Origin of the sequence: Devosia sp. 1566 (assembly GCF_004005995.1) — a bacterium.
Classification (GTDB): domain Bacteria; phylum Pseudomonadota; class Alphaproteobacteria; order Rhizobiales; family Devosiaceae; genus Devosia.
Window position 1 is genome coordinate 1637017 of sequence record NZ_CP034767.1, and the last position, 57119, is coordinate 1694135.

The window sequence follows — 57119 nt, forward strand, 5'->3', positions numbered from 1 at the left end:
GGCGGCTGGAACTGTCTTCCATGGGCAAGCCGATCACCTGCGGCGGCGTTTATGTCCGCCCCGGCGACGGCGTGATCGCCGATGACGACGGCATTGTCGTGATCCCGCACGAAGACGGCGAGGAAGTCGCCAAGCGGGCCTGGAGAGTGCAGGACAAGGACCGCCGCATGCGCCGCGCCTTTTATGAAAAGCTGGGCATGCCCATGGACAAGACTGTGGCGCTGGAAGAGCGCCCCTGGTAGTCGGCGCGGCAGGGCAGCAGGCGACTTCTTGGTGCCTGCTGCCAGCCGGCCAAACCGTGCCGGTGCAGCTAAAGCCGCACCGGCCATGGACCGTGCGGGTATGAGGCAGGCGGGCATCGCAGCAAGAACTGCGACATGGGGCGAAGTTCGCCTCGGTGCCGGTCGTCCGGCGGAAGATAGAAGGTGAAGCAAGCTTCGCCCCATGCTCCATCGGAGACTCTTCGGTGAGGACCGTCCGTGGCTAGACCCGTGCCAAACGCCAGAAGCCCTGAAGCTTCATGGACCGGGGAATGAAATCGGTCCCGGATCATCCTCGTCCCGAAGGAGCTTGGGCGACCCCAAACTCATCCGATATTCCCGCACCGACCGTTCGTCGCGACCGCGCAGCTTGCCCGGGAACAAGGGGGATTGTGCCTGAGGTTTTCGGGGGCGGGGATAAGTTTGTGGGGGGTGGCGCCGCGGGGACTGGTGTTGGCCGCCCTCGTGGTTCGAGGCTACGCTACGCTACGCACCTCACCATGAGGGCTTCGGATAGATCTGGTCGGTTGCGGGACCTCGATGAGCCCTCATCCTGAGGTGCCGCGTAGCGGCCTCGAAGGGCGAGGGCGGCTATCCCAGCCAAGGTAGCCGGGGCGGGGTGCCGCCCCCGAGCGGGTTAGCCAGGATTGCTGACCGAATAAAGCCGGATTTCGTGTTGCTGGCCGGTGCGGTCGGTCCAGCGCATGGATTGGCCGGCGCGCAGGCCGATTAGGGCGGTGCCGAGGGGTGAGAAGATCGAGATGCGCTCGCGCCCTTCTTGGCGGGGATAGGAGAGCACACCGCTTTGCGGGGGCGCGCCGTTGAAGCTGACCACCACGCGCGAACCCATGCGCACCACATCGGGCGGGAGGCGCTTGTCGGCGACGAGCTTGGCGCGGCCGAGTTCGTAGAGCAGGTCGTCGGCCTGGTCGGGGCTGTGGCCGATGCCGCCCATGGCCAGAACCAGCAGATCGTGACGATCGGCTTCACCCACCATGATGGGGGGAAGATCGGATCCGAAAATACCCATGTCATCCTCCAGATGATTGAAGTGTGGTTGTGCCTCTTGGGTGATCAGGCGGCGCTCGGGCCGGGATCGTCGCCGCCGCCCAAGCCCGCAGGCACGAAGCGCGAGGACGGGCTGCGGGGGGCGAGCGGGGAGGGTGTGGCCTCGTTGCGAGCGACGACCTGCAAGGGTGGCGAAGAGCGCCGGCGCTCGGGCTGGAACAGTACGGCTTCGATCACCAGATTTTCCACCGAGCCGTCGCGGCGACGGGCCTGCACGGTTTGCCCCGCCTTTGCACCCAAGAGGGCTAGGCCGCGCGGCACGGTCAGCAGCACGGTGAGTCCATAGACTTCTTCGCTGGGCCCCGCGACGAGGGAGCGATCCTGGGTGGGCGCGGTGCCGACGCGAAAGCGCACCCGGCTATTGAGGGTGACCACATTGGCGGGGATATCGGCCGGGAACATGACCTGGGCGACGCTGAGCTTGTGGCGGATGATTTCGGCCGCACCCGCAAAGGGTTCGCCATATTCGTGCAACAGGCTTTGCAGCAGGGCAAAATCCTTGGCGGTCAAAATGATTTCGGGTTGGTCGGACGCGAGCTGGTCGGACATGGGAAACTCCAGAACAAGGGGGATTGGCAGCAAACGAGACCCCTGACCCGGAGGACGATGCCTAGCGGATCAGGGGAAAAGGTCTTGCTTGGGTTTGCCGGACCGCTGGGAAGGAAGGGCGCATCTAGGCCTCCGCAGGTTCATCGACGGGCTGGACCACGGACATGACGGTGAGCACATGCTTGCGTGCGTCGCGGGTTTCCCAGGTGATGGACTGACCGGTGCGCAAGCCGATAAGCGCCGCGCCCACGGGGGTCAGCACGGAAATGCGGCCCTGCGAGATATCGGCCTTGGCGGGGTAGACGAGGGTGACCTCGACCAACTCGTCCTGGTCGGTGCGATACTGAACCGTGGAGCCCATGCGCACGATGTCCTTGGGCAGCTTGGCGTCGGGCACGACGCGGGCCCGCTCCATCTCCTCGAGGAGACGTTCGGCCGCAGCGCTTAGCGAGCCGCCGCCTGAAGCGGCGAGGGCCAGCAGTTGACGATGTTCGGTTTGGGCCACCGTGAGAGCAGGCCGTAGATTGTGGGTGCGCATGACGCTTCTCCGCGTAAATAGCAGCAAGCAGCGCCAGATCTGAAAAGACCCTGCGCAGCAAGCTATAACAATGACTTGTGGAAAATCCCTATCCCTAAACCTTGCGACGAAGCGCCAGGCTTAGGGCAACTATCCTTCGACCGGAGTGGCCCGGCGAGCAAACGCGTGGAGGATGTTGAAACAAGGGTTCATGCACCCAAGGTAGGCGCAACAGAACTAAAGTCAAGCCAGTGTGGGACGCCGTGCCGCTCAGGAGGGCAGCGGCGCAGAGCGAAGGGAACTCATCCCTCGGTCGGGGTGTCGGTGCGTTCCACCACAATATCCTGGCCCCATTGCGGCGGAACGTCGCCGCTGCGTTCGGCGCGGTCGCGGTACAGCGCGGCGCGGGCCAGCAGCATCAGGGTAACGGGCGTCGTGATCGACACGAACACCAGGATCAGCACTTCATGCACGGCCGGGCGCTGGGCCGACACGGTGAAGTAGACTATCGAGGCGAGGAGAATCGCGATGCTGCCAAGGCTCGTGCCCAGGGTCGGCGCGTGGATGCGGGCGTAAAAGCTGTCAAAGCGAGCCAAGCCGATGCAGCCCAGGAGGGTGAAGGCGGCGCCCAGAATGGACAGGCCGCCAACCAGGACCGCGAGCCAAACAGGAATTTCGCTCATTCAATGACCTCGCCGCGCATGAGGAACTTGGCCAGGGCGACGGTGCCGACAAAGCTCAGGGCCCCGATCAGCAGAGCCACTTCGAAATAAATGTTGGAGCCAATGCGGATGCCGAACAGCACCAGCATGAGCATGGCGGCGACGTAAAAGGCATCGAGCGCAAGAATGCGGTCCTGCGCGCGGGGCCCGCGGATCATCCGGTAGGTGGCAAGGATCAAGGCGAGGCCGACCAGCAATTGCGACAGCAACAGGCACCAATGGAGAATGGCTGCGCTCATTGGAAAATCTCCAGCAGCAAACGCTCATAGCGGTTCTTGATGGTGTCGATCCAGGTCGCTTCATCAACGAGGTCAAGCACATGGATCAGCACGGTGGCATGCACGGCGTCATATTCGAGCCAGGCACTGCCAGGCGTCGCGGTGATGATGCAGGCGAGAATGGCAAGGCCCGAGCGGTCGCGCAGCGTCAGCGGCATGACGACGAAGCCAGCGGTTTGCTGGTGGTGCCGATCGCGCAGCACGATGCTGGCGACCGCAAGGTTGGAGCGCATCACATCAACCACCACATAGGCGGCGAGCCGGAAAATGCTGCCGAGCCTGCGGGCGCGGGGCTGTTGGGGCTCAAGCGCCGCAAAGGCACGGGCGGCCAGCACGGCGATGACGGCGCCAAGCAGGATTTGTCCGAGGCCAAGGGACTGCTGCAGAAGCAGCCACAGCACCAGAAGGCTGAGCGACAGGATGGGGTAAGGCAGCAGCTTTCTCATGGCACCACCTCCACCAGCTGACCGGGCGCGGGTGGCTCCAGCACTTCCTCGATTACGGGCGCGGGGGTGTAGAGCTGGTCGGCGATGGCCTGGGTGTAGCTAAGGGCAGGTCCCGCCAGGATGGTGGTCGCGACAGTGAGGCAGAGGAGCAGGAGCACCGGGGCGATCTCGATCACCCGGACCGGCGCTGGGCGTTCGGACATGGTGGCCCAGAAGGTGTTGATCCAGGTGCGGGTCAGCGCCACAAGCGCCGCAAAACCGGAAAAGATCAGCAAGGCGGTGAGCCACCAGGCGGAGGGTGGAATGGGCGCGGTTTGAGTAAGGCCATCGGGGTTGAAGATGGCGGAGATGATCGCGACCTTGGCCACAAAACCGGCCAGCGGCGGCAGGCCGGCGATCAGCAGGATACAAAGGCCAAAGCTGATGCTGAGTACGGCGAGGGTCGCGGGAATGGCGACGCCGATTTCGTCTTCTTCATCACCTTCCTCGTCATCGCCATAGGCTTCCATGGTGACGGCGAGCACATCAGCGCCTTCAATCCGCACCCGGTCGAGCAGTTCCACCAGCATGAAGAAGGCCGAGATGGCGAGGGTCGAGACGACGAGGTAAAAGAGCGCGCCACTGGTGGCGCCTGCATTGCCCATGCCCATGGTGGCGAGCAGGGTGCCCGAAGAGACAAGGACGCTGTAACCGGCGAGCCGGGACGTCGTCTGGGCGGCCAGCACGCCAATGGTCCCAAAGGCGAGAGTGGCAAGGCCGCCCACCAAGAGAACGGTGTTTCCGAAGCCAGCGGAAACCCCCGCTTCGGCCCCGAAGGCGAGGGTTGAGATCCGCAACACGGCGTAAACGCCGACCTTGGTCATGATGGCAAACACCGCCGCAACCGGTGCGGCGGCCGCTGCATAGGAGGTGGGCAGCCAAAAGCCCAGGGGCCACATGCCCGCCTTGATCAGGAAGGCGACGCCCAGAATGGCGGCGCCGGTTTCGAGCAGGCCCCGATCCATTTCGGCGATGTTGGCGACCTTGCTCGCGAGATCGGCCATGTTGAGCGTGCCGGTGACGCCATAGATCAGCGCCGCCCCGATCAGGAACAGGAAGGAGGCGGCCAGATTGACGGCGATATAGTGCAGCGAGGCCTTGACGCGCGCGGCGCCCTGGCCGTGCAGGGCCAGACCATAGGAGGCGGCCAGCATCACCTCGAAGAACACAAAGAGGTTGAAGACGTCGCCGGTGAGAAAGGCGCCGTTAACGCCCATCAAGAGGAACTGGAACAAGCTGTGGAAGCTGCTGCCCGCGGAGTGCCAGCGGGCAAGGGAATACACCAGCGCCGAGATGCCAAGGATCGCGGTCACCAGCACCATCATGGCCGAAAGGCGATCGGCTACAAGGACGATGCCAAAGGGGGCCGGCCAGTTGCCAAGCTCGTAAACGGCGAGCGCGCCGGTGGGTTGGGCATTGGCCTGCATCACGAGCAGGACCGAGCCCACCAGCAGCATGACTGTTGAGGCGAGGCTGACCAGCGCCCGCGCATTGCGCAGGCGATCATCGAACATCAGCAGCAGCGCACCGGTTGCCATGGGCAACAGGATGGGCAGGATGATCAGGTTATCGATAAAGCCGGTCACCGCCGCTCCCTCCCATCGACATGGTCGGTTCCGGTCAGGCCGCGCGCGGCCAGCAGCACCACAAGAAACAGCGCCGTCATGGCAAAGCCGATGACGATGGCCGTCAGCACCAGGGCCTGCGGCACGGGATCGGCATAAAGGCTGGGGTCGACCACGCCATCTTTGCCCAGAACGGGGGGGCCGTTCATCTTGAGGCGGCCCATGGCGAAGATGAAGAGGTTCACCGCATAGGACAGGAGCGACAGGCCGATGATGACCTGGAAGGTGCGCGGGCGCAGCATCAGGTAAACGCCGCAGCTGGCCAAGACGCCAATACTGATTGCAAGAACGAGTTCCATCAGCGAGCCTCCACCGGTGCATCGGCCGACACTTCCGCTTCGGGCACCGGCGGCACGGGGCGCCGCGCGGGCTTGGGCGAACGGATCGACTGGTGAGCCAGAGCAATCAGGATCAGCACGGTGGCGCCGATCACGAGGCTGAACACGCCAAGGTCAAATAACAGCGCGCTTGCCAGGGGCACCCGGCCGATCAGCGGCAGGTCGGCATATTGGAATGCCGTGGTCATGAAGGGATAGCCAAAGACGAAGGATGCCATGCCCACCAGTAGCGCCAGCAGCAGGCCGCTGCCGATCCAGCGGACGGGCAGGATACGAAGGCGGTCCTCCACCCAGCGCGTGCCACCGGCCATATATTGCAGAATGAAGCCGATCGACATGACGATACCGGCCGCAAAGCCGCCGCCGGGCTGATCATGGCCGCGCAAGAACAGGTGCAGGGCCAGAACGATGATGACGGGGAACATCCACTGCATGATCACGGCGGGGATCAGCAGGTATTCATTGACTGTGTCGCCCGGGCTGCGCTCGGGCGCCCGGTCATCGAAGGCATTCTGGATCAACTGTTGCTCGGGCTTGTCGATCGAGTCGGCCGCAGGGCGGAAGCGGCGCAGAATGGCAAAGACCGTGACGGCTACAATGCCCAGTACGGTGATTTCGCCCAGCGTATCAAAGGCGCGGAAATCCACCAGCATGACATTGACCACATTGGTGCCGCCGCCAAGCTTGTAGGCGTTTTCGAGGAAGAACTCGGAAATGCCGTTGGGGAGCTGGCGCGTCATCACCGCATAGGAAAGCAACCCCAGGCCGAGGCCTGCCACCAGCGACAGGGCGAGATCGCGATAGCGGCGGAAGCGGGCTCGGCGCAGGACCATCACGTCGCGCATGTCCTCGACCCGCTTGGGCAGCCAGCGCAGGCCGAGGAGGATCAGCACGGTGGTGACGATCTCGACGAGGAGCTGGGTGACGGCAAGGTCGGGCGCGGAGAACCAAACAAAGGTCATGCAGGTGACAAGGCCCGTGCCGCCCAGCAGAACCAGCGACACCAACCGGTGGAACTTGGCCTGCTGCGCGGCGGTGACGGCGCAAACGATGCCGATGAGCCAAAGCAGGGCGAACACCGGATCGAACCCATCGAGCCGCAGTTCGAGCCGTCCCAAACGGCCGGCAAGGATGACGGCTGCAGCTGCCGTAGCGGCGAAAAACAGCAGAAACAATTGCGGCTGCAGCCGACGCGTGCCGAACAAGTTTTCCAGCCGTCGCGCCCATTTGGAGGTGACGGTAAGCATGATGCGCTCGAAGATGCGCTTGCCCTTGAGCCGGCGCAGCAGCGGGGGACCTTCGATGCCCTTTTGCAGATAAGCGTGGAGCGCCCAATACAGCAGGGCGCCGCCGACCAGGGCGATCAGGCTCATGAACAGAGCAAAGTTCCAGCCATGCCAGACCGAGAGGCTGTAATAAGGGGTGTCGGGGCCGGTGACGGAAACCACGGCCGCCGCCAGATAGGGGCCGATAGTGATGCCGGGAACTACGCCCACGATAAGGCAAAGCAGAACGAGAATTTCGATGGGCCGGCGCATCAGGGCGGGGGGCTCGTGCGGCACTTTGGTCAAGCCCTGCGGCGGAGGACCAAAAAACACGCCAAGCACGAAGCGCAGCGAATAGGTGACGGCAAAGAGGCTGCCGAGTATGGCGGCAGCAGGCAGGGCAATGTTGACAAAGGGATTAGCGTCGCGCTGCGCCGTTTCGGCGAAGAACATCTCCTTGGACAAAAAGCCGTTGAGCAGCGGCACTCCGGCCATGGCGGCGCTGGCGACCATCGCAAGGGTGGCGGTAAAGGGCATGTAGCGGAACAAGCCGCTCAGCTTGCGGATGTCGCGCGTGCCGGTTTCATGGTCGATGATGCCGGCCGCCATGAACAGCGAAGCCTTGAAGGTCGCGTGGTTGGCGATGTGGAAGATCGCGGCCACGGTCGCGAGCGGGGTCGACATGCCCAAAAGGGCGGTGATCAGGCCGAGATGGCTAATGGTTGAATAAGCCAGCAGGCCCTTGAGATCGGTCTGGAAGATGGCGACGAAGGCCCCAAAGACCAAGGTGATCAGTCCGGCGGAGGTAACAATCCAGAACCATTGGTCGGTGCCGGCCAGGACTGGCCAAAAGCGGACAAGGAGGAACACGCCCGCCTTCACCATGGTCGCCGAATGCAGATAGGCCGAAACGGGGGTGGGGGCCGCCATGGCGTGGGGCAGCCAGAAATGGAACGGGAACTGGGCCGATTTGGTCAGCGCCCCCATCAGCACCAGCAGCAAGGTAGGCAGGTAAAGCGGGTGATTGCGAATCGTATCGCCCGAAGCCAGCACCACATCAAGGTCATAGCTGCCCACAATATGGCCGATCAGCAGCATGCCGACGAGCAGGCACAGGCCGCCCAGTCCGGTGACGGTGAGGGCCATGCGGGCGCCGTCGCGCGCCTGCCCGAGATGGAACCAGTACCCGATCAGCAGGAACGAAGTGATCGAAGTCAGCTCCCAGAACACTGCCATCTGGATGATGTTGCCCGAGAGCACCAGGCCCAGCATCGAGCCCATAAAGGCCAGAAAGAACGCGAAAAAGCGCGGCACCGCGTCATTGGGCGACATGTAATAGCGGGCATAAAGCACCACAAGGAACCCGACGCCGGTGACCAGAACCCCGAAGAGCCAGGAAAACCCATCCAGCCGCAGCACGAGATTGAGATTGAGTGCCGGCACCCAGCTGATCTCGTGGCGGATCACATCACCATCGCCGATCTGGGGAAACAGCCAGACCATGGCGGCAAAGCCCAGTGCCGCGACGGCACCCGCCAGCCACGCTTCCGCGTTCCGCGCATTTGAGGGCAACACCGCTGCGACAATAGCAGCCATGAAGGGCAAGAGCAGAACCGCGATCAGCAAAACAGACGGGGTCATTGTCCGGGCGGGCACCTTTGAGTAGTTTTGGGGGGAGGCTGGGATACCAGATGCTTGTTACTGGAGTGGCAGCTCAGCGCAACCCGAAACATTGTCGCGGAAGCGCTTGTCCTGCCCTGCAACTTGTTGGCACCCCGACCAATCCTTAGGCCCGGCCGCCCCGCTCCAACCCGAGATCATGACCCCGGTGGGGCGATTATCTCCCCCCAGCGGCAGGGATGGACCCCATCCGAAATACGGCCAGGAGCAGCGGGCGGCATTTTCGCTGTGGCGCCGTGTTCCCAGACACTTTCCCTCCGAAATGGTGATCAAGCAGTGGGCTGCGCTCGTGGCAGTGGCGCCAGTCCCCAAGGCAGAACGCCAGCTTTACCTTATGCGTTCACAATCACCGGGAGATTTATTGCCCATGGCCGGCGTAACCGGTACGGTTGGGCCGGGGGCATGCGGAGTATTGCATATGTACCGTGCCAAAATCGGGGCCTGCATTGCCGTAGCTGCATTGTCAGCAGCGCCGAGCTATGCCGGACCAATTACCGATGGCTCAAACGTCTTTATTTTCGGGGGACGCTTTCAGGACGAGTGGGTCTGGGAAACTGCCGCGTTCTGGCGGCCCCATTATGAAGACAACTATTTCGTGGGGGCAGGCTACCAGACCTTTGTTGCGGACCTGCCGGCCAATTTCCACTTTGGCCTCGAGCTTGGGTTGGGGATGCGGGTGGGGCAGGAAGCATCAGCCGAGATCTGGACCGGGGTGGTACTCAAGAACGATGGCGTGACCATCGGCGATGTCACTGTCTCGCCAGCGATCACCGGCGGCATCTCGATGGTGTCCGACACTATCGGCGTTGAAAAGGAGCGGGCTGGCTGGATCGACCGGAACGTACCGGTGCTCTTTTATATGGGCCCCGAAATTGCCGTGTCGCATGCCGACTTCCCGGACCTCGAAATGTTTGCCCGCATTCATCACCGCTCCGGAGGGTATGGAGTGATCGCCGAGATCGACGGGTCAAACGCGGCTACGCTGGGCCTGCGCTTCAAGCTTTAGCCTCTTGGCCGAGCGATGAATTGACCCGACGCGGTGCGAGTCGGGGGCAGCGCGGCTGATTCCGCGCAGATTCGGCGCGTTAGATGGCACGGCGACGGAAAAATCGGGCTTTCGTGACGGAAATGTCGATCCCGGATCGGCGGACCGGTTCTTTTTGTGTCCCACCGCCCGAGGTGAGCTGAGGCCATTGGCGGGAGGGTGCGGGCGTGTTGCGGCAAGCAATTTTGCCGACTGCAGCGCCTGGAAAGCAGCGCTACGGCTAGGGCTGTCTGATACGGTCCAAGAAAACGGCCGGCGGCTTGTTTGGCGCGGGCGTGTGCAAGCCAGCACTTTGTTTGGGCAGTTCATGCCGGCGCCGTCGCTCGCGCCAAGCCGCGGGAAGATTTGTTTTGAGACATCCGGGGCTGATCTGCGGCGCCTTTTGCAGAGGGGTGACAGAAGGCCGGCGAGGCTCGGGTAGCGCCAGCGCAAAGTTATCCACAGCGCTGCAGGCCAAGCGAAATTTCTCGCCGAAACGGTTTTGGCTGCTTGACTTGGCAGGGGGCGCTGGGTACATCCACCACACGTTGCGCAGACAGACAGTTTGCCGCTGCGGGAGTAGCTCAGTTGGTTAGAGCGCCGGCCTGTCACGCCGGAGGTCGCGGGTTCGAGCCCCGTCTCTCGCGCCACCCTTCTTCTTGATCTTGTCGAGAATTTGGAAGGGGGCGCGTTGTGCGGGCAGATGGCCCGATCCCCTTCATTACAGATATTCTCGGGCTTCTTCGACGCCTAGAATTTGTCTTTTTGGGGCTGTGGTGCCTGCCTAGGCGCTGCGTTGCCGGCGTCGCGGTGGCTTGGCGCGGGGCAGGGACATGCCGTGCGCGGCCTTGAAGTCGGCCTGGGTCTTGCGCGAAATGTCGGAGCGCACCAGTGACAGTTCTTCGGCGACCATCGGATAGTTGTCGGGCAGGTTCCACATCGAGCGGTAGTGCTCGGGGGTGAGGCTGTGGAGCGAGCGCAGATGGTGCTTGAGGCTGCGCAGCTTTTTTCCGCAGACCATGCAGATGATGAAGTCGCGCTTGATGGATTGATCGAACGGGACCGCGGGCTCGAGGCCAGAGATATTGCCACCCGGACCGCCGGCCGCAGCCACGATCTGGAGAATTTTGGCAAAGGCCGGCCCAACCTCCGCCAAAGCGGTGGGACTGCCAGCGAAATAGCCACTGGCAACGGTCGCGGCGGCTTGAAAGACCTGAGCTTTGGTGAGCGGTTCAGTCATGTTCATTCGGTGAGTTCACCGGCCCAGAATTGGCGTTTTTTCCGCGCTCACCCACTCCACAAAAGTCATTAGGTGATTAGCCAGCATAGCTGAGGCGAGGGAGCTTGGGTCCGGGGCGCTAGGCGGTGTTCTTGAGGTCGTCGCCGATCGTCACCCCAGGTGGCCAATCAGCAGCGGTACTGCTCGCAGAGCATCACCTCGGGCTTTGCCAGGCGTTCAATGGGTAGAAGTCCCTTTGATGCAGCCAGTGCGCTCCCCGAGATCGGCGAAGGGAACCTGCTCGCGTGCAGGCAGTTCCTCAGGCCTGATTTGGAGAGCGGCATGAAGAACAAGTTCGAGTTATTGGCGCGGTGGGGATATGCGGCGCGCGGGATTGTTTATGTCCTGCTCGGCGGCTTGGCGCTCGCCAGCGCGTTCTATGGCGCAGGCCAGCAAGCCAGTAACGAGAATGCTTTGGGGAACCTCCTGGGCGCGCCTTTTGGGCGAGTGCTGCTGAGCGCAGTGGCGGTGGGCCTGTTTGGCTATGTGGCGTGGCGGCTGGCGCAGGCCTTTCTCGATGCCGATCACCACGGCAGCGATGCCAAGGGTCTGGGCGCCAGGGCCGCCAGCCTGATCAGCGCGGCGGGTAACGCTACATTGGCGATCGCCGCAGCAAGCCTCGCCCTGGGAGCGGGTGGGCAGGGCGGCTCCAACGGCGAAGACAGCATGACCGCCTGGTTGATGGGACAACCTTTCGGCCGCTGGCTGGTCGGCGCGGTGGGGATCGCCATCATTGGTGGCGGCTTGTTCCAGATTTGGCGCGGTTACTCCAAGAAGTACCAAGACCGCCTTTCCATTCCGGCCGAACATGCCGGCAAAATCCATGCAGTGAGCCTGTTCGGCCTGGCAGCGCGGGGCGTCCTGTTTGCAGTGGTGGGCGTATTGTTCGTGTTTGCGGCGTTGGCGGTCGATCCGCAGCAAGCTGGGAGCACAACCGAAGCCCTCGATTATATCCGCCACCTGCCGTTCGGCCGCATTCTCTATGGTCTTGCTGCGCTGGGCCTCGTGGCGTTCGGGCTTTATGGTCTGGTGCAGGCCCGCTACCGGCGCATTGAAGCGCCCGATCTCCGCCAGGCGGCCGCGGCCTTGACCTAGCCCGGCAGCAATTTCACCTTGTGGTGAGCCCCGTGAACTCTGGCGTGGCTGGCTCCATATTGTTGGGCAATGCGGCCCAGCCGCCCGAGAGGATCATCCCGTGCCATCGAACCGTTCCGCTGCTGCCTTGCGTGCCTCTGGCTCAACCGGATTTTGGGCCACTCTCTTTATATTGCCCCTGCTAGCCCTGGCCTGGTTCTGCGCCCCGCTGATGGCGCAGGAAAAGGCCGTAGAGATTCCCCCACCCGCGGTCGACTTGACCCAAACCGGCAACACCGCCGTGGCAGTCTTTGCTGGCGGCTGCTTTTGGGGTGTGCAGGGGGTGTTCCAGCACCTGGAGGGCGTTACCAAGGCTGTATCGGGATATTCCGGTGGCGCGGCCGAAACCGCGACCTATGATCTGACCAGCAGTGGGACCACGGGGCACGCCGAAGCGGTTGAAGTGACCTATGACCCTTCCGTGGTGAGCTATGGCGATCTGCTCCAGGTGTATTTCTCGGTTGCCCATAATCCGACGCAGCTGAACTACCAGGGTCCCGATCACGGCACCCAGTATCGCTCGACCATCTTCGTGCAAAACCCTGAGCAGGAGCGAATCGCGGCTGCCTATATCAAGCAGCTTGGTGGTGCCGAACTGTTCGAAGGACCGATCGTCACGACGCTGGAGCCCTTGATGGCGTTCTACCCGGCCGAGCAATATCACCAGGACTTTCTGACGCTCAATCCAACCTGGCCCTACATTGCGGTGCATGACCTGCCCAAGATCACCGCGCTCAAGGCACTCTTTCCCGAGCGGTTCCGCGAGGAGCCCGTACTCGTGGGTACCCTATAAAGAGCACATTTGCCCGGCAGAGGAACTGCTGCGTGGCCGCCACGTTGGTTGGCCAGGCAAGGACGCACGCCATGGCCAGAACGGGAAAGCTGATTGTACCGGTGCTGCTGACCCTTCTCGGGGTGAGCGCAGCGCATGCGGCTGATCCGATCCTCGTGGAAACCAGCACCCCGGCCGCTTTGCCCCTATATGAAGAGGCTCCATTCGATTGGAGCGGCTTTTACGCCGGCATCTATGGTGGCGCGCGCGCCACCGGTTCGGACACGCAGGCCGTGCTTGGCATCCAGGCTGGCGTCAATCTCCAGTTCGACTTCTATCTCGTGGGGGCGGAAGTCTCTGTGCAGGGGCTTTCCGGGGATGTGGGCGAAACCAGCTACGGGCAGATCCTGGGCCGCGCCGGCCTGATCGTCGCCGATGACGCGCTGGTTTATGCCGCCGGAGGCTATGGGATCGACCTGGGCGCGCCCGAACAGGGAGAGGTGCTGCTGGGTGGAGGCCTCGAGTTCGCGGTAAGCGAGAGCGTAACGGTCGAGGCGCAGTATCTGCATGGGTTCCCGATCGCAGGAGAGGAATCAAGCGATCAGGTCACCCTCGGGGCGCGATTCCACTTCTGAGTGCCCCATTTGCTGGTGAGCGCGCGAATCTCCCTGCATTCTTCATAATTTGAGTCGCCAAGCTGCCTCGGTTGTGACACATTGCCGCCAGAATTCTTGCTGCCGCCTGCCCAATTGTATCAAACTGAGCCAAAAGCGCGGTATTCTGGCAACACCGACCCCCGAATGGTCGCTAGGTGTTAGCTGCGGTGCCATTTTTGCGTCACCATAGGGTTGCCTCGCGCATTGTAGTGAGGCATCTAAGCCGTCGACTACGGTTAACTCTATGGGAGTGCAAGATTATGTTTGTACGTTCGCTTACCCTCGGTGTCGCCGCTACGGCGCTCCTCGTTTCCGGCGCTTCGGCTGCCGACCTCATCATCCCAACCGCTCCAGAGCCAATCTATGAAGCTGCTGGCTTCAGCTGGGATGGCCTCTATGCTGGTATCGAAGCCGGCGGCATCTTTGCCGACGACGTCGACACGACCGGCCTGGTCGGTGGTATCGTTGGTGTGAACTTCACTGTTGCCGATCCGATCGTTGTCGGTATCGAGCTGCAGGCTGACTACCTGTTCCTGGACGGCGATGACGCCGGCCTGATCCTGGCTCTCGGCCGCGTTGGCGCCGTTGTGACCGACTCGGTCCTGGTCTACGCAGCTGGCGGCGTTGGCACCACTGTTGGTGGTGACGACGAAGAAGGCGTCTTCGCTCTCGGCGGTGGCGTTGAAGTTGCTCTGACCGACTCCGTGTCGCTGCGCGGTGAAGTTCTTGGTCTCGGCTCGCTCGACGACGACGACGATTCCAACGACGACTTCTTCAACGCTGCCAAGGCAACCGTTGGCGTGTTCTACCACTTCTAAGATCTGCAAGCGGGCAGGGCGGTCACGCCCTGCCAGCACAAACTTGCAAACCCAATTCGGCGAACCGCACCGCGGTTCGCCGTTTTGGTTTTAACAAGGTGTTAACACGATCTGCCACAGTGCGGCCTTAGTGCAACAGCTGCCAACAAGCGTTGCCCGGCCGGCCCGGAAGGCCACAATCGCCCTTGCGGCGAATCTGTACTTGCCCCACTACTCTCGTATTCTTCCTTGATATGGGGGCTTTAATGGCCATTCGTTCTCTTCTCCTTGGCGCTTCCATCGCCGTTGTTGCTTCGGTCGGCGCGCAGGCTGCCGATCTCATCATCCCAACCACCCCAGAGCCAATCTATGAAGCTGCCGGCTTCAGCTGGGATGGCCTCTATGCTGGTATCGAAGCCGGCGGCATCTTTGCCGACGACGTCGACACCACCGGCCTGGTCGGCGGTATCATCGGTGTGAACTTCACCGTTGCCGATCCGATCGTTGTCGGTATCGAGCTGCAGGCTGATTACCTGTTCCTGGACGGCGACGATGATGCCGGCCTGATCCTGGCCCTCGGTCGCGTTGGCGCTCTGCTGACCGACTCGGTCCTGATCTACGCAGCTGGTGGTCTCGGCTCCACCGTTGGTGGCGACGACGAACAGGGCGTCTATGCTCTCGGCGCTGGCGTTGAAGTTGCCCTGACCGACTCCGTGTCGCTCCGTGGTGAAGTTCTCGGCCTGGGCAACCTGGACGACGACGATGACATCGACGGCAACGACGACTTCTTCGCTGCTGGCAAGGCCACCGTTGGTGTGTTCTACCACTTCTAAGAATGCCGACTGTCTGATGACGGTCTAGTGTTGAGGCCCCGCATTGCGGGGCCTTTTCTTTTGCCTGCTCTGCACTAAATAAGCGGTCGAAACGTCGGCACGTCTGCTCGCCTATACATGATCTGTTAGATCAGATTTTCTTTCCCTTGAAACAACCGGGTGGAAGGTCTAAGCGGAGGCATCAATTTCGCCCCGCGTCGCTCGCCCCAATTGCTTGCGCTGCCGGCGCGTAAACCGACCGCCCGGTCGGGTCTAGAACACAGGCTGCCGCATGACTGAATTGCTCAGCAACTACCTGCCCATCGTGCTTTTTGTCGGTTTGGCTGGCTTGATCGCCATGTCACTGCTGATCGCGCCGTTCCTGATTGCAGTGAAGCGCCCCGATCCAGAAAAAGTATCGGCCTTTGAGGCGGGCTTTGATGCCTTTGACGACGCCCGCATGAAGTTCGATGTGCGATTCTATCTCGTCTCGATTCTCTTCATCATTTTCGATCTTGAAGTTGCGTTCCTGTTCCCCTGGGCCGTGGCTTTCCGGGATGTGGGTTGGTTCGGCTTCTGGTCGATGATGATCTTCCTGGGCGTTTTGACCGTCGGCTTCCTCTATGAATGGCGGAAAGGTGCACTTGAATGGGATTGAGTGAACAAAACAACGGCACGCTGGTGACGCCTCGTCCCAGTGGCCTGATCGACCCGCGCACCAACAAGCCGGCCGGCGCCGACGATCCGTTCTTCACGGATGTGACCGACGAGCTGGCCGACAAGGGCTTCCTGGTTTCCAGCGTTTCCCAGTTGATCAACTGGGCACGTACCGGCTCGCTGATGTGGATGCAGACGGGCCTGGCCTGCTGCGCCGTCGAGATGATGCAGATGTCAATGCCGCGCTATGACGTGGAGCGGTTCGGTACCGCACCGCGCGCGTCTCCACGCCAATCGGACGTGTTGATCGTGGCCGGCACGCTGACCAACAAGATGGCTCCGGCCCTGCGCAAGGTCTATGACCAGATGCCCGAGCCGCGCTACGTGATCTCCATGGGCTCCTGTGCCAATGGCGGCGGCTACTACCACTATTCCTATTCGGTGGTGCGTGGCTGCGATCGCATCTTGCCGGTCGACATCTATGTTCCTGGCTGCCCCCCAACCGCGGAGGCGCTTCTTTACGGCATTCTGCTGCTGCAAAAGAAGATCCGCCGCACCGGTACCATCGAGCGATAAGGTCTTTTGGGTATGGATGAGGCAATCCAGGTCGATCCACTCGCCGCCCTGGGCGAGCATGTAGCGCGCTCGCTTGGCAGCGCCGTGCTGGAGACCGCTATCGCTTTTGGCGAACTGACGGTTATGGTCGAGCGCGACTCGATTGTGGCGGTAGCTGAATTCTTGCGCACCGACCCGCAATGCCGGATGGTCAGCATCATCGACATTTGCGGCGCCGACTACCCCGAGCGTGAGGAACGCTTCGAGGTAGTGTACCACTTCCTCAGCCCCTATACGAATTTGCGCATCCGCGTGAAGCTGGCCGCCGACGACATCGTGCCGGTGCCCAGCATCACCGGCGTGTTCAAGGGCGCCGACTGGTTCGAGCGCGAGGCCTATGACCTTTACGGCGTGCTGTTCTCGGGGCATCCGGACCTGCGCCGGCTGCTGACTGACTACGGCTTTGACGGTCATCCCCTGCGCAAAGACTTCCCACTCACGGGCTTCATCGAAGTTCGGTATGACGAAGAGCGCAAGCGGGTGGTCTATGAGCCGGTCCGGCTGCACCAGGAATTCCGCTCATTCGATTACCTGTCGCCCTGGGAAGGCACCGATTACGTGCTGCCGGGCGACGAGAAGGCGAAGCAATGACTTTAGAAGCCGAAGTCCGCAATTTCACACTCAATTTCGGTCCCGTGCACCCTTCGGCGCACGGCGTGCTGCGCCTCATCCTTGAGCTTGATGGCGAAATCATCGAACGCGTGGACCCGCATGTCGGCCTCTTGCATCGCGGCACCGAAAAGCTGATCGAGCACAAGACCTATCTGCAGGCCGTGCCCTATTTCGATCGCCTCGATTATGTCGCGCCGATGAGTCAGGAGCACGCCTTCTGCCTTGCGGTGGAAAAGCTACTCGGCATCGAGGTGCCGCGCCGCGCGCAACTGATCCGCGTTCTGTTCTGTGAAATCAGCCGTCTGCTGTCGCACCTGATGAACGTGACCACCCAGGCCATGGACGTCGGCGCACTTACCCCGCCGCTTTGGGGCTTTGAGCAGCGCGAACAGCTGATGATGTTCTATGAGCGCGCGTCGGGCAGCCGCCTGCACGCCGCTTACTTCCGCCCCGGTGGCGTGCACCAGGACCTGCCGCAGGACCTGATCGACGATATCGAAGCGTTCGCCACCAAGACCTTCCCTTCAGCGCTCGAGGATATCGGCACGCTGCTGACGGACAGCCGTATCTTCAAGCAGCGCAATGTCGATATCGGTGTGGTGTCCCTCGAGGATGCCTGGAACTGGGGCTTCTCGGGGATCATGGTGCGCAGCGCCGGCGCTGCCTGGGACCTGCGCAAGAGCCAGCCCTATGAGTGCTACGAAGAGCTCGAGTTCGACATTCCGATCGGCAAGAATGGCGATTGCTATGATCGCTACCTGATCCGCATGGAAGAAATGCGCCAGTCGACCTCGCTGATGAAGCAGTGCATCGATCGCCTTAATGCCCCCGAAGGCAAGGGTCCGATCGCTGCGCTCGACGGCAAGGTGGTGCCGCCCAAGCGCAGTGAGATGAAGCGGTCGATGGAAGCGCTGATTCATCACTTCAAGCTTTATACCGAGGGCTTCAAGGTGCCCGCCGGCGAGGTCTATGCCGCCGTGGAAGCGCCCAAGGGCGAGTTCGGCGTCTATCTGGTCTCGGACGGCACCAACAAGCCGTATCGCTGCAAGGTCCGGGCTCCCGGCTTTGCCCATCTTCAAGCCATGGATTTCCTGTGTCGCGGCCACATGCTGGCGGACGTTTCGGCGATCCTGGGCTCACTAGACATCGTGTTCGGAGAGGTTGATCGCTGATGGTTGCGCGTCGCCTTGCAGACGAGTCGGTTCAACCGGCTTCTTTCGCGTTCAATTCGGAAAACGCCCGCTGGGCGGAACGCACCATTGGCCTTTATCCCGAAGGACGCCAGCAATCGGCAGTGATTCCGCTGCTGATGCGGGCACAGGATCAGGATGGCTGGGTCACCCGGGCCACGATCGAGACGATCGCGGATATGCTTGGCATGGCCTATATCCGGGTGCTGGAAGTTGCGACTTTTTATACGCAGTTCCAACTGGCACCTGTCGGCACCCGCGCCCATATTCAGGTTTGCGGCACGACGCCCTGCATGCTGCGCGGTTCGGAAGCGCTGATTGAGGTGTGCAAAAGCAAGATCCATCCTGAACAGCGCCATACCAATGCGGATGGCACCATGTCCTGGGAAGAGGTCGAGTGCCTGGGCGCCTGCGTCAATGCTCCCATGGTCGCCATCTTCCACGACACCTACGAAGACCTGAGCCCAGAGCGCTTCGAAGAGATCGTCGATGCCTTTGCGGCGGGGCAGGGCGCCAGCATCAAGACGGGCACCCAGATCGAGCGGCTAAATTCCGCGGCCGAAGGCGGACGCACGACGCTCAACGAGCCACCGACCGCGAAGCGCGAAAAGTTCGTGCCGCCAGCGCCTCCGGCCGACGCTGCCGCACCGGCAGGTGCCGCGCCTGCTGCACCCAAGCCGGCAGCGCCCCAGGCGCCGACCACTGCGGCCAAGCCGCGTGATGTCAACGAAGACTCTGCACCCGCCTTCAAGGGACCGGCGCCCCAGGGCAAGGTTTCACAGGCGCATGCCGAAGCCGAGCGCAAGGAATTCGACCGCGAAGCCAATGCCGATGGCGAGCCCAACAAGGCGATGCGACCCGATGCGACCGGCGCGGAAAGCGACGCCAGCAAGATCGACGGTGGCAAGGCTCCAGGCAAGGAAAGCCGCTCGGGCAGCAGCGATGGCGCCGCCGGCGGCGGTACGCAGCCAGATGCCCAAGAAGCAGAATCGACCTCCGGCAGCACGGTGGTCGACAGCAAGGAGTTGAGCGGGGCAGACGCGGCAGCCGTTGATGCTGCGGCCAAAAAGCCCGTTCGGCGCCGCAAGCCCAAAACCGAGGATTTGAAGCCGACCGTGGAACATGGCGGCGACATCTCCAACGACGACAAGTCGGAGTCATAATCGTGCTCGCTGACAAAGATCGCATTTTCACCAATCTCTATGGTCAGGGCGACTGGACACTGGCCGGTGCGCGCTCGCGCGGTGCCTGGGAAGGCACCCGCGAGTTCATCGATGCTGGCCGCGACTGGATCACCAACGAGGTCAAGGCTTCTGGCTTGCGCGGCCGCGGCGGGGCTGGGTTCCCGACGGCGCTGAAGTGGACCTTCATGCCCAAGGTGTCTGACGGGCGCCCACATTACCTGCTGGTCAATGCCGATGAATCCGAGCCCGGCACCTGCAAGGACCGCGATATTCTGCGCCATGATCCTCACCATCTGGTGGAGGGGTGCCTTCTGGCGGCCCGCGCCATGGATGCGCACCTGGCCTTTATCTATGTGCGCGGCGAATTCATCCGCGAGCGGCAGCACCTGGAGCAGGCCGTTCAGGAGGCCTATGACGCCAAGCTGATCGGCAAGAACAACATCCATGGCTGGGACCTGGACATCATCGTCCATCACGGCGCGGGCGCCTATATCTGCGGCGAAGAAACTGCGCTGATGGAATCGCTGGAAGGCAAGAAGGGCCAGCCCCGGCTCAAGCCGCCATTCCCCGCCGGCATGGGCGTTTACGGCAACCCGACCACGGTCAACAATGTCGAGTCCATCGCCGTTGTGCCCGAAATCCTGCGTCGTTCGGGCGCTTGGTTCGCTTCTATCGGCCGCGCCAACAATACCGGCACCAAGCTGATGTGCGTTTCGGGCCACGTCAACAAGCCCGCGACCTTCGAGGAAGCCCTTGGCTGCACCTTCGAAGAAATCATCGAAAAGCATTGCGGCGGCATTCGTGGCGGCTGGGACAATCTGCTCGCCGTGATCCCCGGCGGCTCGTCCGTGCCCTGCGTGCCCGGCGAAAAGATCCGCCACGCCATCTATGACTTCGATGGCCTGCGTGAAGTGGGCGGCTCGCTCGGCACTGCCGGCATCATCGTGATGGACAAGTCGACGGATATCATCAAGGCCATCTGGCGCCTTGCCGCTTTCTACAAGCACGAAAGCTGCGGCCAGTGCACGCCGTGCCGTGAAGGCACCGGCTGGATGATGCGCGTCATGGATCGCATGGTTGAAGGCCGCGCCCAGAAGCGCGAGATCGACATGCTGTTTGAAGTGACCAAGCAGATCGAGGGCCACACCATTTGCGCGCTGGGCGATGCCGCGGCTTGGCCGATCCAGGGCCTGATCCGCAACTTCCGGCACGTGATCGAAGAGCGGATCGACCAGTATACATATTCATCCACCTCTGACGGCGCCGTGCCGTCGATCGCGGCGGAGTAGGGCTCGATGGCAAATATCAAGGTTGACGGCCAGCTCGTCGAAGTTCCCGATCACTTCACCCTGATGCAGGCTGCCGAAGCGGCCGGCGCAGAAATTCCGCGCTTTTGTTACCATGAGCGCCTGTCGGTGGCCGGCAACTGCCGCATGTGCCTGGTCGAGGTGAAGGGCGGCCCCCCCAAGCCCCAGGCCTCTTGCGCCATGGCGGTCAAGGACCTGCGGCCCGGCCCCAATGGCGAGCCGCCCGAAATGTTCACCAACACGCCAATGGTCAAGAAGGCCCGCGAAGGCGTGATGGAATTCCTGCTGATCAACCATCCGCTCGACTGCCCGATCTGCGATCAGGGCGGTGAATGCGATCTGCAGGACCAGGCCATGGCCTATGGCGTGGACAAGAACCGCTTTGCCGAAAACAAGCGCGCGGTCGAGGACAAGTATCTTGGGCCGCTGGTCAAGACCTCGATGAACCGCTGCATCCATTGCACGCGCTGCGTCCGCTTCACCACCGAAGTGGCCGGCATTGCCGAGATGGGCTTGCTGGGTCGCGGTGAGGACGCCGAGATCACCTCCTATCTGGAAAAGGCGCTGTCGAGCGAGTTGCAGGGCAATGTGGTTGACCTGTGCCCGGTAGGCGCACTGACCTCCAAGCCCTATGCCTTCTCGTTCCGTCCCTGGGAATTGAGCAAGACCGAGAGCATCGATGTCATGGATGCGCTCGGTTCGGCCATCCGCGTCGATAGCCGTGGTCGCGAAGTGATGCGCATCCTGCCGCGCGTCAATGAGGCGATCAACGAGGAGTGGATTTCCGACAAGACCCGCTATGTGTGGGATGGGCTCAAGTCCCAGCGCCTTGACCGCCCCTATGTGCGGCGCAACCGCAAACTGGCTCCCACCACCTGGGAAGACGCGTTCGCGACCGTTGCCAAGGCCGTCAAGAAGCCGGGCGTGCGCATCGGCGCCATTGCCGGCGACCTTGCCGGCGTCGAGGAAATGTTTGCGCTCAAGACGCTGCTGGCCTCGCTGGGCTCGAGCAATATCGATGCGCGCCCGGTTGGCTCGGCCCTGAGCCCTGCCGGCGGTCGCGCCAGCTATGTGTTCAATCCCACCATTGCCGGGATCGAGCAGGCTGACGCTATTCTCCTCGTCGGCACCAATCCGCGCCGTGAAGCGGCTGTGCTCAATGCCCGCATCCGCAAGGTGTGGCGTGCCACCGGCCTGCCGATTGGCGTGATCGGGGAAGCCGCTGACCTGACCTATACCTACGAGCATCTCGGTTCGGGCAACAACACGCTGCTGGACCTGGCTGCGGGCCTCGGCTCCTTTGCCGATACCTGGAAGCAAGCCAAGCGGCCGCTCGTGATCGTGGGCGAAGGCGCTGCGACCACCGATGTTCTGGCTGCGGCCGCACAGCTCGCCACCGGCAATCCGGAACTGGCAGAAGGCTGGAACGGCTTTGCCGTGCTGCACAATGCGGCAGCTCGCGTCGGCGCTCTCGATGTCGGTTTCGTGCCCGCCAAGGGCGCTGCGGATACGGCGGCCATGCTAACGGGCGGCGTTGACGTGCTGTTCCTGCTGGGTGCCGACGAATACGACCTGTCCGGTCTTGGCGACACGTTGGTGGTGTATCTGGGAACCCATGGCGACAGTGGCGCTCACCGCGCCGACGTAATCCTGCCCGGCGCCGCCTATACCGAAAAGAGCGCCACCTATGTGAACACCGAAGGGCGGGTGCAGGTCACCAACCGCGCCGTGTTCCCCCCAGGTGAGGCCAAGGAAGACTGGGCCATCCTGCGGGCGCTTTCGGCAGTTGCCGGCGTGACCCTGCCGTTCAATTCGCTGCCGCAGCTGCGCGCCGCGCTTTATGCTGAATACCCGCATCTGGCCCGGATCGATGATGTTGCGCCCACCAAGCTCGCCGACATCACCAAGCTGGCCAAGGGCTCGACGCGCGGCAAGAAGCTCAGCTTTGCTTCTCCGGTCAGTGATTTTTATCTCAGCAACCCGATCGCGCGCGCCTCGGCAACCATGGGCGAATGCGCTGCCATGGCCGCCGGCCTGCGTCAGGCAGCGGAGTAGGGGAGCGCTATGGACTCTGTTATGGCCGTTCTTGACTACCTGCTTGGCGTGCCCTTCCTCGGAGGGACCCAGGTAGGCTTCGTGTATAAGGGGCTGCTGCTCCTCGTCACCCTGCTGATCTTCACCGCCTTCATCCTGCTCGCCGACCGCAAGATCTGGGCGGCCGTGCAGATCCGCCGTGGTCCCAACGTCGTGGGTCCGTTCGGCCTCCTGCAGAGCTTTGCCGACCTGCTCAAATTCGTGTTCAAGGAACCTATCCTGCCCGCCGGGTCGGACAAGCTCATGTTCCTGTTGGCGCCGCTGATCACGGCGACGCTGTCGCTGTCGGCCTGGGTGGTTATTCCGATCAGCCCCGGCTGGGCGATCGCGGACATCAATGTGGGCATTCTTTATGTGCTCGCGATCTCCTCGCTCGGCGTTTACGGCGTGATCATTGGCGGCTGGGCGTCGAACTCGAAATACCCGTTCCTGGGCGCGCTGCGTTCGGCGGCGCAGATGGTCAGCTACGAAGTCTCGATTGGGCTCGTGATCATCACCGTGCTGCTCTGCGTGGGCTCGCTGAACCTGACCGATATCGTGCAGGCGCAGTATGAGATGGGCCTGGCGCACATGATCGGGCTGCCTTGGCTGACCTTCCTCAACTGGTTCTGGCTGCCGCTGTTCCCGATGTTCATCGTGTTCATGATATCGGCCTTGGCTGAAACCAACCGCCCACCATTCGATTTGCCCGAAGCGGAGTCGGAACTGGTGGCCGGCTTCATGGTGGAATATTCCTCCACGCCTTACCTGTTGTTCATGCTGGGCGAGTATATCGCCATCATCCTGATGTGCGCGCTGATGACCATCATGTTCATGGGCGGCTGGACATCGCCGATCGACCTGCCGCCCTTCACCTGGATCCCGGGTGCGGTGTGGTTCGTGCTCAAGGTGTGTTTCTTCTTCTTCTTTTACGCCATGACCAAATCCATCGTGCCGCGCTATCGCTATGACCAGTTGATGCGGCTGGGCTGGAAGATCTTCCTGCCGCTCTCGTTGGTTTCGGTCATTGTTCTCGCATTCGTCCTGCAGCTGACTGGCTGGGGCTGGCATGGAGGGGTTGCTTGATGCACGCCCTGAGATTTGTAAATTCGCTGCTGCTCAAGGAGTTCGTAACGGGGTTCTTCCTCGCCATGCGCTACTTCTTCACGCCCAAGCCGACGGTGAACTACCCATTCGAAAAGAACCCCGTAAGCCCGCGCTTCCGTGGCGAGCATGCCCTGCGCCGCTACCCCAATGGGGAAGAGCGCTGCATTGCCTGCAAGCTGTGTGAAGCGGTGTGTCCTGCACAGGCCATCACCATCGAAGCTGGCCCCCGCCAGAATGACGGCACCCGGCGCACGGTGCGCTACGACATCGACATGGTGAAGTGCATCTATTGCGGCTTCTGCCAGGAAGCCTGCCCGGTGGATGCGATCGTTGAAGGCCCCAATTTCGAGTTCGCCACCGAAACGCGCGAGGAGCTCTACTTCTCCAAGGAGCGTCTGCTGGCCAATGGCGACCGCTGGGAGCGCGAAATCGCTCACAACATCGCCACCGACGCACCGTATCGCTGAAGGAAGACCGGATGAGCCTTCCCCTGTTCTTTTTCTATCTCTTCTCGGTCGTGGCGATCGCTTCGGCGTTCATGGTCGTGTCCTCGCGCAATCCCGTGCACGCGGTGCTGTTTTTGATCGTGGTGTTCGTCAACGCTGCAGGCCTCTTCATGCTGGCCGGCGCCGAGTTCCTCGCCTTGATCCTGATCGTGGTTTATGTCGGCGCTGTGGCGGTGCTGTTCCTGTTTGTCGTCATGATGCTGGACGTTGACTTCAAGGACCTGCGCCGCGGTTCGCTGCAATATGCACCGATCGGCGTCCTTGTGGGGATCGTATTGCTGCTCGAGCTCCTGCTCGTGGCCGGCAGCTCCTGGATCGCACCAGAAGCAGGTGGAATTGGCGCCTTGCCGATCGACGCGGGCGTTGAAAATACGCGCGCGTTAGGGCAGGTGCTTTATACGCGCTACGTGTTCCTGTTCCAGGGCGCGGCCGCGATTCTGCTGGTGGCAATGATCGGTGCGATTGTGCTGACGCTGCGCCACAAGCCCGGCATCAAGCGCCAGGATCCGTCGGTGCAGGTCAATCGGCAGCCGGCAGACACGCTGGAAGTCGTCAAAGTCAAAAGCGGTCAAGGGCTGTAGGAGTAATCATGGGCTTGGCAATCGGCCTCGGTCACTACCTGACCGTCGCGGCAATCCTGTTCACGCTGGGCGTGTTCGGCATTTTCCTCAACCGCCGCAACATCATCGTTATTCTGATGTCGATCGAGTTGATCCTCCTGGCGGTCAACCTCAACCTCGTGGCCTTCAGCGCGCATCTGGGCGACCTGCAGGGGCAGGTATTTGCGCTGCTGATCCTGACGGTGGCGGCTGCCGAGGCGGCCATTGGCCTCGCCATTCTCGTAATTTTCTACCGCAATCTCGGCTCGATTGCGGTTGAAGACGTCAACCAGATGAAGGGCTAAGCAGCACCGCTATGATCCAAGCGATTGTTTTCCTGCCCCTCGCGGGCGCCCTCATTGCCGGCCTGCTGGGCCGTATTATCGGCCATCGGCCGAGCGAATTCATCACCACCGGCTTGCTGATCATTGCCGCAGTGCTGAGCTGGATCGTCTTCCTGCCCATCGCCTTTGGCGGCGGGCTGGTTGGAGCCGAGATTGCCGAAGGCAGCCACGCCGCGGTGCTCAAGGTCGACCTGATGCGCTGGATTCAGGTCGGCAGCATGAACATGCACTGGACGCTGCGCGTCGACACGCTCACGGCTATCATGTTGGTGGTCGTCACCACCGTTTCCAGCCTCGTGCACGTTTATTCGATTGGTTACATGGCCGAGGATCCGCATCGCTCGCGCTTCTTCGCCTATCTGTCGCTCTTTACCTTCGCCATGCTGATGCTGGTGACCGCCGACAACTTCCTCCAGATGTTCTTCGGTTGGGAAGGCGTGGGCCTCGCCTCCTATCTGCTGATCGGCTTCTGGTACACCCGTCCATCGGCCAATGCTGCCGCCATGAAGGCTTTCATCGTCAACCGCGTAGGCGACTTTGGCTTCATGCTCGGCATCTTTGGCGCCTTCATGGTGCTCGGCCATCTCGACTTTGACAGCGCGTTCCATGCTGCCCCAGAGGCAGCCGAAGCGAGCATGCGGTTCCTGAACTGGGACCTGCATGCGATGACGGTGATCTGCCTGTTGTTGTTCATGGGTGCCATGGGCAAGTCGGCGCAGTTCCTGCTTCATACGTGGTTGCCGGACGCCATGGAGGGCCCAACGCCCGTTTCCGCGCTGATCCATGCCGCCACCATGGTGACGGCCGGCGTGTTCATGGTTGCACGGCTGTCGCCGCTATTCGAAACCTCGCCGACGGCGCTGACCTTCATCATCGTGATCGGCGCCATTACCGCCTTTTTTGCCGCGACGGTCGGTCTGGTGCAGAACGACATCAAGCGCGTGATCGCTTATTCCACCTGTTCGCAGCTGGGCTACATGTTCGTGGCGCTGGGGACGGGGGCTTATACGGCCGGCGTGTTCCACCTCTTCACGCACGCCTTCTTCAAGGCATTGCTGTTCCTGGGTGCGGGCGCCGTGATCCACGCCATGCATCACGAACAGGACATGCGCAACATGGGTGGCCTCGCCAAGAAGATCCCGATCACCTATGCCATGATGCTGATCGGCACCCTGGCGCTGACGGGTGTGGGTATTCCGGGCACCGAGTTCATCGGCTTTGCCGGGTTCTTCTCCAAGGACTCCATTATCGAGGCGGCTTACGCCTATGGCGGCAATGTGGGCTCGATGGCCTTCTGGCTGCTGGTGATCGCGGCCGTGTTCACGAGCTTTTACTCGTGGCGCCTCATCCACCTGACTTTCCACGGCTCGCCCCGCGATGCCCAGCATGCGCTGACGGCTCATCCCGAGCCAGAGCATAGCGACCCCGAAACCCATCATGAGCCGGCGGCCAGCGATGCGCATGCTGCCCATGACGATCATGCTCATGGTCATCACGGCAGCGCCTATGACAATGCCCATGAAGCACCCAATGTCATGCTGGTGCCGCTATATGTGCTCGCAGTTGGCGCAGTGTTCTCGGGTGCGGTGTTCTACGGCATGTTCTTCCATGACGTGGGCCATATCGAACACTTCTTCGCCGGATCGGTCGTTATTGAGCCTGAGATCATCGAGGCTGCGCACCATGTGCCATTGTGGGTGAAGTGGTCAGCCACTTTCGCGATGATCATTGGGTTTGTGACGGCCTGGTATATGTATATCCGCTCGCCTGAAACCCCACGCCGGCTCGCTGAGACCAATCCTGGCCTCTACAAGTTCCTGCTCAACAAGTGGTACTTCGACGAGCTCTACAACACGATCTTCGTGCGTCCTGCCTTGTGGATCGGCCGCGCGCTTTGGCATGGCTTTGATGACTGGTTGATCGATGCCAAGCTGACCGAAGGTGTTGGACGGCGGGTCAACAACGTCACCTCATGGGTCGTCAAGCTCCAGTCCGGCTATCTCTACCACTACGCCTTTGTGATGCTGATCGGCATTGCGGCGCTTTTGACCTGGGCCATTGCGGCCGGGGGACTGATCTGATGACCTTCGCCAACACTATCCTGACGATCCTGACTTTCCTGCCGCTTTTTGGCGCAGTGGCGATCCTCTTCATGCCCAGGACGGCGTTCGACGCGATCCGCTGGACCGCATTGGCGACCACGGTGGTGACCTTCGTGCTGTCGCTGTGGATGTGGTCGATGTTCGACCCGGCAAATCCCGGTTTCCAGTTCGTCGTCGACCGCCCTTGGATTGGCGATAATATCGGTTACCGCGTAGGCGTGGACGGCATCTCGGTGCTGTTTGTGGTGCTCTCGGCATTGTTGATGCCGTTCTGCATCCTGGCCAGCTGGGAGTCGATTTCCTTCCGCGTGAAGGAATATATGAGCATCTTCCTCGTGCTCGAGATGCTGATGATCGGCGTTTTCACCACGCTCGATCTGGCCATGTTCTATGTGTTCTTCGAAGGCACCTTGCTGCCGATGTTCCTGATCATCGGCATTTGGGGCGGCAAGCGCCGGATCCAGGCCAGCTACAAGTTCTTCTTTTACACCTTTGTCGGCTCGGTGCTGATGCTGCTGGCCATGATGGCCATGTATTGGAGTGCCGGCACAACCAATATCGCGCGCCTGTTGACCCATGATTTCCCCATCGAAATGCAGCCCTGGCTGTGGTGGGCGTTCTTCGCTTCGCTCGCGGTCAAGATGCCGATGTGGCCGTTTCACCGCTGGCTGCCCGAAGCGCACGTCGAAGCGCCGACCGCTGGCTCGGTGATCCTTGCGGCAATCCTGCTCAAGCTGGGTGGCTATGGCTTCCTGCGCTTCTCGCTGCCCATGTTCCCCGATGCTTCGGCACAGTTTGCCAATGTCATCTTCGTGCTGTCGGTGGCGGCGATCATCATCACTTCGCTGATCGCCCTCGTGCAGCAGGACATCAAGAAGCTGATCGCCTATTCGTCTGTGGCCCATATGGGCTTTGTGACGATGGGTATTTTTGCCGGCAACCAGTTCGGCATCCAGGGTGGCATCTTCCAGATGCTCTCGCACGGCGTGGTCTCGGGTGCCTTGTTCCTGTCGGTTGGCGTCATTTATGACCGGCTGCATACGCGCGACATTGCCGCTTATGGTGGGCTGGTTACGCCCATGCCGCGCTATGCCGTGGCGTTCATGGTCTTCACCATGGCCAATGTCGGTCTTCCCGGCACGTCCGGCTTTGTCGGCGAGTTCCTGACCATGATGGGTGCTTTCCAGGTCAATACCTGGGTGGCGTTCTTCGCGGCCTTCGGCATTATCCTGTCGGCTTGCTACGCGCTGTGGCTGTATCGACGTGTGATCTTTGGCGCGTTCACCAAGGAAACGCTGCGGGGTATGCTCGACCTCAACCTGCGCGAAAAACTGACGCTTTACCCATTGATCGCGCTGATCATCTTCTTCGGCTTCTATCCGGCACCCATTCTCGATACTACCGCGGCCGCGGTCGACAATCTGGTTGCCCACTATTCCGCCTCGATCGGCGCTGCTGCGCCGGCCGAAGTGGCTGTTGCCCACTAGGAGGGGAACCCCGTGAACTCAGACGTCATCGATTTCGCGAGCCTGGCTCCCGCTTATCCTGAGATGCTGATGGCAGTCGGCGTAATTGTGCTGCTGCTTGTCGGTGTCATCCTCAACAAAGAACGTTCTTCACTGGTCAGCATGCTGGGCGTGGTATTGCTGGTGGCAACGGCAGCGCTCGTCGTGTTCCAGCCTGCTGAAGGCGTGCTGTTCAATGGCGTTTTCATCCAGGACGGTTTTGCCCGCTTCATGAAGGCACTGGTGCTGGTTGGTTCGGCATTCGCGCTGATGATGTCGTGGCCGCACGCTGACGAGAACGGCACGCACAAATTCGAGTATTCCATTCTGATCCTGCTCGCGACTTTGGGCATGATGGTGATGGTGTCGGCCAACGATTTGATGAGCCTGTATATTGGCATCGAGTTGCAGTCGCTGGCGGTTTATGTGCTCGCCGCGATCAAGCGCGACGATAGCCGCGCCACCGAGGCGGGCATCAAGTACTTCGTGCTGGGTGCCCTCTCATCGGGCATGCTGCTCTACGGCGCCTCGCTGATCTATGGCTTCACCGGCCAAACCAATCTGCAGGGTATTGTTGCCGCGATCGCCAACGAAGGTCGCTCCATTGGGCTGATCTTTGGCCTGGTGTTCCTGCTTGCGGGCGTCGCGTTCAAGATGTCTGCCGTGCCGTTCCATATGTGGACGCCAGACGTTTATGAAGGTGCGCCGACCCCGGTTACCGCCTTCATGGCCGGCGCGCCCAAGGTCGCCGCCATGGCGCTGATGGTTCGCCTGGTGATGGACAGCTTTGAGCCCATCACCCGCGACTGGCAGCAGATCGTGATCTTCTTGTCGATTGCCTCCATGGTGCTGGCATCCTTTGCCGCCATCGGCCAGAAGTCGCTGAAGCGCCTGATGGCCTATTCATCCATTGGCCATGTCGGCTTTGCGCTTGTGGGGCTTTCCTCCGGCACGCAGGTTGGGGTGGAAGGCGTCGCCATCTACATGGCTATCTATTTGGCCATGACTGTAGGCCTGTTCGCTTGCCTGTTGTCGCTGCGCACCGAAGCCGGTTACGTCGAAAACATCGATGACCTTGCCGGTGCGGCACAGTCTCGGCCCTTTGTGGCGGCCATTTTTGCGATCCTGATGTTCTCGCTGATCGGCCTACCACCGTTGGCCGGGTTCTTCGCCAAGTGGTATGTGTTCCTTGCAGCCATCGAGGCGCAGCTCTTCGTGCTGGCCGTGATCGGCGTGCTGGCTTCAGCCGTGAGTGCCTATTATTACCTGCGCGTGATCAAGACCATGTATTTCGACGAACCGACGCGCCAGTTTGTAGCGGCGCCGCGTGAGCTGACCGTGATCATGGCGGCAAGCGGTTTCCTTGTCGTGACTTACTACTTCACGCTGGGCAATTCGCTTGCCTCTGCCGCTAATGCTGCGGCTGGAAGCTTGTTCTAGGTGACGTCGTTCGTTCTTGGTGGCTCCGCGCGGGCGGCAGGGTATCGCCTGCGCGGATTTGACTCGATCGGCTCAACCAATACTGAGGCGCTCGCCGCCGCGGGGGCGGGCGATCCCGGTGGGTTATGGTTCGCTGCCCGTCAGCAAACAGCAGGCAGGGGGCGCCGTGGACGGCATTGGGAGTCCCCGGCTGGTAATCTGGCCGCCACGCTCTTGATCGTGCCCGAAGCCGACCCCACTTTGGCTGCAACACTCGGCTTCGTAGCCGGGGTGGCAATGAACCGCGCACTTGCTCAATTGCTGCCGGCCGGCAGATTGCGGATCGGCCTCGATGGTGCCGATGGCACTGCAAGTGGTGCGCCCGCGCGGATAGCACTGAAATGGCCCAATGACGTGCTGGCCGATGGTGCTAAGCTCGCCGGCATTTTGCTGGAGGGTCGTAAGGCGCCTGACGGGCGGCAGGCGGTCGTGATCGGCTTCGGCGTCAATGTGGTTGCCGCGCCGACCGGGCTGCCTTATCCCGCCACGAGCCTGCTGGAACTTGGCGCGCCCGAGTCGGCTGAGCGGGTCTTTGCGGCCTTGAGCGATTCGTGGGTTGAAGCGTTCAGGCTGTGGGATGACGGCCGCGGCGTTGAAGCAATCCTTGAGGAGTGGCGTTCCGCCGCTGCCGGGATTGGGGCTCCGGTGGCAATAAATCAGAACGGAGAGGTCCTGCGGGGCGTTTTCGAAACCATCGATGGCAGCGGACGCCTGATTGTGCGCGCGCCTGACGATCGTCGCATCGCCATCACGGCTGGCGACGTACACTTTGGGGCAACGGCCAGCGCCCAGAGCTGACCGCAAATATATGCGTTGACGACCGGTGGCCAAAGTTCGCCGCGCGCCGCGCCAAGAAAGGACTGAATAACCCATGGCTCAAAACCAAAGGGACGAACTCGTTTTTGTGCCGCTCGGCGGCGTCGGCGAAATCGGGATGAATATGGGCGCCTATGGCTTTGGCCCTGAGCGCTCACGCAAGTGGATCGTTGTTGATTGCGGCGTCAGCTTCGGCGGTCCCGATCTGCCGGGGATCGAGCTGATCATGGCCAATCCCGAATTTCTCGAAGAACGCGCTGATGACGTGCTTGGACTGATCCTGACGCACAGCCACGAAGATCACTACGGCGCTGTGCTGGATCTGTGGCCGGGTTTTGAAAAGCCGGTTTACTGCACGCCCTTTACGGCCGCCATGCTGGCCGCCAAGCGGGCAGGGGATGGCATTGTAGAAAATGTCGATGTCACCATCATGCAGCCGGGCAAGCCGTTCAATGTCGGCCCGTTCACCATAGAGGCCATCAACGTCGCGCACTCGATCCCGGAAAGCAATGCGCTGCTGATCTCGACTCCCATCGGTCGCGTGCTGCACACGGGTGACTGGAAGCTCGACCCTACGCCGGTGATCAACAAGCCGACCGATTTTGCCCGCCTGCAGGCTATTGGCGAGGATACCTCGACGCCGCTTGCTTTGGTCTGCGATTCGACCAACGCAATGAAGGAGGGCGAAAGCCCGAGCGAAGCCGAGGTCGCGATCAACCTCGAAGCGCTGATCGCCAATGCACCAAATCGCGTCGCGGTCACGACTTTTGCGTCCAATGTCGGCCGGGTTGTTTCAATCGTACGCGCCGCTGAAAAGGCGGGGCGTCAGGTCGTGCTGTCGGGTCGTTCGCTGCACCGGATCATGGGCATTGCCCGCGAGCTGGGCATGCTCGAAGGTCTGCCGCCCTTGCTGGACCAGGATGCTTATCGTGGCCTGCCGCGCGACAAGGTCGTTTTGATCTGCACCGGCTCGCAGGGCGAAGCGCGCGCGGCCATTGCTCGCATTGCCCGGGGCGAGCACCCGGTCATTGAGCTTAATGCGGGCGATCGCATGATCTTCTCGTCCTGGGCCATTCCCGGCAACGAGCGCGAAGTGATCGATATCCAAAACCTCCTCATCGACAAAGGCGTGGAGCTGATCACCCAGAACAATGGCTTGGTCCATGTGACGGGCCATCCTCGCCGTGGCGAGTTGCAGAAACTTTATTCCTGGGTCAAGCCCGAGGTGCTGGTGCCAGTGCATGGCGAGGCGGCGCATCTGCAGGCCCATGCCAAGCTCGGCCGGGAGTCAGGTATTCCCAATGTGATCGATGCGCGAAATGGCGACATGGTGCGCTTGTTCCCCGAGCCGCTGGCCTTTCCGGCCGAAGTACGCACCGGCGAGCTTTATCTCGACGGTCTGGTGCTGTGCACGCCTGAGGAATCCGGCGTCAAGGGTCGGCGCCGCCTGTCCTTTGGCGGCCATGTGGTGGTCAGCCTCTGCGTCAGCAGCAATGGCCAGATCGTTTCGGGTCCTGACCTGGTTGTTGAAGGTTTGCCCGAGACCGAGGACGAATCCCTGACCGATCTGGTCGAGGACACGATTGCCGGCGTGTTGAAAAGCATGCCCCCCAAGCGGCGCAGCGATGCCGAAGTGCTCAACTCGGCGATATTCAAGGCGATCCGCAACGAGGTGAACCTTTATTGGGGCCGCAAGCCCAATGTTTCGGTGTTCGTGCACAGGGTATGATCGTCCGAGCTGAAGCTTGAGGGCGGCATTCTGCCCCCTCGACTTTAGTATCGGCCGCGCGCATGTCTCGTTGGCAAATAGGAAAGAAGCATTGCCATGCCGATCGGCTCGATCCTCGCTGTCTTCTTTGTCGTCTGGTGGCTCTGCTTTGTCGCAGTGCTGCCCATCGGCACCCAAAGCCAGCATGAGATTGGCGATGTGACGCCTGGCACCGAGCCGGGTGCGCCGGCAGTGCCGCGCTTGTTGCGCAAGGTCATTGTGGCGACTCTCCTTGCTGCAGTTGTGACGCCCTTGCTGCTCTGGGGTGTCAACAACGGTATCTTGCACGACTACTGGAACCGCTGAGTGCGCCGGTTCGGTCGAGGACATCAATACTGAACGGTGATGAGATGAGCCGATGACCGGAACTGGCGCCGGCAAGCAGTTCCACCACCTTAGTCTTGCGGGTAGCGCGACTAGGGTACTGAATCAAAAAAGCAGGGCACATGGCCCTGCTTGTTTGAGTTTGACGACATACGCTGGTCTTAGGCTCGCTCGAAAGCGGCTGCCAACGCTCCTCCCTGACGCTGCCGACGTCTAGCGGTGTGAACCGCCTTTGCTTTATTGACAGGGAACCTAACAAGTTGTTGTAGGACTGTCACGCAGATTCTGCATGCCTTCTATGCTTGAATTGAATGGACGCGCGGCCCTTCAATAGGCATCAAGCAAGCCCTTGCCTCGCTTTAATGTTTTCGGAGTCGCTATGCGCCTGTCTCGCTATTTCCTGCCAGTGCTCCGTGACGTTCCCAAGGAGGCCGAGATCGTCTCGCATCGTTTGATGCTGCGCGCCGGCATGATCCGCCAGCAGGCTTCGGGCCTCTATAGCTGGTTGCCCTTTGGCTACAAGGCACTGATGAAAGTGCAGCGCATCATCGAAGAGGAGCAGAACCGCTCCGGCGCCGTGGAGCTGCTCATGCCCACGATCCAGTCCGCGGATCTGTGGCGGGAATCTGGCCGCTATGATGCTTACGGCAAGGAAATGCTGCGCATCCAGGACCGGCACGAGCGCGAATTCCTGTATGGCCCCACCAACGAGGAGATGATCACCGACATCTTTCGGTCCTACGTGAAATCCTACAAGGATCTGCCGCTCAACCTCTACCACATTCAGTGGAAGTTCCGCGACGAGGTGCGCCCGCGCTTCGGCACGATGCGCTCGCGCGAATTCCTGATGAAGGACGCTTATAGCTTCGACCTGACCAAGGAAGACGCTGTGCGCGCTTACCAGCGCATGTTCGTCGCCTATCTGCGCACCTATGCCCGGATGGGGCTCACCGCCATTCCAATGCGCGCCGATACCGGCCCGATTGGCGGCGATCTCAGCCATGAGTTCATCATCCTGGCCGAAACCGGCGAAAGCCAGGTGTTCTGCCACCGCGACCTGCTGGACAAGCCGATTCCGGCCAAGGACACCGACTTCCGCGGCGACCTCAACCCCATCGTCGACGACTGGACTTCGCTCTACGCTGCCACCGAGGAGATGGTGGACATGGGCGATTACGAGGCCCAGGTGCCCGAGGACAAGCGCATTTCCGCGCGCGGCATCGAGGTCGGCCATATTTTCTACTTCGGCACCAAGTATTCCGAGCCAATGAAGGCGAGCGTCACCGGACCCGACGGCAAGGAAACCATCGTGCATATGGGTTCGTATGGCATTGGCCTGACCCGTCTGCTGCCCGCGATCATCGAAGCTAGCCATGACGATGCCGGCATCATCTGGCCCGTCAGCGTCGCGCCCTTCGAGGCCGTGCTGATCAACCTCAAGGCCGGCGATGCGGCATGCGATGCAGCCTGCGACGCCCTTTATGGCGAGTTGCAGGCAGCGGGTCTCGACATGCTCTATGACGATCGCGATCAGCCAGCGGGCGGTAAGTTTGCTACCGCCGATCTGGTCGGCATTCCCTACCAGATCATCCTTGGGCCACGTGGGCTCAAATCGGGTGAGGCCGAGATCAAGCATCGCAAGACCGGCGAGCGCGAGACGCTGCCCATCGCCGCCGCCGTCGAGCGGCTCCGCTCGCTGATTGAACCGCAAAGAAAGACTGACATTTGACCGATCAGGTCCAGCCCGCCGCGAGCGCTGGCACGCGCCCGTTCTCCCGCTTCGAATGGATGATTGCCGGCCGCTATCTTCGCGCCCGCCGCAAGGAAGCATTCATCTCCGTGATTGCCAGCCTGACCATGGTTGGCGTCGCCATCGGCGTTGCGACCCTGATCGTCGTTATGTCGGTGATGAACGGCTTTCGCGAGGAATTGCTGACCAAGATCCTGGGGCTGAATGGCCACTTCACGGCTTTCCCGATCGAGCGTGAGTTCACCGACTACAAATCTGCCATCGCGGATCTTGAAGAGGTCGAAGGCGTGAACTTCGCGGTTTACTTCGTGGAAGGGCAGGTGCTGGCATCCGGGCGCGGCAATTCCACCGGGGTCAGCGTTCGCGGCATGGACCTGGAGAACATCCAGAAGCTAGACCTGTTGTACCAGGCCGCCGAGCAAGGCGGCTGGGATGGCTGGGATGAAGGCCGTGGCGTTGCCATAGGCTACCGCCTGGCCCAAACGCTTGGCTTGTCGTTGGGAGACCAGGTAACCATCATCAATCCGGATGGGGCGATGACGCCATTTGGCAGCACGCCCCAGATCCGCTCCTACCCGGTGAGCGTCATCTTTGATCTGGGCATGATCGAGTTCGACTCGCTGTTCATGTATATGCCGCTGGAGCCCGCGCAGGATTACTTCAAGCTCGTAGACGAGGTGCTCAAGCCCGGACAGCCCCCGCTCGGACCCATGGCCACTGATGAGGAAATCGATGCCGCCTATGAGCGGGTGCCGCGCGTAACGGCCGCCGAGATCTTCATCGATAATCCCGATGACGTCACGCTCATGCGCGAGCGGCTTTCTGATCCGGACCGTCGTCCATTGGTGTTGACCGACTGGCAGCAGCGCAACGAGACCTTTTTCTCGGCCCTTCAGGTCGAACGCGTGGTGATGTTCACCATCCTGTCGATGATCATCGTGGTTGCGGCCTTCAACATTATCTCGAGCCTGATCATGCTGGTGAAGGACAAGAGCGCCGATATCGCGGTGCTGCGCACCATGGGGGCGACGCGGGGCGCCATCATGCGGGTCTTTTCCATCACAGGCACGACGATCGGGGTGATCGGAACGGTGGTCGGAACCGTTCTGGGGCTTATCATTGCTGCCAATGCCGAGCCGTTGCGGGCGTTTATTTCCAATACGCTCGGAGTGGCGATTTTCCCACCTGAGGTGTTCTTTCTGTCGTCCTTGCCGTCCAAGACCGATCCGCTGGAAGTCACCATCGTGGTAAGCCTTGCGCTCGCGCTGAGCTTTTTGGCCACCCTTTATCCCGCTTGGCGGGCAGCCCAATACGATCCGGTAGAGGCGCTTCGCTATGAGTAGACCGCACCTCGTCCTGACCGATGTTCACCGCCATTATGGCCAGGGGGACGCGACTGTTCGCGTGCTCGAAGCCGCCAATCTGACGGTGGAGAGCGGCGAGCTGGTTGCCCTTGTCGCGCCCTCGGGTGCGGGTAAATCCACATTGCTGCACTTGTCCGGGCTGCTGGAGTCGCCGCAAAGCGGCGAGGTGGAGATCACCGGCATCCGCACCAGCAAGCTTGGTGATCGTGGCCGCACGCAATTGCGGCGATCGACAGTTGGCTATGTCTACCAGTTCCACCACCTGCTCCCCGAGTTCACGGCGCTGGAAAATGTCTCCATGCCCCAGCTGATCGCGGGCAAGACGAGCGCGGAGGCACAAGCCCGCTCCATGGAACTGCTCGACTTGCTTGGTGTAAAGCCCCGGGCGACCCATCGGCCGGCCGAACTCTCGGGCGGCGAACAGCAGCGCATAGCGATTGCCCGAGCCGCGGCCAACCACCCCAAGGTCATCCTTGCCGATGAGCCAACGGGCAATCTCGATCCGGACACCAGCGATCTGGTGTTCGAAGCGTTGCGCTCCCTGATCCGCAACGAAGGCGCCGCGGCCTTGATCGCCACCCACAATCATGACCTTGCTCGCAGGGCCGACCGCATTGTCACCCTGCGTGGCGGTCTGGTCGTCGAACACGCGCTTTAGCCTCGGCCGCTGACGCTTGATGCTCCTTCTCCTCGGCCAGGCCGGGGAGGGGGCGTTTGCTTTCCGTACCTTAGCAACTTGGCCGCCCGCCTGAATGGCCAAGCGCCGCTTGCGTAGCTTCTTGTCTCCGGCTTTACCCCCGGCGGGGACCTCGCTCGCCCGTTCATCCCTTAACGATCAGCTAACCAAACAGCGGCAATCCACGCTGTTCACGGAGTTCAATCTCGACAAGAACAAAACGAGAACATACAAGGAGAGCATTCAACGGAGACACCGACATGATCACCTTCATCAAGGATTTGGCCGCGTTCGTCACCCTCGGCGCCTTCACCATTGGCTCGCTCACCTGGATGGATATCGTCAGCCGACTCGTGTGAGGCTTGTTGTGGGCAACGGCACCGCAATGTGTTCCGCCGCTGCCCGCAGGCTGTCACAAAGACGGCCTAGGAGACGAGCATGAGCGGCCCCGGTTTCATTCACCTTCACGTCCATTCTGCCTTTTCGCTGCTGGAAGGCGCGCTGCAGCTTGAGACCATTCTCAAGCTGGCCAAGGAGGACCACCAGCCCGCATTGGGGATTGCTGATACCAGCAATCTGTTCGGCGCCCTGGAATTCTCCGAGAAGGCCAGCAAGAAGGGCATTCAGCCCCTGATCGGGGTGGAGCTCCCATTCGATTTCGCAGCGGCCGAAGAGCGCGTGAGCGAACGCGGCCATGTGGCTTGGGCCGGCAAATCCAGCGTTGTGCTGATGGCCACCAGCGAAACGGGCTATGCCAATCTGTCGCGACTGGTGTCGCGTGCCTACCTGGAAGGGGAGGGCGGCAATGCCAGCGCGCGCCTCGACTGGCTCAGCCCCGAAGGGCTCGAAGGGGTGATCTGCCTATCAGGCGGGCCCGAAGGAGCCATCGACATGCCCTTCGCCATGGGCCAAGACAACAATGCGCTCGCTCGACTAGATCGACTTTCCAACCTATTCGGTGATCGCTTCTATATCGAGCTGCAGCGCCATGGCAGGGCGGTGGAGGCGTCGGTCGAGCCGCGACTGATCGACTATGCCTACCGCCATGGCATACCACTGGTTGCAACCAACGAGCCCTTCTTCAAATCGGCCAACGAGTACGAGGCCCATGACGCGCTGCTGGCGATTGCCGGCGGCACGGTGCTGGCGCAAACAGAGCGCCGCAAGCTCAACGACCAATATTATTTCAAGACCCGCGCCGAAATGGCGGAGCTGTTTGCCGATCTGCCCGAAGCACTCGATTCGACCATCGAGATCGCTCGCCGGGTCGCCTATCGGCCGCGCACGCGTGGGCCCATCCTGCCAAAATTTGCCGCCGGTTCGCACGCCACCGAAGACGAAGTTGTGGCAGCGGAAGCGGCGGAGTTGCGCCGCATCGCCGTTGAGGGGCTGGACAAGCGCATTGCGACTACCGGCATTGCCCCTGGCAAGAGCGAAACCGAATATCGCGAGCGGCTCGATTTCGAGCTCAGCATCATCGAGAAGATGAAGTTCCCCGGCTACTTCCTGATCGTGGCCGATTTTATCCAATGGTCGAAAGCCCACGACATCCCCGTCGGCCCAGGCCGCGGCTCGGGCGCCGGTTCCTTGGTTGCCTATGCCACCACCATCACCGATCTCGATCCGCTTCGCTACAATCTGCTGTTTGAACGCTTCCTCAATCCGGAACGCGTTTCTATGCCCGACTTCGATATCGATTTCTGCCAGGATCGGCGCGAAGAGGTCATCGACTACGTGCAGCGCAAGTATGGCGCCAGCCAGGTCGCTCAGATCATTACCTTCGGTACGCTCCAGGCCCGCGCCGTGCTGCGCGATGTCGGTCGCGTGCTGCAGATGCCCTATGGCCAGGTGGACCGCATCTGCAAGCTCGTGCCAGCTAATCCGGCCGACCCGTGGTCCATCGAGCGCACCATGAATGAGGTGCCGCAGTTCAAGCAGATGGCGGAGGACGACGAGACGGTTGGCCAACTCGTCGAGATCGCCAAGTCGCTTGAAGGTCTGTTCCGCCATGCCTCGACCCACGCCGCCGGCATCGTGATCGGGGATCGACCGCTGCAAGAACTGCTGCCGCTTTACCGCGATCCGCGCTCGGCGATGCCGGTGACGCAATACAACCTCAAATGGGTTGAACCGGCGGGTTTGGTGAAGTTCGACTTCCTGGGTCTCAAGACCCTGACCACGATCCGTTATGCCGTGGACATGGTCAAGAAGCGCGGGGTCGAGCTCGATATCGACACCATCCCGATCGACGACAAGGCGACCTATAAGCTTTATTCCCGCGGGGATACCTACGGCATTTTCCAGTTTGAATCCCCGGGCATGCGCCGCGCCTTGATGGACCTCAAGCCCGACCGCATCGAAGACCTGATCGCGATGAACGCGCTTTATCGACCGGGCCCGATGGACAACATCCCGAGCTTCATCGACCGCAAGCATGGGCGCGAGGAGGTGGAATATCCCCATCCCAAGCTGAGCGAAGTGCTCGACGAAACCTATGGCATCATCGTCTACCAGGAGCAGGTGATGCAGATCGCCCAGCTCCTGTCGGGCTATTCGCTGGGCGAAGCAGACATGCTGCGCCGGGCCATGGGCAAGAAGATCAAGGCGGAGATGGATAACCAGCGCATCCGCTTCCGCGATGGCTCGGGGCCGCAGGGCGTTAGCGAAGCGCTCGCCGATCAGATCTTCGACCTGTTGGCAAAGTTCGCCAATTATGGCTTCAACAAGAGCCACGCCGCCGCTTACGCCTGGGTGTCCTACCAGACGGCTTACCTCAAGGAGCATTATCCGCACGAGTTCTATGCCGCCTCCATGACCCTCGACATGGCGCAGACCGACAAGCTGTCCGACTTCCGCCGCGAGGCGGGCAAGAAGCGCATAGAAGTCGTGGCACCTTGCGTGAACAAGTCGGAAGTGGTCTTCGCGGTGAAGGACGATCGCATCCATTATGGTCTGTCCGCCGTCAAGGGCGTCGGCAGGGCCATGGCCGAGCACATTGTGGAAGTTCGCGGCGACCAGCCCTTCAAGGACTTGGGCGACTTTGCCCGGCGGGTCGACCCGCGGGTGCTCAACAAGCGCACGCTGGAAACGCTGGTCAATGCCGGCGCCTTCGATGAATTGGTGCCGCGCCGCGAAGTTGCCTTCGCCGCCATGGATGCTGTCATCGGCACCGCCCAGGCGCTGGCGAGTGAGCGCAATGAAGGGCAGTGGAACATGTTCGATTCCGCGGGACCCGAACCGTTCCGCCTGCCCACGGGGATCCCGGCATGGAACTCCACCGAGCGCGCCGACCGTGAACTATCCGCGATCGGATTTCACCTTTCGGCTCACCCGCTGGACGCCTATTCCGACCTGTTCGAAAAGCTTCGTGTGCAGCGCTGGAGCGATTTCGAGCGTGCAGTCAAGGATGGGGCGTCGGCGGGGCGCCTCGCGGGTACTATCGCGAGCCGCCAGGATCGCCGAACCCGCAAGGGCACGCCGATGATGATCCTGACCCTGTCGGACCAGACCGGCACCTTTGAGTGCATCGCTTTTTCCGAACAGATCAACGAGTTTGGCGGCGTGCTGCAGCCCGGCAAGTCCGTGATCCTGCAGGTCGGTGCCGACGAGCGAGCCGACGGCGTAAGCCTCAGGTTGTTGTCCGCCGAGGCGATCGAAGGGGTGGCGGAAAAAGTGGATCGGCGCCTCACCGTCTTTGCTGACGACGCGAGATGCCTCGGGCCAATCAGCGCCCAGCTCAAGCGGGGCGGGGAAGGGTCGGTCAACTTTGTTGTCGTCCGCGGTGGGGGCGAGCGCGAATACGAGATCGAACTGCCAGGGGGCTACCGCCTCAACGCCGAGATCGCCATTGGCATCAAGGCGCTCGAGGGGGTCGCGGATGTAAGGCTGCATTAGGCCCGAGCCATGGCGCCGCATGGGGACCACGGCACAGACTGGTGCTTGCCTTTGCGGCTATCCTCCCCTATATCCGCGCATGTGTCTGGCTGCGGCCAGCGCGATTTCACACACGAGGCCGGCTTTCCTCTGGAAGGCCATCCGGTGGCGGGGCAACCCGCCGCAAGATCTCGTGGCGGCATCAACCGGTAAACAAGGAGCAGCCATCATGGCTTTGCCCGATTTCTCCATGCGCCAATTGCTCGAAGCAGGCGTCCACTTCGGCCACCAGAAGCACCGCTGGAACCCCAAGATGGAGCGCTTCATCTTTGGTGTTCGCAACGACATCCACATTCTCGACCTGAGCCAGACTGTTCCGGCTCTCAGCCGCGCCCTGCAGCTGATCAGCGACACCGTTGCTGACGGCGGCCGTGTTCTGTTCGTGGGCACCAAGCGTCAGGCCGCCCCGCTGGTCGCCGATGCGGCCAAGCAGTCGGCGCAGTACTACGTCAACTCGCGTTGGCTCGGTGGTACCCTGACCAACTGGCAGACCATTTCGAACTCGATCTCGCGTCTGCGCGAACTTGAGGCGATGAGCGAAGACGAGCTTGCGCTGCGCACCAAGAAAGAGCGCCTGATGATGAGCCGCGAAAAGGAGCGCCTGGAGCGTGACCTTGGCGGCATCAAGGACATGGGCAATGTTCCCAGCCTGTTGTTCGTCATCGACACCAACAAAGAAGCGAACGCCATCAAGGAAGCTCGCCGCCTGGGCATCCCGGTGATCGCTATTGTCGACACCAACAGTGATCCCGACACCGTCGATTTCCCGATTCCTGGCAATGACGACGCCAGCCGTGCGCTGGAGCTTTATGTGTCGCTCGTGTCCAAGGCTGCAATCGACGGCATCGGCCGCTCTTCAAGCGCTCTGGGTGCGGATCTTGGCGCAGCCGACCAGGCTCCGGCCGAAGATCTCCCTGAAGAGACCGCCGCCGCCAACTGATCCAGCGCGCTGGATTTCATCTTGAACCAAAGAACGCGGCCTCCCAGTGAGGCCGCCAAAGGGTGAACCCTATGGAAATCACTGCAGGCATGGTCAAGCAGCTCCGCGAGGCGACTGGCGTGGGCATGATGGACTGTAAAAAGGCATTGGCCGAGACCAATGGCGACATGGAAGCTGCGATCGATTGGCTGCGCACGCGCGGCCTCGCCAAGGCTGCCAAGAAGGCTGATCGCGTCGCCGCTGAAGGTCTCGTCGGCGTCGCCACCAGCGGCAACAAGGCCGCTGTGGTCGAGGTCAATTCCGAGACCGATTTTGTGGCTCGCAACGAGCAGTTCCAGAACATCGTTGGCAATATCGCCAAGCTCGCACTCGATGCGGACGGCGACGTGGTCAAGCTCGGCGAAATGCCGTTCCCCGGCTCGGGTCATTCGGTTTCGGCTGAACTGACCGAAGCGATCTCCAAGATCGGCGAGAACATGAATCTGCGCCGCACGGAAACCCTGGCGGTCTCCGATGGCGTGGTGGAAAGCTATGTGCACTCCGCCGTCAAGCCTGGCATGGGCAAGATCGGCATTCTGGTTGGCCTTGAGTCCACCGGTGACAAGGCTGCCCTGGCCACTCTGGGCAAGCAGCTCGCCATGCATATTGCCGCCACCAACCCGCTCTCGATCTCGCCCGACGACCTAGATCAGGATGTCGTGGCGCGCGAGCGCACGATTTTTGCCGAGCAGGCCCGCGAAAGCGGCAAGCCAGCCGAGATCATCGAGAAGATGGTCGAAGGCCGCGTACGCAAGTATTACGAGGAAGTCACGCTGCTGGCGCAGACCTTCGTGATCGACGGCGAAACCAAGGTTGGCGATGCGATCAAGAACGCGGAAAAGGCTGTCGGCGCGCCGATCAAGCTGACCAAGTTCATCCGCTACGCTTTGGGTGAAGGTATCGAGAAGGTCGAGTCCGACTTCGCTGCCGAAGTTGCCGCTACCGCTGGCATCAAGAACGAGCAGCCTGCTCAGTAATAACCGGGCGAAGGCGGGTCCCCGTAGGGGCCTGCCTCCGTTCTTTCGCGTATGCCGACACGCTCAAATCCGCATCACGCCCGCTTCCCCGCCGCTCACAGCTGTGCAATAGGGTAGCAGGCTGCTTCGGCTCCCTTGTTTTTTGCAGAAGGAATTGCCGATGACCGGCTACAAACGCATTTTGCTCAAGGTCTCGGGCGAAGTGTTAGCTGGCGATCAGTCCTTCGGCATCGAGCCTGAATTTCTCCATTCCGTGGCCAGCCAGATTGCCGATGCCGCCAAGGGCGGGACGGAGATCGCCATTGTCATTGGCGCCGGTAACATCTTCCGTGGCATGGCCGTGGCTGCCGATGGGACGGATCGCGTCACCGCTGACCTGATGGGCATGCTCGGCACGGTGATCAATTCCCTCGCGCTCTCCAATGCCATTTCCCGCCAGGGCGTGAAGTCAAAGGTGTTTTCGGCCCTCACCATGCCATCGGTCGCCGATAACTTCACCGCACGCGCCGCCAAGGCTGCTTTGGATGAGGGTTATGTGGTGGTCTGCGCCGGTGGCACCGGCAATCCGTTCTTTACCACGGACACCGCTGCTGCGCTCAAGGCGATCGAGCTTGATTGCGACGTGCTGCTCAAGGGTACCAAGGTTGATGGGGTTTATTCCGAGGACCCCAAGAAGAATCCCCTGGCCACGCGCTATGAAAGCGTGAGCTATGACGAAGTGATCAGCCGCAACCTCAAAGTCATGGACACCGCCGCCTTCGCGCTTGCGCGTGACAATGCATTGCCAATAATCGTTTATGCGCTGGACGACCAGGAAGGTCTGTCCGGCGTTCTAGCTGGCACGGCTCGCAGTACACGAGTCGGTAAAGCTAAATAGCCTATAAGGACGCACATCATGGCCACTTACTCCCTCAGTGATCTCAAGAACCGGATGCAGAAGTCCATCACGTCCCTGCGTGAGGAACTTGCCGGATTGCGCACGGGTCGCGCTAGCGCCAGTTTGTTGGAGCCGGTGTCGGTGGAAGCCTATGGCTCGCGGATGCCGCTGAACCAGGTTGCCACCGTGACCGTGCCCGAGCCCCGCATGCTGAGCGTCCAGGTCTGGGATCGCTCGATGGCTAACGCCGTCGAGAAGGCTATCCGGGACAGCGGCCTGGGCCTGAACCCCATCGGGGAAGGCCAGGTGATCCGCGTTCCGCTACCAGAGCTCAATGAAGAGCGTCGGCGCGAGCTGACCAAGGTTGCCCACAATTATGCCGAACAGGCCCGCGTGGCCGTGCGTCACATCCGTCGTGATGGCATGGACATTCTCAAGAAGGCCGAAAAGGACGGTGACATGAGCCAGGACGATGCTCGCACGCAATCCGACCTGGTGCAGAAGGCTACCGATGCCGCCGTGGCGGAGATCGATGCCGTCGTCGCGACCAAAGAACAGGAAATCATGCAGGTCTGACGGTCTTGCACTGCGCCGGGAGGGCGTAGATGTCCAGCGAACCCGCTATCACCGCCGAACTCGCGCCTCGAACGCGCCTGCGCATTCCTGTGCATCTCGGCGTCATCATGGATGGCAATGGCCGTTGGGCCAAGGCGCGTGGCAAGCTGCGCACCGAGGGGCACATCGAAGGCGTCAAGTCGCTACGCAACCTGGTTGAGCTGTGCATCAACTATGGCGTGCCGCACCTGACGGTGTTCAGCTTTTCGTCCGAGAATTGGACCCGCCCCAAGGAAGAAGTCGCCTTCATCTTCAACCTGCTCCGGCGCTTCGTTGCCTCTGACTTGCAGCGCCTGATCCGCAACAATGTGCAGGTACGCATCATTGGCGACCGGGCAGGGCTGGAGCCATCGCTGGTTCGGCTGATTGACGATGCCGAAGCCAAGACGCGCGACAACACTGGCCTCGTCCTGATTGTGGCGTTCAACTATGGCGGCAAGGCAGAGATCGCCAATGCGACGCGCCGGATCGCCAGGGAAGTCGCCGCGGGACGCTTGTCGCCGGACGACATTACCGAGGAAACCATTGCCGGTGCACTTTACACCGCCGGCATTCCGGACCCTGACTTGATCATCCGCACCAGCGGCGAGCAGCGCATTTCCAACTTCCTGTTGTGGCAGGCCGCCTACTCGGAGTTCGTCTTTGTGGACGAATACTGGCCCGACTTCGGGGAAGAGAGTTTCCTGAAAGTTCTGCAAACTTTCTCGCTGCGCGATCGGCGTTTCGGTGGGATCGGATCAGCTGGGCCATGACTATGCCGGACGCCCCTTTGGGACAGCCTTCGCCGCCGCGCCGTCGGGTCTGGGCTGATCTGGGGCCCCGCATTGGGTCTGCCGTGGTGTTGATCGCCTTGACGGCATCTGCCCTTTACATCGGGGGCGCCTTCTTTGCCCTTGTTGTTAGCCTGGTGTTTGCCGGAGCTTATCGCGAATGGGAAACCATGGTTTCCCGGGCGCCGCTGACGCCTTTCGGCTGGATGCTTATTGCGGCTGTGGCATTGTCGGGTCTGGTTTATCCCTTCGCTGGAATTTCGGCCTCGATTGCTATCATTGCCCTTGCCTGCGTGCTTGCTTTGCTGGCCCGAGGTGAGGGCATGTGGTGGCGAGTTGCAGGGCTGGTGCTGTTTGGCGCCGTCATCATTGCCGCCCAGGCACTCAGGGGGACGAGTTTCTCTGGTGTCTGGGCTGGCCTTTACCTCGGCACCGTTGTGTGGATGACCGATTCCGCCGCCTTTTTCACCGGTCGCCAGATCGGTGGCGAGAAGCTTGCGCCCGATATTTCGCCGTCCAAGACCTGGTCCGGCGCTCTGGGCGGCCTGGCACTCGGCACAACAGCCGGGCTCGTGGTCTGGATTTTGGTCTCGGACTCACCATGGTGGATTGGCCTGCTGCTATCAGCCGCAATCAGCGTTCTTGGGCAATTGGGCGATCTGTGCGAAAGCGCCGTCAAGCGGCACTTCCGGGTAAAGGACAGCGGCGACATTATTCCCGGGCACGGGGGCTTGATGGATCGCCTGGACAGCCTGACATTGAGTGTGCTGCTGGTTGTTGCGATTGGCGCAATGCATGCGGGTTGGGGCGCGGTAGCCGAAGGGCTCCTCTACTGGTAGGTTGAACCAGACGCCGCCGCCGGAACAAGGTATTCAATGCTCGATTTTGTCGCCTGGCCTTTGTCCTATGTGATTCCATTTTTGGTCGTTCTGACCGTGATCGTGTTCGTTCATGAGATGGGCCACTACCTGGTCGCGCGCTGGAATGGTGTGGCAGTGGATGCGTTTTCCATCGGCTTTGGCCCGGAGCTGATCGGCTGGAACGACCGGGCGGGGACACGCTGGCGGATCTCGGCCATTCCGTTGGGCGGCTATGTGAAGTTCACCGGCGACATGAATGTTGCGAGCGTTCCCGATCCGGAGGCCCTCGCACAGGTTGACCCGGCGCTGGCGCCTCATTTGTTTCAGAACAAGAATGTTTGGCAACGCATTGCCGTGGTCGCTGCGGGGCCGGTCGCCAATATATTGCTGACCTTCCTGATCCTTTATGCCCTGCTGCTGGGCTATGGACGCTATACCATTCCGCCGGTGATCACCGAGGTGATTGCCGGGTCGGTCGCCGAGTCGGCAGGACTGCAGGCTGGCGATGTGATCACCGGTGTTGATGGCTATGCCGTGCGCGGTTTCGAGGATTTCCAACGCTTCGTCGCCACCAGCCCCGAACGTCAGGTGACCCTTGAGATCGAACGCAACGGCGCGCCGCAAAGCCTTGTCCTCGTTCCCGAGGCAGTGGATGTGCAGGACCGCTTCGGCAACAACCAGCGCATCGGCCGCATCGGCGTCAGCCGTGATGTCGAGCAAACCGAGGTGACGCTTTACCGGCCCGGTCCGGTGGAAGCCATCGGGATGACCTTTGAGGAAATCCGCTTCATCATCCAGCGCACGGGCGCGTTTCTGGGGGACTTCTTTGTCGGGCGGGGCGATGTCGAGCAACTCGGCGGACCCGTAAAGGTCGCCAAGGTTTCGGGGGAGGTGGCCACACTCGGCATCATCCCTTTGATCAACCTTATGGCGCTACTGTCGCTAAACATCGGCGTCTTCAACCTGCTGCCGATTCCCATGCTCGATGGTGGACACCTGTTATATTACCTCGTTGAGGCAGTGCGGGGACGACCACTAAGCATTAAAGTTCAGGAAATAGGCTTCCGATTCGGCTTCGCACTGGTGGTGGCGTTAATGGTCTTCACGCTGTTTAACGATACGCTCTTCGCCTATTTGCGGACGCTGGGTTAATGCTTCTTAACCTTGGTTCTCAAGGTGTTGCACGAATACAAGGCATCCAAGCATTTGCTAACCGCGTCGCGGCTTTAGCCTTGTCCTTGGTTAAATAACCGGTAAAACGGTTCAATGGAGTGGGCTGGGGGGATTGCTGTGCATGGCGAGTCCCCGAGCCGGTCGCAGAAGGCAAATTAATATGACTCAATCGAAGCTTATGCGCGGCGTGGCGCTCGCAATCCTGAGTGCTGCAGCTCCTGTTATCGGGTCTGGTGTTCCGCTTATCGGCGCAGTCGCGGCGCAGGCTCAGGAGCAACTGGTCGGCTCGGTGTTGTTCGAAGGCAATCGCCGCTTCTCGGACGCTCAGTTGCTGGCCATGGTGGATGTGTCCGCCTCCGGTGTTTTCACCCAGCAGCGTCTTGCTTCCGACATTGAAAGCATCCGTCAGGCTTATGACGCCGACGGCTTCATGTCGGTCGGTGTGACAGCGCGGACTGAAACCATCGCTGATGGCCGGGTGCGGGTTACCTTCGTGATCAATGAAGGGGAGCGTGCTGGCATCGCCGCCATCAACTTCACTGGGAATAACGCATTCAGCACGGGCAACCTCAAGGGCGCCATCACGACCAAGGAAACGGGCTTCCTGAGCTGGTTGCTCAAGGATGACTCCTACGATGATCGCCGGATCGCCGTCGACCGTGAGTTGATCCGCCTGTACTACGCCAATCGCGGTTATCCCGATGCGCAGGTTACCTCGGTCGGCGAGTATGATGCTGCCCGCAATGCCTACTTCATCAACTTTACCGTCAATGAAGGTCAGCGCTACGAGTTCGCCAATGTTGGCATCGAGACCAGCATCGAGGGGCTCAATACGCAGGCTTTGACCAGCACTGTGCGTACGAACGAAGGTGGCCGCTACTCCATTACGGACCTGCAGCGCACCATCGAAGACATGGCTTATGAAGCCACGGCGCAGGGCTATTCCTTTGCTGACGTCCGCGCCCGTATGGATCGTGACGTCACCAATGGCCGGTTCAACGTTACCTACCTGGTGGATGAGGGTGCTCGCGTTTATGTCGAGCGCGTCAACATCACCGGCAACGAGAAGACGCGTGACTTCGTGATCCGTCGTGAGTTGGAGTTCGCTGAAGGCGACCCCTTCAACCGTGCACTGCTGGTTCGTGGTCGCAAGGAAATCCAGGATCTGGGTTACTTCTCGGCTGTTGAAGTGACGACCCAGCCCGGCTCTTCCGCCGACAAGGTCATTGTCAATATCGCTGTGACCGAGAGCTCCACCGGTGAGTACGGCGCTACGGCCGGTTACTCCACCACCGAAGGTATCCTGGGCGAGGTCTCGCTGACCGAGCGTAACTTCCTTGGTCGTGGCCAGTATCTGCGTGCCGCCGTTGGTGCCTCGGAATCGGGCAAGACCTTCGACTTCTCCTTCACCGAGCCCCGTTTCATGGGTCTGCAGGTGTCGGCGGGCGTTGATGCCTATCACCGCATCGTCGATGAAACCGATCGGAACTTCTACGGCTTTACGTCTACCGGCGGCCAGGTGCGTTTCGGCGCCCCGATCCTTGGCAACCTCTCGGGTACGGTGTTTACCGGTATCGAGCAGAAGGTCGTTGTGGACGAAGATCCCGACAACTCGGCGCTTTTCGATGATGGTGAGGAATTCTATAAGGCCTTTATCGGCTACACCCTCACCTGGAACGGTGTTGATAGCGTCAAGAAGCCGACCGAGGGCCTTTATGCGACCTTCACCCAGCAATATATCGGCTGGGACTACAACCTGGTGAAGACCGAGGCTCGTGGGCGCTACTTCGTGCCGCTGCTCGATGACAGCGGGATCGTGGCCAGCGTCAAGGGCCAGGCGGGTATCGTCCACGCTCTGGGCGATGGCGAAGTCAGCCCGCTTGAGGCGTTCATGCCCGGTTCGCAGCTGATCCGTGGGTTCGAAGGTCGTGGCCTTGGGCCGCGCCTGGAAAGCGGCGAATATCTCGGTGCGACCATGTATGCTGGTCTTTCTGCCGAAGTTCAGTTCCCGATCCCGGTTCTGCCGGAGAGCTATGGTGTGAGCGGCGCCGTCTGGGCTGACGCTGCATGGGTGGATGGTATCCCCGATGCGCAGGGCAACCCTGTGGACCCCGGCAGCGAGAACGAGCCGCTACGGACCTCTATCGGTGCGTCGCTCATCTGGGACTCGCCATTTGGTCCGCTGCGTGGCGATTTCTCCCACGTGCTCAGCAAGTCCGAGGCCGATCGCACCCAGGTGTTCCAGCTGACCCTGTCGACCTTGCTCTAGTCGCCCGGGCGTGAAACAGTTCTAAGAGCCGCGGGGCGGTAGCGCCGCGGCTCTTTGCTTTTTAAGTGACACAATGGTCGACACCCGCTTTCACCGTTTTTCCGGTCCCGCCTCCATCGGCACCATTCTGTCCAGCCTTGGCCGGACCGACCTGCTTGCCGGTCTATCCGAAGAAGCCGCCGGTCATATCGTAACCGGTGCAAGCGAGCTGGAGCTCGCCGGCCCTGGGGATGTTGCACTGGCGGCGCACAGCTCATATTTGGAGCAGCTACGCGGCACTAGCGCCGGGGCGGTCATTGTTTCGGCCGAACTGCGCGACGCCGTACCGGAGGGCGTCATAGCGATAACGGCCCCCAAGCCGCACCATCTCTTTGCCGATTTCCTGGATTACCTCTATCCCGCAAGCACGCGGGGCGTGATGGCCGCGGAACGGGCCGATCTGGGGGCGCCGGTGTTCGAGCTCGAGGTGTCGATTGGCTCCAATGTCGTGATCGGCTACGGGGTCGAGATAGGGCGGGGCACGACGATTGGCGCCAACACCGTAATTGGGGCCGGGGTGACGATCGGGCGCAATTGTGCCATCGCGGCCAACTGCACTATTGATTGCGCCCATATCGGCAATGACGTGGTGCTGCATTCGGGCGTACGCATCGGCACCGAAGGTTTCGGCTGGCTTGACTTCGGCCAAACGAACCGCAAATTGCCGCAACTCGGGCGCGTGCTGATCCAGGATCGCGTCGAGATCGGCGCCAATTCCACCGTTGATCGCGGGGCGCTTGGCGACACCTGCCTGGGCGAGGGCACCAAGATCGATAACCTCGTGCAGATCGGGCATAATTGCCGGATCGGCCGCAATTGCCTCATCGCCGCTATGTCAGGCCTGTCCGGCTCGACCATTGTCGAGGATGGCGTGCTGATGGGGGGCGGCGTTGGCACATCAGGGCACCTGACCATCGGCACTGGATCGGTGGTTCATGGGCGCGCTGCCGTCACCAAGACTTGGCCGGCCGGCTCAAAGCTTGCCGGGGCGCCGGCGCAGGACATTCGAGACTTTTGGCGCGAGATCGCCACCATGCGTAAATTGACCAAGGGGGACAGACGGCATGACTGAGGACGTGACTACTGCAACCGAGCTCGGGGCCATGAGCTTGGCGGAAATCCTCAAGAGCCTGCCGCATCGCTACCCCATGCTGATGATCGACCGGATCATCGACATCGACGGCGACGAAACGGCCGTGGGCATCAAGAACGTCACTTTTAACGAGCCCATCTTCCAGGGTCATTTTCCTGAGAACCCGATTTTCCCGGGAGTGCTCATCATCGAAGGCATGGCGCAAACTGCCGGCGCCATCGTGATCAAGCATGACTCTGGCACGGGCCGGAAGAACATCGTGCTGATGCTGGGCGTGGACAAGGCCAAGTTCCGCAAACCAGCGATTCCAGGCGACAAGATCGAGTTTCACATCGCCAAGATCCAGCGCCGCCGCAATGTCGGCCGCTATGAGGCGCGAGCGATTGTCGATGGCGCGGTCATCGCCGAAGCCGAGATTACTGCCATGATTGTCGAGGCGACTTCGTGACCCAAGCCTTTGTGCATCCCACCGCGATCGTCGCACCCGGAGCGAAACTGGGGCAGGGGGTCAAGATTGGCCCCTACTGCATCGTGGGCGAACATGCGGTGCTGCACGACGGTGTCGAGCTGATTTCCCATGTGTCCGTAGACGGCCATACCGAGATCGGTGCGGCCACGCGCATTTTCCCCTTCGCTTCCGTGGGGCACGTGCCCCAGGATCTGAAATATCACGGCGAGGCATCGCGCCTCGTCATCGGCGAGCGCTGCACCATCCGCGAGGCCGTGACGCTCAATCCCGGTACCGAGAATGGCGGCATGCTGACCCAGATCGGCAATGACTGCCTGATCATGGCCAATGCCCATGTCGCGCATGACTGCATCATCGGCAACAATGTCATCATGGCCAACTATGTCGGTATCGCCGGGCACTGCCATGTCGGAGACAATGTCATCTTTGGTGGCATCTGCGTGGTGCATCAGTTCACCCGAATCGGCAACCATGCCTTTATCGGCGCCCAGTCGATGATCGATGGTGATGTGATCCCCTATGGCATGGCGGTCGGCAACCGCGCTTCGCTGGCGGGGCTCAACCTCGTGGGCCTGAAGCGCCGCAAGTTCGATCGGGAGGCGATCCACCGCTTGCGCGCGGCTTACCGCATGATCTTTTCCAACGAGGGTACGTTGCGCGAGCGCGTCGAGGACGCCGCCGAGTTGTTCAAGGACGACAAGCTGGTGCAGGACGTCGTGACCTTTATCGGCGCAGCCTCGGATCGGCCGATCCTGATGCCGCGGAACGGCCACTCGGCCGAGTGATGTGGCGTTCGGCTCGGCGATTGTCGATCTTTGCGGGTTCCGGAGATCTGGTGCCCCATGTCGTGCAGGCCGCACTTGAAGTCGGATACAAGGTGCAGCTGCTGGCGCTGACGCCGCGGCCGTATCTGGCCAAGATCAAGATGGTCGAGGCCAAGCTCGACAATCCCCTCGGGATCATCTGGTCGCTCAAGGTATTTCGTACGACCCATATCGCCTTTGCCGGCGGGATTCACTTGCCCGACAAGGCACGGCAAGGCCTGATCCGCTTTGCCAATGGCAACGGCGCCCCCGTGGGCGCGGGCGGCAGCGGACCGGTGGGAGATGCAGAGCTTGCGGCCATCGGATCGGTGCTCAAGAAGATGACGGGTGCCGATTTGATCGGTGTGCATGAATTATCGCCCGACCTGCTGGCTGCTGAAGGCACTATCGCTGGGCCAGCTCTGGCCGACGAGGCGCTCGTCGCCGCCAGCTACACACTGAGTGTGGCGCGCGCGATTGGAGGACTCGATATCGGCCAGGCCGCAGTTGCCTCAGGTCGGCGGGTGCTGGCGGTGGAGGATATCGGCGGCACTGATGCGCTCATCGCCCGGGTTGGCGAACTGCGCCGCACTGGCTTGGCGGGTGACGGCGCCACGCCCATGGTGCTGGCCAAGGCGATGAAGCCGCAGCAGCCCGCCTTCGCCGATCTGCCGGCGATCGGGCCGGATACGGTGACCCATTGTGCAGCGGCGGGCATCTCGGTGATTGCCGTGGAAGCGGGCCGCAGTCTTGTCCTGCAGCGGGCGGCGCTTGTCGAGGCGGCGGCGCGCCACGGGGTCAGCGTTATCGGCATCAAGCTGGCCGATGCGTAAGCCGCTCAAGCTCTTCATGCTGGCCGGCGAGCCTTCAGGAGACCGCATTGCCGCCGATCTGGTGCGGCGGCTGCAGGCTCGCGGGCCGCTCGACCTCAGTGGCGTCGGGGGCGACGAACTGACGGCGCTTGGGTTGCGCTCGCTGTTCCCGATGAGCGATCTGGCGGTGATGGGCATTACCGATGTGCTCAAGCGGCTGCCGCTGCTGCTGTGGCGGGTGGAGCAGACAGCGCGGGCCATTCGGGCTGCGGCGCCTGATGTGACTGTTCTGGTGGACGCGCAGGACTTTTCGGCTCTTGTGGCGCGGCGGCTGCGCGCAATGGGGTATGGCAAACCGCTGATCCTTTATGTTGCCCCCTCGGTCTGGGCCCGCGCGCCGCATCGCGCCGCCAAGCTCAAGCCCTTGTTCGATGAAGTGCTGGCGGTTCTGCCCTTCGAGCCCGAAGTGATGGCGCGGCTCGGTGGCCCACCTACCGCTTATGTGGGGCACCCCGCACTGGCCGAAGGTCGGCCGGTTAGCGCTCCTGCGGAGCGCGGCGAACTTATCCTGCTGCCCGGTAGCCGCGAGGGTGAACTGCGCCGGCACTTGCCCTTGTTCAAAACGGCAGTGGAGCAATTATCGCAGCATCCGGCGGTAACGGGGATAACAATTCCTACGCTGGCTACGCTCAAGCCGCGCCTCGTTAATGAAGTCGCCGACTGGCCGGTGCCGGTAACGGTGACGAGCGACCGGGCGGAGCGGGTGGAGCTTTATGGCCGCTCGGTGCTGGCGCTGTCGGTGGCGGGTACGGCGACGCTGGAGCTGGCGCTCTCGAACGTGCCCATGGTCGTTACCTATGTGATGGACAAGCATCAGTCGCGGGTGTTCGGCAAGCTGGGCCGACCAATGATCTCGCTGCCCAATATCATCCTTGGGCGTGCGGTGCTCGACGAGCTGGTGATGACCGAACCATCACCCCAAATGCTGGTAAATCCCGCCACAGCGCTGCTCGACAGCAAAGAAGCCCGCCAGGCCCAGCAAGTGGCTTTCGGCGAGCTTCGCAAGCTGATGACTGAGGGCGTCCCCGGCATAGCGCGCCAGGATCCAGCTGACCGGATCCTGGCTCATCTCAGCGCCGGTTAGCGGCCTTCGATCGAGACATAGTCCCGCATAGGGGCGCCATCATAGAGCTGGCGTGGACGGCCGATCTTTTTCTGCGGATCGCCGATCATTTCCTTCCACTGCGCAATCCAGCCGACGGTGCGAGCCACGGCAAAGAGCACGGTGAACATGGAGGTGGGGAACCCGATCGCGTCGAGGATCACGCCCGAATAGAAGTCCACATTGGGGTAGAGCTTGCGATCGACGAAATAGGGGTCCTCGAGCGCAATGCGCTCCAGCTCCTGGGCGACCTGCAGCGTTGGGTTGTTCTCGACGCCGAGAATGGCGAGCACGCGCTTGGCCGTTTCCTGCATCACGGTCGCGCGCGGATCGAAGTTCTTGTAGACGCGATGGCCAAAGCCCATCAGGCGGAACGGATCGCTCTTGTCCTTGGCGCGCGCGATATATTCCGGAATGCGGTCCACAGTGCCGATTTCGCGCAGCATGTTGAGCGCCGCTTCATTGGCGCCGCCGTGAGCGGGGCCCCAAAGGCAAGCAACGCCGGCAGCGATACAGGCGAATGGATTGGCGTCGGACGAACCCGACAGGCGCACGGTCGAGGTCGAGGCGTTCTGCTCGTGGTCGGCATGGAGCGTGAAGATCAGGTCCATGGCGCGGGCGATCTCGGGATCGACCTTGTATTCCTCGGCCGGCACGGAGAAGCACATATGCAGGAAGTTGGACGCGTAATCGAGATCGTTGCGCGGATAAACGAAGGGCTGGCCGACCGAATACTTGTAGGCCATGGCCGCAATGGTCGGCATCTTGGCGATCATGCGGATCGAGGCGATCTCGCGCTGCTGCGGATCGTTGATGTCGGTCGAGTCGTGGTAGAACGCGGCCATGGCGCCAACGACGCCGGTCATGATCGCCATCGGGTGGGCATCGCGGCGGAAGCCGCGATAGAAATAGTGCATCTGCTCATGCACCATGGTGTGGCGGGTCACCAGCGTTTCGAAGTCCTTGAGTTCGGTCTTGCTCGGCAGTTCGCCGTAGAGCAGGAGGTAGCAGACCTCGAGATAGTTGCTGCCTTCGGCAAGCTGGTCGATCGGGTAGCCGCGATAGAGCAACTGGCCCTTGTCGCCATCGATATAGGTGATGGCGCTGTCACAGGCGGCCGTGGAGGTGAAGCCGGGATCGTAGGTGAACATGCCCGTCTTGGAATACAGCGACCGGATATCGATCACATCGGGGCCGACGGTTCCTGACAGTACCGGGAACTCGAAAGTCTGGTCCCCGATAGTGAGCTTGGCGACTGGATCGGTCATTTAACTCTCCTCGATGGCCCGCCGCCTGGAGTGCAGAAAACACCGCAGAGGGGGCCGGCTATTGCCTGTTCAGTTGTAGTGTGGGGTAGCAGTTCGCCCCGGTCGCCGCAACTAAGGGTAAGCAGTACTTACCCGATTGGTTTGTTATCTTTGAGCAGCCTGGTCGCCCAGCCGCGCCATGGTTTCTTCGCGCCCGATCAGCACCATCACCTCGAAGATTCCCGGGGAAACTGTGCGGCCGGTGAGCGCTGCGCGCAAGGGCTGCGCGAGCTTGCCGAGCTTGAGCCCCTTTGTTTCAGCCAGAGCACGCATGGCGGCGTCGATCGCGGGCACCGACCAGTCATCAAGACCTTCGAGCGTGCTTGCCATATCGGCCAGCACCGCACGTGAGTCGGGGGTCAGCAGGGCCGTGGCGGCAGCATCGATGGTGAGCGGCCGGGTGGCATAGATGAACTGCGCCAGGTCGATCAGTTCGAGCACCGTCTTGGCGCGCGGCTGCAGTTCGGGCAGTGCGGCGAGCACCGTGTCCTTGTTAGCGGTGAGGCCCTCAAGGTCGACGGTGCGACCAACTTCCTTGGCGGTGGCGATCATGACATCATAAAGATAGTCGGGCGCGGCCTCGCGAATATAGTGGCCGTTGATGTTTTCGAGTTTGACGAAGTCAAAGCGCGCGGCGCCCTTGTTGAGCCCTTCAAGGCTGAACCACTCGATCATCTGCTCGGTCGAGAAGATCTCGTCGTCCTCATGGCTCCAGCCGAGGCGAGCGAGATAGTTGCGCAAAGCTTCGGGTAGGTAGCCCAGCTGCCGATAGGCGTCGACGCCGAGGGCGCCATGGCGCTTGCTGAGCTTGGCCCCATCCGGGCCGTGGATCAGCGGGATGTGGGCCATCTCCGGCACGGTCCAGCCCATCGCATTGTAGATGATGATCTGGCGGGCGGCATTGGTGAGGTGATCGTCGCCACGGATGATGTGGGTGACGCCCATGTCGTGATCGTCCACCACCACGGCATGCATATAGGTCGGGGTACCATCCGAGCGCAGGATGATGAAATCATCGAGGTTCTCGGTCTTGAACACGACCTTGCCCTGCACATGGTCATTGACCACGATGTCGCCCGAGAGCGGCGCCTTGATGCGCACCACGGGGGCAATGCCTTCAGGGGCTTCGCTCGGGTCCCGGTCGCGCCAATAGCCGTTATAGCGCGGCGGCTTGCCGGCAGCGCGGGCTTCCTCGCGCATCTGGTCAAGTTCGGCGGGGGAGCAATAGCACTTATAGGCATGACCCTTGGCGATCAGCTCATGAGCGATCTCGGCGTGGCGGCCAGCGCGCTCGAACTGGGAAATGGCTTCGCCATCCCAGTGCAGCCCAAGCCAGGACAGCCCATCCTTGATCGCCTCGACGGCGGCCTGGGTGGAGCGTTCGCGGTCGGTGTCCTCGATGCGCAGCAGCATGGTGCCGCCGTGCTTGCGGGCAAAGGCCCAGTTGAACAGCGCCGTGCGCGCACCGCCGATATGGAGGAAGCCCGTGGGGGAAGGCGCGAAGCGGGTAACGACTTTAGACATGAATACCGGAACGGTTGGACGAGGTTTGGTAGCGTGTGTAGCATAGGGTAGCACGAGCGCAAGTAGAGGGGACGCCGCGGTGCAGGGCACGGGGGCGCTGGAGCAGACGCGGGAGCTTGCGCCAGTGCCGGTGCAGGCTGGCCCGATCCTTCCCTCGCCCAAGCTATTGCCCGCCGTCGTAGCAACCAAACGTCTATTATTTGTCCGCGCCCTGGAGG

General features: G+C 61.5%; 54 protein-coding genes and 1 tRNA gene (2 of these 55 only partly in view). 43 read left to right on the forward strand and 12 right to left on the reverse strand.

Annotation, left to right across the window (positions count from 1 at the left end; all coding sequences use genetic code 11):
• Positions 1-242, forward strand: partial view of an RraA family protein gene (locus ELX51_RS08035; RefSeq protein ID WP_164854802.1) — the 3' portion only. It extends 484 nt beyond the left edge of the window; 242 of the gene's 726 nt are visible here — the last part of the coding sequence; its start codon lies beyond the left edge, outside the window; the stop codon is at positions 240-242.
• 655 nt (positions 243-897) lie between these two features.
• Here the strand turns inward: ELX51_RS08035 and ELX51_RS08040 are convergent.
• From ELX51_RS08040 to ELX51_RS08080, 9 genes are all read right to left on the reverse strand, one after another.
• Entirely contained in the window at positions 898-1290 is a 393-nt protein-coding gene (locus tag ELX51_RS08040; RefSeq protein WP_127753025.1) for a GreA/GreB family elongation factor, read from the reverse strand.
• A 44-nt stretch (positions 1291-1334) separates the two neighbouring features.
• Positions 1335-1877 (reverse strand): nucleoside-diphosphate kinase, encoded by a 543-nt coding sequence (locus tag ELX51_RS08045; protein WP_127753026.1) that lies wholly within the window; start codon positions 1875-1877, stop codon positions 1335-1337.
• 124 nt (positions 1878-2001) lie between these two features.
• Positions 2002-2415, reverse strand: coding sequence for a nucleoside diphosphate kinase regulator (gene rnk / locus ELX51_RS08050; RefSeq protein ID WP_127753027.1), 414 nt, complete (start codon positions 2413-2415; stop codon positions 2002-2004).
• A 281-nt stretch (positions 2416-2696) separates the two neighbouring features.
• Positions 2697-3077 carry a monovalent cation/H(+) antiporter subunit G gene (gene mnhG / locus ELX51_RS08055; protein ID WP_127753028.1) on the reverse strand — a complete coding sequence of 127 codons (381 nt, stop codon included), beginning with the start codon at positions 3075-3077 and terminating at the stop codon, positions 2697-2699.
• Positions 3074-3355 carry a K+/H+ antiporter subunit F gene (locus ELX51_RS08060; RefSeq protein WP_127753029.1) on the reverse strand — a complete coding sequence of 94 codons (282 nt, stop codon included), beginning with the start codon at positions 3353-3355 and terminating at the stop codon, positions 3074-3076. The genes mnhG and ELX51_RS08060 overlap by 4 nt, the downstream gene beginning before the upstream one ends.
• Positions 3352-3840 (reverse strand): Na+/H+ antiporter subunit E, encoded by a 489-nt coding sequence (locus ELX51_RS08065; protein ID WP_127753030.1) that lies wholly within the window; start codon positions 3838-3840, stop codon positions 3352-3354. Before ELX51_RS08065 ends, ELX51_RS08060 begins: the two co-directional genes overlap by 4 nt.
• Positions 3837-5465: a monovalent cation/H+ antiporter subunit D gene (locus tag ELX51_RS08070; RefSeq protein ID WP_282567574.1), complete on the reverse strand. Its 1629-nt coding sequence runs from the start codon at positions 5463-5465 to the stop codon at positions 3837-3839. The genes ELX51_RS08065 and ELX51_RS08070 overlap by 4 nt, the downstream gene beginning before the upstream one ends.
• Positions 5462-5803, reverse strand: coding sequence for a Na+/H+ antiporter subunit C (locus ELX51_RS08075; protein WP_127753031.1), 342 nt, complete (start codon positions 5801-5803; stop codon positions 5462-5464). Before ELX51_RS08075 ends, ELX51_RS08070 begins: the two co-directional genes overlap by 4 nt.
• Positions 5803-8748, reverse strand: coding sequence for a monovalent cation/H+ antiporter subunit A (locus ELX51_RS08080; protein ID WP_127753032.1), 2946 nt, complete (start codon positions 8746-8748; stop codon positions 5803-5805). The genes ELX51_RS08075 and ELX51_RS08080 overlap by 1 nt, the downstream gene beginning before the upstream one ends.
• A gap of 457 nt (positions 8749-9205) precedes the next feature.
• Between ELX51_RS08080 and ELX51_RS08085 the strand changes: the two genes are divergently transcribed.
• Positions 9206-9793 (forward strand): hypothetical protein, encoded by a 588-nt coding sequence (locus ELX51_RS08085; protein ID WP_127753033.1) that lies wholly within the window; start codon positions 9206-9208, stop codon positions 9791-9793.
• A gap of 591 nt (positions 9794-10384) precedes the next feature.
• A tRNA-Asp gene (locus ELX51_RS08090) sits at positions 10385-10461 on the forward strand.
• 134 nt (positions 10462-10595) lie between these two features.
• On the opposite strand, the gene ELX51_RS08095 is transcribed toward ELX51_RS08090, so the two are convergent.
• Positions 10596-11051, reverse strand: a complete 456-nt coding sequence (locus ELX51_RS08095) for a MucR family transcriptional regulator (RefSeq protein ID WP_206524712.1) — start codon at positions 11049-11051, stop codon at positions 10596-10598.
• Positions 11052-11372: 321 nt separating this feature from the next.
• Between ELX51_RS08095 and ELX51_RS08100 the strand changes: the two genes are divergently transcribed.
• The 39 genes from ELX51_RS08100 to ELX51_RS08290 all read left to right on the forward strand — a co-directional run bounded on the left by ELX51_RS08100 (position 11373) and on the right by ELX51_RS08290 (position 54052).
• On the forward strand, positions 11373-12185 hold the full coding sequence (locus tag ELX51_RS08100) for a DUF1206 domain-containing protein (protein WP_164854803.1): 813 nt from the start codon (positions 11373-11375) through the stop codon (positions 12183-12185).
• A 169-nt stretch (positions 12186-12354) separates the two neighbouring features.
• A complete protein-coding gene (gene msrA, locus ELX51_RS08105; RefSeq protein WP_248305329.1) occupies positions 12355-13017 on the forward strand; it encodes a peptide-methionine (S)-S-oxide reductase MsrA in 663 nt (220 codons plus the stop codon).
• Between the two features lie 71 nt (positions 13018-13088).
• Entirely contained in the window at positions 13089-13631 is a 543-nt protein-coding gene (locus tag ELX51_RS08110; RefSeq protein WP_127753036.1) for a porin family protein, read from the forward strand.
• 281 nt (positions 13632-13912) lie between these two features.
• Positions 13913-14470: an outer membrane beta-barrel protein gene (locus tag ELX51_RS08115; RefSeq protein ID WP_127753037.1), complete on the forward strand. Its 558-nt coding sequence runs from the start codon at positions 13913-13915 to the stop codon at positions 14468-14470.
• 245 nt (positions 14471-14715) lie between these two features.
• Positions 14716-15282, forward strand: a complete 567-nt coding sequence (locus tag ELX51_RS08120; protein WP_164854804.1) for an outer membrane beta-barrel protein — start codon at positions 14716-14718, stop codon at positions 15280-15282.
• 271 nt (positions 15283-15553) lie between these two features.
• Complete coding sequence (locus ELX51_RS08125; RefSeq protein ID WP_127753039.1) at positions 15554-15919, forward strand: NADH-quinone oxidoreductase subunit A; 366 nt, start codon at positions 15554-15556, stop codon at positions 15917-15919.
• The gene (locus ELX51_RS08130; protein ID WP_127753040.1) at positions 15910-16494 is read left to right on the forward strand and encodes an NADH-quinone oxidoreductase subunit B; all 585 of its coding nucleotides are present in this window, start codon (positions 15910-15912) and stop codon (positions 16492-16494) included. The genes ELX51_RS08125 and ELX51_RS08130 overlap by 10 nt, the downstream gene beginning before the upstream one ends.
• Before the next feature lie 12 nt (positions 16495-16506).
• Positions 16507-17124 carry an NADH-quinone oxidoreductase subunit C gene (locus ELX51_RS08135; protein WP_127753041.1) on the forward strand — a complete coding sequence of 206 codons (618 nt, stop codon included), beginning with the start codon at positions 16507-16509 and terminating at the stop codon, positions 17122-17124.
• The gene (locus ELX51_RS08140; protein ID WP_127753042.1) at positions 17121-18317 is read left to right on the forward strand and encodes an NADH-quinone oxidoreductase subunit D; all 1197 of its coding nucleotides are present in this window, start codon (positions 17121-17123) and stop codon (positions 18315-18317) included. Before ELX51_RS08135 ends, ELX51_RS08140 begins: the two co-directional genes overlap by 4 nt.
• On the forward strand, positions 18317-19498 hold the full coding sequence (gene nuoE, locus ELX51_RS08145) for an NADH-quinone oxidoreductase subunit NuoE (RefSeq protein WP_127753043.1): 1182 nt from the start codon (positions 18317-18319) through the stop codon (positions 19496-19498). Before ELX51_RS08140 ends, nuoE begins: the two co-directional genes overlap by 1 nt.
• A gap of 2 nt (positions 19499-19500) precedes the next feature.
• The gene (gene nuoF, locus ELX51_RS08150; protein ID WP_127753044.1) at positions 19501-20808 is read left to right on the forward strand and encodes an NADH-quinone oxidoreductase subunit NuoF; all 1308 of its coding nucleotides are present in this window, start codon (positions 19501-19503) and stop codon (positions 20806-20808) included.
• A 6-nt stretch (positions 20809-20814) separates the two neighbouring features.
• Positions 20815-22881: an NADH-quinone oxidoreductase subunit NuoG gene (nuoG, locus tag ELX51_RS08155; protein WP_127753045.1), complete on the forward strand. Its 2067-nt coding sequence runs from the start codon at positions 20815-20817 to the stop codon at positions 22879-22881.
• A 21-nt stretch (positions 22882-22902) separates the two neighbouring features.
• Entirely contained in the window at positions 22903-23985 is a 1083-nt protein-coding gene (nuoH, locus tag ELX51_RS08160; protein ID WP_248305287.1) for an NADH-quinone oxidoreductase subunit NuoH, read from the forward strand.
• Positions 23985-24473: an NADH-quinone oxidoreductase subunit NuoI gene (gene nuoI / locus ELX51_RS08165; protein WP_127753047.1), complete on the forward strand. Its 489-nt coding sequence runs from the start codon at positions 23985-23987 to the stop codon at positions 24471-24473. Before nuoH ends, nuoI begins: the two co-directional genes overlap by 1 nt.
• Positions 24474-24484: 11 nt before the next feature.
• Complete coding sequence (locus tag ELX51_RS08170; protein ID WP_127753048.1) at positions 24485-25093, forward strand: NADH-quinone oxidoreductase subunit J; 609 nt, start codon at positions 24485-24487, stop codon at positions 25091-25093.
• 14 nt (positions 25094-25107) lie between these two features.
• Entirely contained in the window at positions 25108-25416 is a 309-nt protein-coding gene (gene nuoK, locus ELX51_RS08175; RefSeq protein ID WP_127755220.1) for an NADH-quinone oxidoreductase subunit NuoK, read from the forward strand.
• 11 nt (positions 25417-25427) lie between these two features.
• On the forward strand, positions 25428-27536 hold the full coding sequence (gene nuoL, locus ELX51_RS08180; RefSeq protein WP_127753049.1) for an NADH-quinone oxidoreductase subunit L: 2109 nt from the start codon (positions 25428-25430) through the stop codon (positions 27534-27536).
• The gene (locus ELX51_RS08185; RefSeq protein WP_127753050.1) at positions 27536-29044 is read left to right on the forward strand and encodes an NADH-quinone oxidoreductase subunit M; all 1509 of its coding nucleotides are present in this window, start codon (positions 27536-27538) and stop codon (positions 29042-29044) included. Before nuoL ends, ELX51_RS08185 begins: the two co-directional genes overlap by 1 nt.
• A 12-nt stretch (positions 29045-29056) precedes the next feature.
• Complete coding sequence (nuoN, locus tag ELX51_RS08190; protein ID WP_127753051.1) at positions 29057-30502, forward strand: NADH-quinone oxidoreductase subunit NuoN; 1446 nt, start codon at positions 29057-29059, stop codon at positions 30500-30502.
• Positions 30503-31339 (forward strand): biotin--[acetyl-CoA-carboxylase] ligase, encoded by an 837-nt coding sequence (locus tag ELX51_RS08195; RefSeq protein ID WP_127753052.1) that lies wholly within the window; start codon positions 30503-30505, stop codon positions 31337-31339.
• Positions 31340-31412: 73 nt separating this feature from the next.
• On the forward strand, positions 31413-33086 hold the full coding sequence (locus tag ELX51_RS08200; protein WP_127753053.1) for a ribonuclease J: 1674 nt from the start codon (positions 31413-31415) through the stop codon (positions 33084-33086).
• 96 nt (positions 33087-33182) lie between these two features.
• Entirely contained in the window at positions 33183-33431 is a 249-nt protein-coding gene (locus tag ELX51_RS08205) for a DUF1467 family protein (protein ID WP_127753054.1), read from the forward strand.
• A 397-nt stretch (positions 33432-33828) separates the two neighbouring features.
• Positions 33829-35178, forward strand: coding sequence for a proline--tRNA ligase (proS, locus tag ELX51_RS08210; RefSeq protein WP_127753055.1), 1350 nt, complete (start codon positions 33829-33831; stop codon positions 35176-35178).
• Positions 35179-35237: 59 nt separating this feature from the next.
• Positions 35238-36542, forward strand: coding sequence for an ABC transporter permease (locus ELX51_RS08215; RefSeq protein WP_127755221.1), 1305 nt, complete (start codon positions 35238-35240; stop codon positions 36540-36542).
• Positions 36535-37221 (forward strand): ABC transporter ATP-binding protein, encoded by a 687-nt coding sequence (locus ELX51_RS08220; RefSeq protein ID WP_127753056.1) that lies wholly within the window; start codon positions 36535-36537, stop codon positions 37219-37221. The genes ELX51_RS08215 and ELX51_RS08220 overlap by 8 nt, the downstream gene beginning before the upstream one ends.
• A gap of 456 nt (positions 37222-37677) precedes the next feature.
• On the forward strand, positions 37678-41133 hold the full coding sequence (gene dnaE, locus ELX51_RS08225) for a DNA polymerase III subunit alpha (RefSeq protein ID WP_127753057.1): 3456 nt from the start codon (positions 37678-37680) through the stop codon (positions 41131-41133).
• A 208-nt stretch (positions 41134-41341) separates the two neighbouring features.
• Positions 41342-42112, forward strand: a complete 771-nt coding sequence (rpsB, locus tag ELX51_RS08230; protein WP_127753058.1) for a 30S ribosomal protein S2 — start codon at positions 41342-41344, stop codon at positions 42110-42112.
• A 71-nt stretch (positions 42113-42183) separates the two neighbouring features.
• Positions 42184-43128, forward strand: a complete 945-nt coding sequence (gene tsf / locus ELX51_RS08235; RefSeq protein WP_127753059.1) for a translation elongation factor Ts — start codon at positions 42184-42186, stop codon at positions 43126-43128.
• Positions 43129-43288: 160 nt separating this feature from the next.
• Positions 43289-44005, forward strand: coding sequence for a UMP kinase (gene pyrH, locus ELX51_RS08240; protein ID WP_127753060.1), 717 nt, complete (start codon positions 43289-43291; stop codon positions 44003-44005).
• Positions 44006-44023: 18 nt separating this feature from the next.
• The gene (frr, locus tag ELX51_RS08245; RefSeq protein ID WP_127753061.1) at positions 44024-44581 is read left to right on the forward strand and encodes a ribosome recycling factor; all 558 of its coding nucleotides are present in this window, start codon (positions 44024-44026) and stop codon (positions 44579-44581) included.
• Positions 44582-44610: 29 nt separating this feature from the next.
• Positions 44611-45372, forward strand: coding sequence for an isoprenyl transferase (locus ELX51_RS08250; protein WP_127753062.1), 762 nt, complete (start codon positions 44611-44613; stop codon positions 45370-45372).
• On the forward strand, positions 45369-46229 hold the full coding sequence (locus ELX51_RS08255; protein ID WP_127753063.1) for a phosphatidate cytidylyltransferase: 861 nt from the start codon (positions 45369-45371) through the stop codon (positions 46227-46229). Before ELX51_RS08250 ends, ELX51_RS08255 begins: the two co-directional genes overlap by 4 nt.
• Before the next feature lie 36 nt (positions 46230-46265).
• Positions 46266-47402 carry an RIP metalloprotease RseP gene (rseP, locus tag ELX51_RS08260; RefSeq protein WP_127753064.1) on the forward strand — a complete coding sequence of 379 codons (1137 nt, stop codon included), beginning with the start codon at positions 46266-46268 and terminating at the stop codon, positions 47400-47402.
• A 181-nt stretch (positions 47403-47583) separates the two neighbouring features.
• Positions 47584-49692: an outer membrane protein assembly factor BamA gene (gene bamA, locus ELX51_RS08265; RefSeq protein ID WP_164854805.1), complete on the forward strand. Its 2109-nt coding sequence runs from the start codon at positions 47584-47586 to the stop codon at positions 49690-49692.
• 73 nt (positions 49693-49765) lie between these two features.
• On the forward strand, positions 49766-50803 hold the full coding sequence (gene lpxD / locus ELX51_RS08270; protein WP_127753066.1) for a UDP-3-O-(3-hydroxymyristoyl)glucosamine N-acyltransferase: 1038 nt from the start codon (positions 49766-49768) through the stop codon (positions 50801-50803).
• A complete protein-coding gene (fabZ, locus tag ELX51_RS08275; protein WP_127753067.1) occupies positions 50796-51272 on the forward strand; it encodes a 3-hydroxyacyl-ACP dehydratase FabZ in 477 nt (158 codons plus the stop codon). Before lpxD ends, fabZ begins: the two co-directional genes overlap by 8 nt.
• Complete coding sequence (gene lpxA, locus ELX51_RS08280; protein ID WP_127753068.1) at positions 51269-52078, forward strand: acyl-ACP--UDP-N-acetylglucosamine O-acyltransferase; 810 nt, start codon at positions 51269-51271, stop codon at positions 52076-52078. Before fabZ ends, lpxA begins: the two co-directional genes overlap by 4 nt.
• A gap of 50 nt (positions 52079-52128) precedes the next feature.
• The gene (locus ELX51_RS08285) at positions 52129-52929 is read left to right on the forward strand and encodes an LpxI family protein (protein ID WP_164854806.1); all 801 of its coding nucleotides are present in this window, start codon (positions 52129-52131) and stop codon (positions 52927-52929) included.
• Positions 52922-54052 (forward strand): lipid-A-disaccharide synthase, encoded by a 1131-nt coding sequence (locus ELX51_RS08290; RefSeq protein WP_127753070.1) that lies wholly within the window; start codon positions 52922-52924, stop codon positions 54050-54052. Before ELX51_RS08285 ends, ELX51_RS08290 begins: the two co-directional genes overlap by 8 nt.
• Here the strand turns inward: ELX51_RS08290 and gltA are convergent.
• Together gltA and gltX are read right to left on the reverse strand one after the other, a co-directional pair.
• Entirely contained in the window at positions 54049-55338 is a 1290-nt protein-coding gene (gene gltA, locus ELX51_RS08295) for a citrate synthase (protein WP_127753071.1), read from the reverse strand. The genes ELX51_RS08290 and gltA overlap by 4 nt on opposite strands.
• Before the next feature lie 144 nt (positions 55339-55482).
• Positions 55483-56901 (reverse strand): glutamate--tRNA ligase, encoded by a 1419-nt coding sequence (gene gltX, locus ELX51_RS08300; RefSeq protein WP_127753072.1) that lies wholly within the window; start codon positions 56899-56901, stop codon positions 55483-55485.
• Between the two features lie 79 nt (positions 56902-56980).
• Here gltX and ELX51_RS08305 point away from each other — a divergent pair, with 79 nt between their 5' ends.
• Positions 56981-57119 carry the beginning of a ComEC/Rec2 family competence protein gene (locus ELX51_RS08305; protein WP_127753073.1) on the forward strand. It continues 2009 nt past the right edge of the window, so the window shows 139 of its 2148 coding nt (coding positions 1-139); it begins with the start codon at positions 56981-56983; its stop codon lies beyond the right edge, outside the window.

What these genes read in the sequence shown, in the direction of transcription:
- ELX51_RS08040 (WP_127753025.1), bottom strand. Translation starts at nt 1,290, where the DNA reads ATGGGTATTTTCGGATCCGATCTTCCCCCCATCATGGTGGGTGAAGCC.
- ELX51_RS08045 (WP_127753026.1), bottom strand. Translation starts at nt 1,877, where the DNA reads ATGTCCGACCAGCTCGCGTCCGACCAACCCGAAATCATTTTGACCGCC.
- rnk (WP_127753027.1), bottom strand. Translation starts at nt 2,415, where the DNA reads ATGCGCACCCACAATCTACGGCCTGCTCTCACGGTGGCCCAAACCGAA.
- mnhG (WP_127753028.1), bottom strand. Translation starts at nt 3,077, where the DNA reads ATGAGCGAAATTCCTGTTTGGCTCGCGGTCCTGGTTGGCGGCCTGTCC.
- ELX51_RS08060 (WP_127753029.1), bottom strand. Translation starts at nt 3,355, where the DNA reads ATGAGCGCAGCCATTCTCCATTGGTGCCTGTTGCTGTCGCAATTGCTG.
- ELX51_RS08065 (WP_127753030.1), bottom strand. Translation starts at nt 3,840, where the DNA reads ATGAGAAAGCTGCTGCCTTACCCCATCCTGTCGCTCAGCCTTCTGGTG.
- ELX51_RS08075 (WP_127753031.1), bottom strand. Translation starts at nt 5,803, where the DNA reads ATGGAACTCGTTCTTGCAATCAGTATTGGCGTCTTGGCCAGCTGCGGC.
- ELX51_RS08080 (WP_127753032.1), bottom strand. Translation starts at nt 8,748, where the DNA reads ATGACCCCGTCTGTTTTGCTGATCGCGGTTCTGCTCTTGCCCTTCATG.
- ELX51_RS08085 (WP_127753033.1), top strand. Translation starts at nt 9,206, where the DNA reads ATGTACCGTGCCAAAATCGGGGCCTGCATTGCCGTAGCTGCATTGTCA.
- ELX51_RS08095 (WP_206524712.1), bottom strand. Translation starts at nt 11,051, where the DNA reads ATGACTGAACCGCTCACCAAAGCTCAGGTCTTTCAAGCCGCCGCGACC.
- ELX51_RS08100 (WP_164854803.1), top strand. Translation starts at nt 11,373, where the DNA reads ATGAAGAACAAGTTCGAGTTATTGGCGCGGTGGGGATATGCGGCGCGC.
- ELX51_RS08110 (WP_127753036.1), top strand. Translation starts at nt 13,089, where the DNA reads ATGGCCAGAACGGGAAAGCTGATTGTACCGGTGCTGCTGACCCTTCTC.
- ELX51_RS08115 (WP_127753037.1), top strand. Translation starts at nt 13,913, where the DNA reads ATGTTTGTACGTTCGCTTACCCTCGGTGTCGCCGCTACGGCGCTCCTC.
- ELX51_RS08120 (WP_164854804.1), top strand. Translation starts at nt 14,716, where the DNA reads ATGGCCATTCGTTCTCTTCTCCTTGGCGCTTCCATCGCCGTTGTTGCT.
- ELX51_RS08125 (WP_127753039.1), top strand. Translation starts at nt 15,554, where the DNA reads ATGACTGAATTGCTCAGCAACTACCTGCCCATCGTGCTTTTTGTCGGT.
- ELX51_RS08130 (WP_127753040.1), top strand. Translation starts at nt 15,910, where the DNA reads ATGGGATTGAGTGAACAAAACAACGGCACGCTGGTGACGCCTCGTCCC.
- ELX51_RS08135 (WP_127753041.1), top strand. Translation starts at nt 16,507, where the DNA reads ATGGATGAGGCAATCCAGGTCGATCCACTCGCCGCCCTGGGCGAGCAT.
- ELX51_RS08140 (WP_127753042.1), top strand. Translation starts at nt 17,121, where the DNA reads ATGACTTTAGAAGCCGAAGTCCGCAATTTCACACTCAATTTCGGTCCC.
- nuoE (WP_127753043.1), top strand. Translation starts at nt 18,317, where the DNA reads ATGGTTGCGCGTCGCCTTGCAGACGAGTCGGTTCAACCGGCTTCTTTC.
- nuoG (WP_127753045.1), top strand. Translation starts at nt 20,815, where the DNA reads ATGGCAAATATCAAGGTTGACGGCCAGCTCGTCGAAGTTCCCGATCAC.
- nuoH (WP_248305287.1), top strand. Translation starts at nt 22,903, where the DNA reads ATGGCCGTTCTTGACTACCTGCTTGGCGTGCCCTTCCTCGGAGGGACC.
- nuoI (WP_127753047.1), top strand. Translation starts at nt 23,985, where the DNA reads ATGCACGCCCTGAGATTTGTAAATTCGCTGCTGCTCAAGGAGTTCGTA.
- ELX51_RS08170 (WP_127753048.1), top strand. Translation starts at nt 24,485, where the DNA reads ATGAGCCTTCCCCTGTTCTTTTTCTATCTCTTCTCGGTCGTGGCGATC.
- nuoL (WP_127753049.1), top strand. Translation starts at nt 25,428, where the DNA reads ATGATCCAAGCGATTGTTTTCCTGCCCCTCGCGGGCGCCCTCATTGCC.
- ELX51_RS08185 (WP_127753050.1), top strand. Translation starts at nt 27,536, where the DNA reads ATGACCTTCGCCAACACTATCCTGACGATCCTGACTTTCCTGCCGCTT.
- ELX51_RS08200 (WP_127753053.1), top strand. Translation starts at nt 31,413, where the DNA reads ATGGCTCAAAACCAAAGGGACGAACTCGTTTTTGTGCCGCTCGGCGGC.
- ELX51_RS08205 (WP_127753054.1), top strand. Translation starts at nt 33,183, where the DNA reads ATGCCGATCGGCTCGATCCTCGCTGTCTTCTTTGTCGTCTGGTGGCTC.
- proS (WP_127753055.1), top strand. Translation starts at nt 33,829, where the DNA reads ATGCGCCTGTCTCGCTATTTCCTGCCAGTGCTCCGTGACGTTCCCAAG.
- ELX51_RS08215 (WP_127755221.1), top strand. Translation starts at nt 35,238, where the DNA reads ATGATTGCCGGCCGCTATCTTCGCGCCCGCCGCAAGGAAGCATTCATC.
- ELX51_RS08220 (WP_127753056.1), top strand. Translation starts at nt 36,535, where the DNA reads ATGAGTAGACCGCACCTCGTCCTGACCGATGTTCACCGCCATTATGGC.
- dnaE (WP_127753057.1), top strand. Translation starts at nt 37,678, where the DNA reads ATGAGCGGCCCCGGTTTCATTCACCTTCACGTCCATTCTGCCTTTTCG.
- rpsB (WP_127753058.1), top strand. Translation starts at nt 41,342, where the DNA reads ATGGCTTTGCCCGATTTCTCCATGCGCCAATTGCTCGAAGCAGGCGTC.
- tsf (WP_127753059.1), top strand. Translation starts at nt 42,184, where the DNA reads ATGGAAATCACTGCAGGCATGGTCAAGCAGCTCCGCGAGGCGACTGGC.
- pyrH (WP_127753060.1), top strand. Translation starts at nt 43,289, where the DNA reads ATGACCGGCTACAAACGCATTTTGCTCAAGGTCTCGGGCGAAGTGTTA.
- frr (WP_127753061.1), top strand. Translation starts at nt 44,024, where the DNA reads ATGGCCACTTACTCCCTCAGTGATCTCAAGAACCGGATGCAGAAGTCC.
- ELX51_RS08250 (WP_127753062.1), top strand. Translation starts at nt 44,611, where the DNA reads ATGTCCAGCGAACCCGCTATCACCGCCGAACTCGCGCCTCGAACGCGC.
- ELX51_RS08255 (WP_127753063.1), top strand. Translation starts at nt 45,369, where the DNA reads ATGACTATGCCGGACGCCCCTTTGGGACAGCCTTCGCCGCCGCGCCGT.
- rseP (WP_127753064.1), top strand. Translation starts at nt 46,266, where the DNA reads ATGCTCGATTTTGTCGCCTGGCCTTTGTCCTATGTGATTCCATTTTTG.
- bamA (WP_164854805.1), top strand. Translation starts at nt 47,584, where the DNA reads ATGACTCAATCGAAGCTTATGCGCGGCGTGGCGCTCGCAATCCTGAGT.
- lpxD (WP_127753066.1), top strand. Translation starts at nt 49,766, where the DNA reads ATGGTCGACACCCGCTTTCACCGTTTTTCCGGTCCCGCCTCCATCGGC.
- fabZ (WP_127753067.1), top strand. Translation starts at nt 50,796, where the DNA reads ATGACTGAGGACGTGACTACTGCAACCGAGCTCGGGGCCATGAGCTTG.
- ELX51_RS08290 (WP_127753070.1), top strand. Translation starts at nt 52,922, where the DNA reads ATGCGTAAGCCGCTCAAGCTCTTCATGCTGGCCGGCGAGCCTTCAGGA.
- gltA (WP_127753071.1), bottom strand. Translation starts at nt 55,338, where the DNA reads ATGACCGATCCAGTCGCCAAGCTCACTATCGGGGACCAGACTTTCGAG.
- gltX (WP_127753072.1), bottom strand. Translation starts at nt 56,901, where the DNA reads ATGTCTAAAGTCGTTACCCGCTTCGCGCCTTCCCCCACGGGCTTCCTC.